This window comes from Actinacidiphila yanglinensis (genome assembly GCF_900107965.1).
Taxonomy (GTDB): Bacteria; Actinomycetota; Actinomycetes; order Streptomycetales; family Streptomycetaceae; genus Actinacidiphila; species Actinacidiphila yanglinensis.
Window position 1 is genome coordinate 1 of record NZ_FNVU01000018.1, and the last position, 54,759, is coordinate 54,759.

Here is a 54,759-nt window from a genome sequence, read left to right on the forward strand (position 1 = left end):
CGCCTGCACCGCGAGACCCAGCGCATCGCCGAGCGGCTCCAGCGCTCCCTGCTCCCGTCGCTGCCCGACATCGCGCCGCTCGGGCTCGCGGCGGGGTACGAACCCTCGCAGACGACCGCCGAGGTGGGCGGCGACTGGTACGACTGCTTCGTGCTGCCGCAGGGCGACATCGCGCTCATCATCGGCGACGTCACCGGCCACGACCTGCAGGCCACCGTGACGATGAGCCAGCTGCGCAACATGCTGCGCGGGATCGCCTGCGACCGGCAGGAGCCGGCCGGCAAGATCCTGGGCCGGCTGGACCGCGCGAACCACACCCTGCACCCGTCGACCACCGCCACCTGCGTGTACGCCCTGCTCAAGGGCGAACCGGGCGGCCCGTGGGTCGTGGAGTGGTCCCGGGCCGGGCACCCTCCCCCGCTGCTCATCGACGCCGACGGCGAGAGCCGCTTCCTCGAGACGGCCGGCGGCCTGCCGCTCGGGGTGAGCACCGACCACCCCCGCGCCGACGAGCGGACCCCGCTGCCCCCGGGATCCACGCTCCTGCTCTACACCGACGGGCTCGTCGAGCGCCGCGGTGAGGTCCTGGACCGCGGCATGACCCGTCTGCGGCGGGAGGCTGCCTCCCGGGCCGGGGAATCGGTCGCCACCCTCGTCGAGCAGCTCCTGCACGACCTGGGCGCCGACGCGGACGACGACATCGCGCTGCTGGCGGTCCGAGTGCCCTGAACTCCCTCTCCCGTGCGTGCCTGGAGCCTGCGGGTACCCGCCGCCCTGCGGCACCATGGGCCGGCCCGATGCCGGATCAGCCGTTGACGCCGTTTGCACCCGCCGGGAGGGCGCGGGGCGCCCGGGGTGCCGAGGCGGAAGGGCCTTCCTATGCTGGACAGACGCTTGGCGATCCTCGGCCTGTTCACGTGGGACGACTCCCCTTGGAGGGGTGATGGCGGTACGGCACCAGCTGATCGAGCGGTCTCCGCAGCAGGTCTGGACCGTGCTCGCCGAGCCGGCGCGCTACCCCGAGTGGGTGGTCGGGGTGGCCGGCTCCGCGCCCGGCCGGGGCGACTGGCCGCGGGTCGGTTCGGACCTCAGGTACCGGGTGGTGCTGGGTCCGTGGAAGGGTGACGGGCGCACCGTCGTCCGCCGCAGCGAGGCACCGCATCTGCTGGAACTGGAGGCGGACAGCGGGGTGCTCGGTACCGCCAGGATCGCCGTGGAGGTCCGGCCCTGGGGCGAGCAGGACAGCCTCGTCATCGTCGACGAGCACCCGCTCCGGGGCGCGGCCGGCTCCCTGCACAACGTCGCCGTGGACGCGTTCATCCAGATCAGGCACCGCAGCATGCTCAAGCGGCTGGCGAACGTGGTGGAGCGGTCCGCCCCGCGCGGGCCTGCGCCGGGGCAGCCGCACTCCTGATCCGGCCTCGTCCGATCGTTGACGGCCTCGCGGAACCCCTCGCCGGCAGGCGGCACGCGCCGAACGGAGAAGTCAGGAGTCCCTCATGGCCGACGCCGTGGTGATCGGAGCGGGACCGAACGGCCTGGTCGCCGCGAACGTGCTGGCCGACGCGGGCTGGGACGTCGAGGTCCTGGAGGAGCAGGAGACACCCGGTGGCGCGGTGCGCAGCGACCGCGGGGTGGACCCCGCGTTCGTCAGCGACGTCTTCAGCGCGTTCTACCCGCTGGCCGCCGCCTCCCCGGTCCTGAACGCCCTACGGCTGGAGGACGAGGGTCTGCGCTGGAGCCACGCGCCCAGCGTGCTCGCCCACCCACTGCCGGACGGCCGCTGCGCCGTCCTGGACCGCGACCTGGACACCACCGCGGCGAGCCTGGAGGCGTTCGCGCCGGGGGACGGTGACGCCTGGCGGGAGCTTCACGGCCTCTGGGATCAGGTCGGCGACGATCTGCTCGGGTGCCTGTTCACGCCGTTCCCGCCGGTCCGCTCCGGTCTGCGGCTGCTCGCCGACGTCCGGGCGGCCGGCGGGCTGCGGCTGGCCCGCACCATGCTGCTTCCGGCCCGCCGGCTCGGCGAGGAGCGCTTCGACGGGGAGGGCGGCCGGCTGTTGCTGGCCGGCAACGCGCTGCACGCCGACCTGTCCCCCGAATCCGCGATCAGCGGCGGGTTCGGCTGGCTGATGGCCATGCTGGCCCAGACCTACGGCTTCCCCGTACCGGTCGGCGGTGCCTCCGCCCTCACCGCGGCACTGGTCAGCCGCCTGGAGCGGAAGGGCGGCAGCGTGCGGTGCGGCGAACGCGTCACGGAGGTCGTCGTACGCGGCGGCCGCGCGCTGGGGGTGCGCACCGCGAGCGGTGACGCCGTCCGGGCCCGCCGCGCCGTCCTCGCGGACGTGTCCGCCCCTGCGCTGTTCACCCGACTGGTCGCCGCCGAGCACCTTCCGGCACAGCTGCTCGAAGACCTGCGGCGGGGATTCCAGTGGGACTTCTCCACGATCAAGGTGGACTGGGCGCTCGACGGCCCGGTTCCCTGGACCGCCGGGCAGGCCGCCGCCGCGGGCACCGTGCATCTCGCCGACAGCGTGGACGACCTGACCCGCTTCGCCGCGCAGATCGCCACCCGGCATGTCCCCGACCGGCCGTTCGCCCTGCTCGGGCAGATGACCACCGCCGACCCCACCCGTTCCCCCGAGGGCACCGAATCCGCCTGGGCCTACACCCATGTCCCGCAGCGGGTCGGCGCGGACGCCGGCGACGACGCCATCACCGGCATCTGGGACCGCCGAGAGCAGGAAGCCATGGCCGACCGCGTCGAAGCCCGCGTCGAGCAGTACGCCCCCGGTTTCCGCGACCGGATCCGCGACCGCCGCATCCTCGCCCCGACCACGCTCCAGCGCATGGACGCCAATCTCGACGGCGGCGCGATCAACGGCGGCACCACTGCCCTCCACCAGCAGCTCTTCTTCCGTCCCACCCCCGGCAGCGGCCGCCCCGACACCCCGGTCCGGGGCCTGTACCTCGCCTCGTCGTCCGCCCACCCGGGCGGCGGCGTCCACGGCGCCCCGGGCGCCAACGCCGCCCGCGCCGCCCTGCACAGCGCCACCACCCGCAGGATCGGCAGGGCCACCCAACGCGCCCTGAGCCGCCGCCCGGCCACCAGGACGTGAGCGCACCGGGCGACGTGGCATGCGCTGCCCACCGAGGCCGAGTACCGCACCGCGCCGGCCGTGTCCCGCGCGACTTCCACGTTTATGCGGCCCGGGAGGGGTAGCCGGTGAGCGATCACGGGCCGTTTCCGTACGGCCCCCTGTGCCGCGAATGCGGACGACCGGGACAGGTCGGAGCAAGGCCCCTCCCGGTCGCGGCAACACCGCCGGGCGGCAGCACTCCCCGGTCCAGTCACGGCGGCTGGCCCTCGACGCGCCAAGGAGTCCGTCGTTGTGATGCTGACCGATCGCTACCGGCTCGACACGATGCTCGGACGCGGTGGAATGGGCGAGGTGTGGCGCGCCTGGGATCTCCGGCTGCACCGGCCGGTGGCCGTCAAGGTACTGGCCGGATCCTCCCCGGCCGCCGAGGACGCGGTCGCCCGCCTCCGGCACGAGGCGCGCACCGCCGCCCGGCTCAGCGACCCGCATGCGGTGAGCGTGTACGACGTCGGCACGGCGGACGGGTGCTGCTTCCTGGTGATGGAGCTGGTCCCGGGCCGCAGCCTGGCCCAGGAACTGCGCGAGGAGGGGCCGTTGGCGCCTGCCCGGGTTGCCGAGGTCGCCGCGCAGACCGGCGCGGGGCTGGCCGCGGCCCATCAGCGCGGAGTGGTCCACCGGGACATCAAGCCGTCCAACCTGCTGGTGGACGAGGACGGTTCGGTGAAGATCGCGGACTTCGGCATCGCCCGGGGCGGCGGCGACGAGACCACCGCGGCGGCCACCCGACCCGGCACTGTCCTCGGGACGAGCCTCTACCTGTCCCCGGAGGCGGCCATGGGCTGGAGTGCCGGCAGCCCCGCCGACATCTACGGCCTCGGCTGCTCGCTGTACGAACTCCTCACCGGCCGCCCCCCGTTCACCGGCGAGCACCCCGTCGCCGTGCTGCGCCAGCACGTCGAGGAGGACCCCGTACCGCCACGGCGGCTGCGCCCGCAGACCCCGCCGGAGATGGACGCCTACCTGCTGAGGATGCTCGCCAAGCAGCCCGAACTACGCCCCACCGCACAGGACGTGGCCGACTGGTTCACCAACGGCGCCTGGCAGGAGGAGATACCGGCCGCCACGCTGGGCCTCCCCGCCGCCGCGCCCCCGGTCCACCCCGCCTCGGCGCATCCCGGGACCGGCGAGCCGGCGCCGTCCCCAGGGGCACCCAAGCGAACTCCCGTCCGCCGCAAGGCGTCCGCCGCCGGCGCGGTCACGGCGGTCGCTGCGATCGCCGCCGCCGCGTTCGCGTTCGCCTCCCCCCTCTCCGACGACCACGCCCCTCCCCGGCCCTCGCAGACGTTGCCGAGCCAGGACGCCGGCTCCGCGCCGCCCTCCGCTGCCGCCTCGGCTCCTGCCGCCGGTGCCGCAGCCCCCGGCCGGCCGCGGGCGCCGGGCGCGGCCGCAGCAAAGCGACACACCACGCCCGGTACGCCGGCCTCCGCCGGTGCGACGTCGCCGGTGCACGGCCACCGGTCCGCTCCCGCGTCGGCCGCGCCGACCTCGGCGCCCCACAGCACCGCGCCCCGGACCACGCCGACACACGGCGCCACGGGTCCGACGGCGGACCCGACACCGACGAAGCCCACCCCCACCTCGACGGCCACCACCCCACCCGCCGACGGCGATCAAGGCGCGTAGCGCCCGTTGCCGTGCGGCACCGGCGGCGTGTCGCCCGCGCGGGCCGGGGAGAGGTCAGTCCCCCGGCCCGGCTGACGGCGGTACGTCAGTTGGTGCCGCGGTCCGCCTGCTCGACCAGGTTCTTGACCGCCGTGGGGTGGCCGACCATGACGGCGTGCGAGGAGTTGATCTCGACGGTGTGCGATCCGGCGCGCTCGGCCATCCAGCGCTCGAGGTCCGGGCTGATCGCCTGATCCTGCTTGGCGACCAGGTACCAGGAGGGAATGGTCCGCCACGCGGCCGCCGTGGCGGGCTGGTTGAGGGCCGCCAGGTCGATGGGCTCCTGCGCGTCCGCCATGTCGGTGGCCTCGGCCGGATCGACGTCCGCGGCGAAGACCTGGCGAAACTTGGCCCGGTCGATGTAGACGTCGGTGCCCTGGGTGCCGTCCGGCTTGGTGAAGTTCACCTCCTGCAAGGGCAGGGCGGCCGCGGGATGGTCGACCTTGTGAGCGGTCAGATCGGCCAGCGACTCACCGACGTCGGGTACCGAGGCCGCCACGTAGACCAGCGCCTTGACGTTCGGGTCGCCCGCGGCCGCGTTGGTGATGACCTCCCCTCCGTACGAGTGGCCGACCAGGATGATCGGCCCCTTGATGCTGTCGAGGAAGTCCCGGACGTAGGCGGAGTCACTGGGGAGGCCGCGCAACGGGTTGTTCGCGGCACGGACCGGATAGCCGTCCTTGCGCAACCCGTCCATCGCCCCGTACCACCCGGAGGAGTCGGCGAACGCCCCGTGCACGAAGACGACGGTCGGTTTGGGCTCGGGCGACGAGTGCTTCCCGGCGGCATCGGCGGTCGGGACGCAGACGGCTGCTACGGCCGCGAGGGCGGCGGCAACGAGCGCGGATCGACGGATAGCGGGACGGGTCACGGTAACCTCATCTTGAAATCGGGGAGAACGATCGTTCTTTCCCTCGCAGTCTGACACGACCTCACCCAAGAATGCAAGACCGAACGTTCTCTCCCGCCTGGGGGACTCGTCGCATCTCCGAACGCCCGTCATGGGGGTCGCCATAGACTGATGCGCCATGCGAAGCCTGGCCTGTCTGCCGAAGGCGCATCTTCATCTCCATCTCGAAGGCGCGATGCGCCCCGCCACGCTTGCGGAACTCACGGGCGAGCACGGCGAACAACCGCCGGACTCAGGCGGCTTCACGTCGTTCGAGGACTTCATGTCCATGTATCGCGTTGCCGCCCGGCTGGTACGCAACGGCCCGCGGGAGAACCTTCTGCGGCTGGTGCGCGGAGTCGTCGAGGACGCCGCCGCAGACGGAGCGGTATGGATCGAGCCGCAGGTGAACCCCCTGACCTACGAGGATGATCCGGGTGCCGCGCTCGACCTGCTGGACACGGTGATCGACGAGGGTCGCCACGCTGCCGCACGGCTGGGTATCGGTTTCGGCGTCCTGCTGTACGCCCGGCGTAACGCGGATCCGTCGGAAGCAGCCCGGACCGCCCGTCTCGCGTCCCAGCGGGCCGGCAACGGAGTGGTCTCCTTCGGCCTGACCGGAGACGAGGCCCAATATGCCCCCGAGCCGTTTGCCCACGCATTCACCATCGCCCGTGATGCCGGGCTGATCCCCGCCCGGCACGCAGGGGAACTCGCCGGGCCGGCAAGCGTGCGCGCCGCATTTGACGTGCTCGGCGCGCGACGGATCGCTCACGGCGTGCGGGCGATTGAGGACCTGGCCCTGGTCGTCCGCCTGGCTGCGGAAGGCGTGGTCCTCGACGTCTGCCCCACCTCCAACGCAGCCCTCGGCGTCGTGAAATCCCTGTCCGTCCACCCCCTCCCTCTTCTGCTGCAAGGTGGCATCCGGTGCACCCTCAACGCCGACGACCCCCTCCCGTTCGGCCCCGGCCTGCTGGACGAGTACGAAACGGCCCGCACCACCTTCGCCCTCACCGACCCTCAACTCGCCGCGATAGCCCTCACCTCGGTCGAATCCTCCGGCGCCCCACGCGCCACAGTGGAGGACTCGGTCACGCGCATCGCCGACTGGCTGAACTCCCCCGACTGAGAACCGGTACCAAAATGAGGTGGAAGTCGCCCTCCGATCAGGCGAGGATCTGTCTCTCATCGCAGACGGAAGGGCAGCTATGGGCGACGGTCCCCCGAGGGAGCTGATCTCCCTCGCTGATGACGAGGGGAACAGCGTCACGGTCAACGTTCTGGGACGTGATCCCAGGTGGACCGCCGGACTCGACGCCGAGATCGTCGTCAAGACGCCCTTCGTGTCAGGCCGTATCGACCTGGCGTTGTACGTTTCGAGGCTGGAGAGCTGGGCCGACGCGCTGGACCGGCTCGACGCCGGCGAAGACATCGCCTGGATGGAGATGAGCAGCGGGCCGTCTATCTTTGTCCAGCTCACCGGCGAGCGTGACTGTCCGGAGGTGGTCGTGGAGGACGAGGGCGGATCGATGGTCACCGTGCGGGTCCCGCTCGTCCCACCGGACGACTGGATTGCGGACCACCGCCAGCGTCTGCACCAGGTGATGAGCTACTGGGTCCCGATGCTGTCAGGGTAGGGAAACGAGCCGCCGCCAGCAGATGAGCGCACAGCCGAGGGTGAGGAAGGAAGGCTTCGTGGATGTCGTCGCGGATCTCCCAGCGGATCCGCGGTCGGCGGAATCAGTGCAGATGAGCGAACGCACGCTCCACGACCCAGCGTTGAGTACCGAGCCCGGAGCCGTGCTCGGCGCCGCGCCGGACGATCACCGGCTTCACACCGAGGGCCCGGACGAGGCGCCGGTACTTGTCGTGGTCGTAGCCGCGGTCGCCGAGCACGATGCTCGGACCACGCCTGGGGCGGCCGCGCTTGCCGCGTACCGGCGGCACCGCTTCGAGCCGCGGAGCAGGAGATCGACGCCGAACTCGCGACATCGTCGGCGGTTCTGACCGGACGCTGGGGTGAACCCGAGTCCGTCGACCTGGCGCCGTATCCCGGGTTCGACCACGACGACCCCGACGTTGTGGCCCCCGAGCCGTCGGGATTCCTGTGCGGAGTCGCCGGCGACATGCGAGTGCGGCACCCGCGGTCCTCGGGCCGGTGGGTCGCATTGGCCATCGGTCAGGCCGATCCCGAGTGGCCCTTCCAGCTGATCACCGCCGTCGGAGAGGCCATCTCCCTCCCGACATGACGTCCGCACGACGGCCCACCCGCCCGCCGGAATGAGGCCACGACTATTGCGGCTTGGTGCCGTTCATGATGTTGGCGATCGGGCCGATGAGGAAATGCGTGCCGCCGGCGCCCTGCCCCTTGATCTGGTTGGGGGCGGCGTCGCCCTTGTAGTAGTAGAGCGGGTGGCCCCCGTAGGTGACCTGCTTCGTGCCGTCGGTCCGGGTGATGCTGCCCAGATCGCTCGGGACGGTGTACTTGCCGGTCACGGTGACCGTTTCCGTCGTGGTGAGCGGCGGCCACTCCTTGGCGCACGCGTCGTAGCAGTCGGACGTCGTTCCCTTGTCCTTGGTGTACGAGTAGAGCGTTCGCCCGGCCGGGTCGGTGAGCCAGATGCCGGCGCTGCCCTTCGCGGTCTTCAGGACCAGCGTCGCGCCTGAGGCGGTCGAACTCGGCGCTGCCGCCGGGGCCTTCGTCGAAGCCGAGGATTTCGTCGAATCGGCGGTCGACGGGGTGTCGGACGAGCTACTGCATGCCGCCACGAGCGTTGCCGTGGCGGCGAGGGAGATACCGAAGCCCAGCGCGCGCAGTGAAGTCCTTCGGAGCATGACCATCCTTATTCGCCATGCGGACCGGCTTGCCCGGTCCACGTATGTAGCGTTCGTTACAGTCGGAATCTAATGGAGGTCTGACACGAGGTCAAGACCGAACGTTCTGTACCAGCAGGGCCGGTCAAGAAACCCGGACGGTGATGCCGTGGTAGCCGGTGGCGCCGTTCGGCACCACGCCTTGGACGGCCGAGGTCTGCACCGCGCCGGTGCCGTCGGTCGCGCGCACCTTGACCGCGTGCGAGCCCTTGGGCGCGTCCACCCACTGGTACGACCATTGCCGCCAGGTGTCCGGGGTGTCCGACGTCGCCAACGTCGCCTCCCGCCATGCCCCGTTGTCGATCCGCACCTCCACCGCCGCGATGCCCCGGTGGGTGGCCCAGGCCGTGCCGGCGAGCACCACTGTCCCGGCGGGCACCGTCGCCCCGCTCGCCGGCACGTCGATCCGGGACGCGGTCTTGACCGGGGCCTCCGGCGAATACCCGCGCGGCGTCCAGTACGCGTCGGAGGAGGCGAACGTGGTGAGGTGGAGATCGGTCAGCCACTTGGTGGCCGACACGTATCCGTACAGCCCCGGGATCAGCATCCGGCAGGGGAAGCCGTGCTTGACGGGCAGCGCCTCGCCGTTCATCGCGATCGCCAGCATCGCCTCCCGGCCGTCGAGCACCGCTTCGACCGGCGAGCCGATCGTCATCCCGTCGGTCGAGGTGGACAGGATCATGTCCGCCCCGGAGTGGACGCCGGCGCGACGGAGGAGCGGGGCCAGCGGCGTGCCGAGCCAGCGCGCATTGCCCATGTACGGCCCGCCCACGGGATTCGACACGCACGTCAAGGTCATGTCGTGCTCCTCGAAGGCGTACGAGAGCAGCTCGTCGAAGGTGATCTCGAACGGGCGGTCCACCATGCCGTGGATCGTCAACTTCCAGTCGTCCGGGTCGACTTGCGGGAGGGTCAACGCTGTGTCCACCCGGTAGAACTCGGAGTTCGGAGTGAAGAACGACCGGAGACCCGCCACGTTCGGGTGCACCGAGGCGGGCGGTTCGGGCAGCACGGCCTTCGGGGTCGGCAGCACCACCTTCGCGCGGGCCGCCGAGACGTTGTAACGCGCTTTGATCCACGCGTCGCCGCCGTAGCCGGCCACCAGCGCGCCCGCGGCCGTGCCGAGCGTGCCGAGCACGAAGCGGCGCCGCTCGCTCGACTCGGCGGAAGGCGCCGACTCCCTCAGGGACAAAGTCGTCAACCGGCGCAGCACCAAAGCTGCGACGAGCCCGGCGAGCAGCGAGGGAAGCAGCCAGTTCGTGTGCGCGGCCGGTCGCGTGACCGCGGCGATCGCGCCGACCACGCCGAATGCCGCGGTCAGGAAGCTCGCTGTGGTCAGCCTGCTGCGGGCGAGCACGCCGTCGGCGGCGGCCCCCACCGCGAGCGTCGCGTACACACCGCCGAGCAGCACCGACTTGTCGTTGCTGCCGAAGTTGCGTATCGCGAACTGCTCGAGCCACGTGGGCGTGATGCTGATCGCCCAGTCCCCCGCCGCCACCACCGGCGAGGACGCCTCTCCGGTGGCCACCGCGACCAACTCCCCCACCGCGAGCCCCGCGCCGCCGGCCACCAGACCGACCAGCGCCCCACGCGCGATCCGCCCGCCGAGAGCGGCCAGGCGCTTCTTGGTCATGGCGGGACCCGACTCGCGCTGCCCGCCTCCTCCTTCGGGATCCGCGGCCGACCCGTCCGCGGCCCTTCCCTGCGCACCGCCGGACCGTTGTTCACTCATGCGTCCTCCGTGAGGGTTGCCGCCCGACCCGGGAGAGCCGGGCCGGGTTGATGCGGAACTGTCGCCAGCGGCCGAGCGGGAGTACGGGCCCGGGCCGTCTGGGCTTCATACGCGATCCACCAAGAACGACCGTTCGGTCTCCTGCGAGAGTAGCAGGAGGACTCACTAGTTCGTCTACCGAGGTCTCGACGAGAGGGCCGACCACGTCTCTGCCTTGCGCGGGGCTCTGTCCACCGCACCGCCGCGGTCACCGACCGTGCGGCAGGTGACCGGCTGGCTCACCTGCCAACCCGCGATCCGAGCCAAAGGCGGGACGGCCGAGCCCCTCGGCGAAAGAGGCTGCACCGGGAAAGCGGCCCATGCAACGATCGCGACGTGAAGATGACGCACAACGGCCACCTTCGTACCGCGACCGCACAAGACAGCGCCGCGTTGCTCCGGCTTTGGGGGCTGCTGTTCGACGAGGACGCGGACCGGGAGGGGCCGTGGAGGAGCCACGCAGCCAAGTGGTTCGCCCGCTTCGTGGACGATCGGGACGATGCTCGCTTCCCGGTGATCGAGGTCGATGGGGTGGTCGTCGCCACGGCGATCGGCACTCTCGAACTCGGCGTGCCGAACCCCCAGTGCACCAAGGGACGCTCTGTGCGCCTCGCGAACGTCATCACCATGACCGAACACCGCGGACACGGCTATGGGACGGCACTTGTTCTCGACGTGCTGAATTGGGCCAGGTCCATTGATGCCGACCGCATTGACCTGAGTGCCACAGCGGAAGGTCAGCGCCTGTACGACAAGCTCGGCTTCACACTGACAGCGGCCCCGCGAATGAAGTTCATCTTGTAGCGCACTGCGGTCGGTCAAGCGCTGAGGATGCGTCCGGCCCACTCCAGTGCTTCGGCGGTGTGATGCAAGTCCCCGGGGTGAACCCGCGTCCGCCCACGTTCAGGGATTGTTGAGACGCCGGGCCCGGGCCACGAGTCCCGGCGGAAGCCCAGGACCCTCGCAGGCGTAGCCGATCAGGACGTCCCGGTAGGAAGCGTTCGTGAGCTGCGGCGCCAATCCGATCCGGGTCTGCAGGTCGTCGGACGAACCGGACAGGCGCGTGCGACAGGCCGCCCGGGCCGCGCGCAGGGAGACTTCGTGCGGCTCGTGCTCCAGTCCCCGTTCGGCGAGGGTCACCGCTGCGGCGAAGTCGCCCTGCGCGGCCCGCACGTCGGCAAGGTCCAGGTACAGGGACCAGTTGGCCGGGTCCAGGTGGAGGGCGCTTTCAAAGGCGGCGGCGGCCTGTTCCAGGTCGCCCAGGGCGAAGGCCAGTTCGTGTCAACGAGCGGGCGTGATCAGCACCCGTCCCTAGAGCTCGTGGTCCTGGGCCAGTTCCTCCCAGCGGATGCTGCGCAGCCCAAGGTCGGCGTCCTCACCCGACGGGACATCCAGGACCGTCTGGAACCAGACCACGCCGAGGGTGGAACGGTGCAGTACCGGGTCGAGCTCAGAGGCGACCGGATTCGAGCCGAAGACACCGATGCAGGCCACGAAAGGCAGCACCTCGACAGGGCCGAAGGCGCCGGCGGTCTCGTCCGGGTAGTCGCAGGAGGGCCGAACCAGATGAACCGGCACGGAGGGAAACGCACGTTCCGCCTGCCGCTGGAGGCCACTGACCCTCATGTCATTGATGGGCTTGCACGGGTAGCCCTCCAACATCCCCCCGTAGGTCGAGGACATCCGCAGCTCGGTGAGCTCGATCGAACGGCCGGACGAGAGGGCTATGTGGCTCAGCGGCATGCGGACACCCTATGCGCACGGATCACCTCTGATTCGCGGCCTGGTGCCAGGCGTGGATACGGACGCGGTCGAGGTGGAGTTCGTGGGGGCCCATGCAATCGGCGGCCAAGGTGGCCAGGCGCGAACCGCAGCGGCAGGCCAGGTTGGGGCCGTGCGCGCCGGTCGGGCCGCAGCACCCGAGCCAGTTGTACCCCCGCGTGAAGGGTTCGAGGCGTGGCAGAACATCGTCAGGGTGGACGACGAAGCTGTTCTGCCACCCGGCGGACACGCTCCCGTGGGAGTCGATCCGCAACAACTCCCGCCCATCGCTGGGGGTACGGCGACCGGAGGCAGGGGCGGCCACGAACGGGGCTCCCCACGGGTCCGGGTCGACGGCATAGTGCGCGCGGGGGACGGTGGAGCGAGCGAGACCGGTGCGCTTGTCCCGCCCCCGATCCGGGTCGTCGACCGCCGGAACGGCCTCGAGCGCCACCAGGTCCCCGGTGAGCGCGGTCCCGCACTTGGCGCAGGAGAGGACGGTCACACCTCGGGTTCTACCGCCCCCGGGGCGCTGTCACACGAGAAAAGAAACGGCTTTCCCAAGAACGGGGGTTGGGGTATTCAGCGCCCCCACAGGCGGGCCGCACAGGCCAAGGAGGACGAGGCGGTCCGCTCGACCGGCGGGCTGCGTCGACATGCCCGGCCGAACCCGTGCTCGCACGCACCGAGTCGTCACGCTCGGGGCGTGACTCTTCTGCGGATGGACGATGGACAACGTCGCCGTCGCCGTCGACGACCTCGACGCGGCTGCCGCTGACGGGCGCCAAGGCGCTGAGGAATGCCGAGCTTCACATGGCGGAGGCCACCACAGATCACCAGGTCACGCTGAAATGGCCTTCGCGGCCGACCACTTCCGCGTTATCCGTCGCCGCGTGGCGGGAGGCTGCGGGTGATGCGGTCGAACAGGTCCGTCAGGGGCTCGCTGACGTCCCGGCCGAACTCGGAGAGCCCGTACGTGACCTGGGGTGGTGTCGTCGGCTCGACCTCGCGCCAGACAAGGCCGTCCTCGACCAGCGCGCGGAGGGTCTGCGCGAGCATCTTCTCGCTGATGCCCTGGATGCTGTTGCGCAGCTCGTAGAAGCGAAGGTCGTTGCTCCGCAAGGAGATCAGCACCCAGATCCCCCACCGGCTGGTGACGTGGTCGACCATGTCACGGGCGGGGCAGTCGGTGTGAAACACGTCATACCGAGGGCTCGCCTCGGCCTGCGTCAACTGCGCGCCTTCCGTCATGTCCGGAGCTTACCTCTGGGTATGTTCTTACGAAAAGTAAGCCCTGCTTCCTACTGTCAGTTGCCGTTGAGAACAACTGACGAGGAGCTGAACATGATCGTGGTCACCGGGGCCACCGGGAACGTGGGCCGACCTTTGACGCAGGCACTGGCCGAGGCGGGCGAGCAGGTGACGGCCGTGTCGCGGCACGCGGTGGCGATGCCGGAGGGGGTCCGGCACGTGGCTGCCGACCTGGCCGAACCGGCGGGCCTCGCCCCCGCGTTGGACGGGGCGAAGGCACTGTTCCTCCTGCTGTCCGGCGACCTGCACGCCCCCGATGCCAGGCCGGCCGACATCATCGGCCTCGCCGCGGCCCGTGGGGTCCCCCGGGTCGTCCTGCTGTCGTCGCAGGGTGTGGCGACCAGGCCGCTCGGCCCGTCGCGGGTCGCGATGCGCGCGGTGGAGGACGCGTTGCGGGAGTCCGGTGTGGACTGGGCCGTGCTGCGACCGGGCGGCTTCGCCTCCAACGCCTTTGCCTGGGCGGAGTCCGTCCGCACGCAGGGGACGGTCGCCGCGCCCTTCGGAGACGTGGGCGTGCCGGTCGTCGACCCGGCGGACATCGCCGAGGTCGCGGCGGCCTGCCTGCTGGACGACCGGCACGCCGGCGGGGTGTACGAGCTGACCGGGCCGGAGGTCATCACGCCGCGCGAGCAGGCGAAGGTGATCGCCGGCGCGCTGGACTCGCCCGTCCGGTTCCACGAACTCACCCGCGACGAGGCCCGGTCCATGATGACCCGGTTCGTTCCGATCGAACTCGCCGACGACACCCTGGACATCATCTCCGCCCCGAACCCGGCCGAACTGCGGATCAGCCCGGACGTGGAACGCGTCCTCGGCCGCGCCCCGCGCCACTTCAGCAGCTGGGTCACCCGCAACCTCGCCGCTTTCCGCTGAGGCACCGCTCAACCGGAGCACCCTGACCGCCTCGTGCGACCGCGATCGCACGAGGCGGCCAAGGTGAACCCTCAGCCGGCGATGGACGCCGACACGGACGAGCCGGGCTCGACCTCCGTGCGGCGCCCGCGTGTTCGACCGCTACTCCAGCACCGCGCGGAACGCGCGCTCTCCGATGCCGCGCATCAGCGGGTTGTCCGCCGAGTGCGTCAGGAACACCAGCGACAGCACGAGTGCCCACCCGCGGGCCCGACCCCAGGTCGCGTCGTCCGCGCGGCCGTACGCCTCGCGCAGGGCGGCACGCTGCTCGGCCGTGAACAGCATCCAGGCCACGGACAGGTCCGCGGCGGGATCACCCGACGTGATGTCACCGAAGTCGATCACCGCGCTGATCCGGCCGCGGTCGACCAGGATGTTGGCCGGGTGCAGGTCCCCGTGCAGCCACACCGCCGGACCGTCCCAGGCAGGCGTGGCCGCAGCCGTCCCCCAGACCCGCAGCGCGGTCGCACGGTCGGCCGGATCGATCTGCGCCAGCCCGGCCAGCACCCCCTCGGCACGTCCGGCCAGCGGGATCCCGCGGAACGCGTTGACGGGAGCCGCCGGAGGAGCCGGGACGTGCAGCGCGTCCAGGAAACCGCCCAGCGCCGCCGCGGCCGCCCAGGGGTCGTAGGGCTCGGCTCGCGCCGCGATCCGGCCCGGGAGGAACGGCACGACACTCCAGGACCAAGGGTATTGAGCCGTCGGCCGCCCGACCCGTACCGGCGCCGGCACGGGCAGCGGCAGGCGGCCGACCAGTTCGGGCAACCACCGCTGCTCGTGCGCGACGAGTTCGGCGGCCACGGCGCGCCGCGGCAAACGGACGAGGAGCTCCTCGCCGAGCCGGCACACCAGGTTGTCCCAGCCGTTGGCGAGCACCTCGACCGGCAGGTCCGCCAGGTCGGGGTGCTGCTCACCGAGCAGACGTCGCACCAGCTCGACGGAGACCGGGACCTCCGCCGCGGGCATGCCCTGAACCGTCACAGCGAGAACCCTACGCCGCACCGATCTTGAGGAGCAGTCCACTGAGCTCGGCCGGCATCGTGATCATGCAGTCGTGGCCGGTCGGCAGCTCCCGGACCTGTGCGGGCGTGCCGTTGGGCTGGATCGGGGGGACGGGGCGACGCATGACGCCCTCCGGCATGGCGCCCACGTTGTGGATGTGCGTGCGCGGGATCGCCCGCAGGGCCGGGTTGTCCATCCGTACCGCCTGCTGCAGGCAGCGCACCGGCTGGTCGGAGAGCATTCCGCGCAGCCAGGCGACGTCCGCCGGGTCCGTCACGCCGAACAGACCGAAGGGCGCCGGTTGTTCGGGCATCGGCGGCACCCGCCAGCCGCTCCCGGACTTCTCGGCGTGCGCGATCAGTTGCCGGGTCACGGGCTGGACGTCGACGGCGGACTCGCCGTCCTCCGGGACCATGGCGTCGAGGTAGACCAGGTGCGCGACGCGCTCCGGGATCCGATTGGCCGCGGAGGAGATCACCAGCCCCGCGTAGCTGTGGCCGACGAGTACAACGTCACGCAGGTCCTCCTCGGTGATCAACCCGACCACGTCGTCGACGTGGGTGTCGAGCCCTACGTCAGGGCCCAGCAGGTGTGCCTTGTCGCCGTAGCCGGTCAGCGACGGCGCGTACACCCTGTGGCCGGCGGCCGCCAGCAGCGGCACCACCCGCTCCCAGCAGCGTCCGCTGTGCCAAGCACCGTGCACCAGAACAAATGTGGACATGAGTGAACCGATCTTCCTTGCTCAGGATCAGGATGAGGAGCAGAAGCAGGAGCTGAAGCAGAGGCACGGCCACGCCCGGCCGCTGGTAGCGGCCAGCGGTTACCATTCGTGCCTCGGTACCTTTTCCGTACCAGGAACAGGCTCGTCCACCCGAGCGCCGCAGGCAATAAGGCACTTTTCTGTGCCCCGGTTCACTGGAGGTAACCATGGATGCCAAGCACGGCGATCCCCCGCAGCCGGCGGAGCCCAGTGTCGCGTGCCGGACCCGGGTCGTACTCGACATCGTCGGGGACAAGTGGTCGCTGCTGGTCGTCCGCAATCTCAGGAACGGGCCGCGCCGGTTCACCGAACTCAAGAAGGGCATCGACGGGATCAGCCAGCGCATGCTCACCGTGACGCTGCGCAGCCTGGAGCGTGACGGCATCCTGACCCGCACCGTCCACAACGTGATGCCACCGCACGTCAGTTACGAGCTCACCGCGATGGGCATCACCCTGCGCGAGGCCACCGCGCCCCTCCTCGAGTGGAGCATCGCGCACCTGGCGCGGATCGACGACGCCCGCACCGCCTACGACACCCGCGCGGAGCCGTCGGCATCCTCCTGAGCAGGGCCGGGTTCCCGCTACGCGCCGCACCGATCACGCGTCCCGCCACCCCGCGGGCACCCGGTGCACGGCGGGCGGGCCGTGCGCAAGCCTTTCCGGCTGGGCCTGAACCCGTGCCCCGTGTGCCGGGTGTGGCACAGGCTCGGTGGCGTGCCCAGCCGGTCGGCCGTTCCTCGGTCGCCGGTCGACGGCACGGACCACCAACGGGAGGAACAACCATGCGCAAGATTCGCACCGCCGCCACGGCGTGCGCGGTGGCCGCCCTGGCCGCCACCACCCTCGGCCTGTCCGGTTCCAGCGCCTCGGCGTCCACGCAGAGCGACTTCAACTCCACCGGCGTCCGCATCCACAAGGCGGCGACGCTCGGCTCGGCCGCGAACGGCGAGGGCAACCCGGGCGACGGCATGACGATCGACACCTACGTGATCGGCGACTGGGTCGCGGACTGCGGCAACGGCATCAAGGACACGTACGCGTGGGCGCACATCACCGACAACAGGACCCACGTGTCCGGGTACATCGTGTCCTGCTACATCGGCCCGCTGTAGGCCGGAGGCAGGCGCGGGGGCGCGCCCCCGGCGGTCGTCGCGTGCCCGGCTCAACCGCCGGGGCAGGAAGCCGTATCGGGGAGCCGGCCCGAGCGGGTGAGCAGGGTGCCGAGCGCGGTGCGGTGATGCCGCACCGCGCGGCCGTCCCGCCTGCTGGCGATCAGGCCCGCCCCGCGCAGCGCCGCGGCGTGGGTCGAGGCGGCGGCCACGCTCACCCCGAGCCGCCGGGCGACGCCGGAGGTGGTGTGCTCCTCGCCGAGCAGCAGCAGGACCCTGGCCCGGGTGGCGCCCAGGACCCCGGCCAGGGGGTCCTGGGCGGGCCCGCCCGCGGCCACCGCGGGCAGCGGGGTGCCGGGACCGGCCGGGTAGGCCAGCAGCACCGGGCGGTCCGGCACGTCGGCGAGGACCGGGGTCGCGGTCCAGTGGAACGTGGGCAGCAGCGTGAGGCCGCGTCCGCCCAGCCGGACCCGGCGGTCGAAGGGCGCCGGCACCTCCCAGACACCGTCCTGGAAGCACGCCCCGGGAACGAGTTGCGTCAGCCCCGCGGCCAGTCCGGTCTCGGCGGTGGCGAGCGCGTACCGGGCGAACTCGGCGCGGTGCCGCCGCTCCACCTCGGGCCAGACCGGGCCGAGCGTGGCCTCGTACGCCGCGCTCAGCGCCTCGCACAGCAGGTCCCACGCCTCGGCGTCGTCGTCCAGCAGGCCGCGCAGCCATCGCGGGGCGGGTGCGGCACCGACGGCGGTCCGCTGCTCGACGCCGAGCCGTACGAGCGTGGCGGGCGAGGTCCGGACGGCTTCGAGCCCTTCGGCGAGGCTGCCGCTGGGCGGATCGATGAACGCCGGCCCCTGGTAGGGCAGGACCAGGTCGAACAGCGGCCGGGCGGCGACCGGCAAGGACCGTGCCAGGCGGCGCCGCCAGCGGCCGAAGAGCACGGTGCTGTCCGGCCGGCGCAGCATCATCAGGGACAGTTTCAGCTCGACCAGCGGTGCCGGCTCGGGCAGGTGGCGGGTGCGTACGAGGTCGTCCGCCGTGAACTCCACCCGGATCAAGCTGCCCCCTTCGTGCCGGCCCCACGCCGTGCCGTGCCCGTACACCCGTACCCGTACACGTGACCGTGACCGTGACCGTGACCGTGACCGTACGAGCCTGCGGGTCGCGCGGCTCGACGGTCGTCCGTCCCCCCATTCATCCAGGCGGGTCCGCGCCCGCGCAAGGCACGCGGTGTGCGTGTGGTGGGGAACTGCCGAGGAGCCCGAGGGCGAACGAGCCCGCGCGGCACCTCACGGGGTCAGCCCGCGCGGCACCTCGACCTCACCCCGCGAGATCCCTCTTCGCCATCGCGATCAGCTCCTGCAGGCGCAGCCCGCGTGCCGCGTCGAGAGGTCCGGGCACCCCGCTGCGGACGGCCGCGGCGAACTCCTCGCGCAGCAGCGGCCAGCTCTCCTGGTGCCCGGCGCCGGCGCTGTCCCAGACCAACTCCTCTTCCGCGCCGAAGAGTTCGACGCGGGTACGGGCCCGGGGCAGCCGTACCGATCCGGACAGCGATGCCTGGCTGACCGCACCGTTCGTGTGGGCGCAGACAAGTTCCACCCAGCGGCGCGGGTCGCCGGTGGCGCGCACCGACGCGATGGGGCCGACCGCCGTGTCCAGCAGGTCGAGCAGATGCGGGCCCAGGTCGAGCAGCGCGCCCTCGGTCAGCCGCCAGCCGGTGGCCATCTCGCCGCCCAGGAAGGCACCGTGCAGGTAGCAGGAGCGCGCGCCGGTCACCTCCAGGTCCCGGGCCCGGTCCAGGAAGGCGCGGGTCGCCGGGTGGTAGCGCTTGGTGAGGACCATCTGCGAGACCACTCCGGCCTCGGCGACCGCTTCGGCGACGGCGATGGCCGCCGGCAGGTCCGGGCCGAGCGGCTTGTCCAGCAGCAGCGCCTTCCCCGCGCGGGCGGCCCGCACGGCCAGCGTGGCCTGCACGGCCGGCGGCACGGCAAAGGCCACCGCCTCGCAGGAGTCGAGGAGTTCGTCGATGCCGGCGGCGGCTGCCGCGCCGTGGGCGGCGGCCAGTTCGGCGGCGGCTTCAGGTCGCCGGGCCCAGACGGCTGTCAGGTTGGTCTGGGGCCCGGCGGCCAGCATGGGGGCGTGCATGTCGCGCGCCCACGGTCCGGCTCCGATCAGCCCGACGCGGACCGGTTCGGGAGCAGTGCGGGTCACGGTGGTTCTCCGAGGGGATGGGCCCGGTCACGCGGTCGCGGTGGCCCGGCCCGCGAGGGCCTCCAGCCGCAGATCCGCCTGCTCGGGCGCGTACAGGTACTCGACGACGGTGGCGGTCGCGCCGGCCAGCGCGGCCCGGTCGCCCAGCCGCGAGGTGACGATCTGCAGGCTGCGGGTGGACCGGGGCAGGGCGCGCTGGTAGAGCAGCTCCCTTACGCCGGTGAGGAAGTGGGTCTCGGCGAGGTCGCCGGCGATCATCAGCACGCCGGGGTTGAGCAGGGTGACGGCGGTGGCGAGCACCTCGCCGCAGCGGTGCCCGGCCTCGCGGGCCAGCCGTACGGCGTCGGGCTGGCCCGCGTCGAGCAGCGCGCGCACGTCGACGCCGGACTCGGCAGGCACCCCGAGTTCGGCGAGCTGGCCGGCCACCGCCCGGCCGCTGGCGACGGCCGCCAGGCAGCCGTAGGAGCCGCACATGCAGCGGGCGTGGGGCTGGTCGTGGAGGCGGATGTGGCCGAGGTCGCCCGCGCCGCCGTCGATGCCGCGGAAGACCTGGCCGTCGATCACGACGCCCGCGCCGATGCCGGTGGAGACCTTCACCAGCATGAACGTCGAGCAGTCCGGCCAGCCGCCGCGCTGCTCGCCCAGCGCCATCTGGTTGGCGTCGTTGTCGATGAGCACGGGCAGCAGCGGGTCGGTGCCGGTCTGCCGCGAGAGCGCTGCCCGCATCCGGTCCCGGATCGGGTAGCCGTCCCAACCGGGCATGATCGGCGGCCGGATGACCAGGCCGGTGTCGAACTCGACCGGCCCGGGCACGGAGAGGCCGACGCCGCAGACCCGGGACGGGGCGTCGCCGCTCTCGCCGAGCAGTGCGGCGAACCAGTCCGCGAGGGTGTCCAGCACCTTCTCCGGCCCGTCGGCCACCCGCAGTTCGCCGCGCCGCTCGGCGAGCACGCTGCCGGCCAGGTCGAGGACGGCGGCGTGCCCGTGGGTGGTGTCGAGGTCGGCGGCGAGCACCACGGCGTGGCCGGGGTCGAAGGTGAGCTGCACCGACGGCCGCCCGCCGGTGGACAGTTGACCGGGGGTGGAGGCGATCCAGCCGGCGGCGAAGAGCTGGTCGAGCCGGTGGCCGACGGTGGAACGGGACAGGCCGGTCAGGGTCTGGAGCTCTCCGCGGGTGCCGGCCTGGCCGGTGCGGATGAGTTCCAGCAGGTGGCCGGCGGTGCTCCGCGGCGCGGCCGTCTGGGCCATCGGATCGGATCTCCTCATGGTCTCAGCTCTTGTCGGCGCCGGTGGTCAGTCCCTCGGTGAGGAACCGCTCAGCGGCGTAGAACAGGACTATCACGGGGATGGTCAGCACCACAGAACCCGCCATGAGAACCGTGGTGGGGACCTCGATGGCGTTGTCCATCTGTGAAAGCCCGAGCGAGACCGTCCACTTGGACGGTGTGGCGGCCAGGAAGAGCAGCGCGAAGAGGAACTCGTTCCAGGCGATCATGAAGACGTACAGCCCGGTCGCCATCAGCGAGGGTGCGGCCAGCGGCAGGACCACCCGCCACAGGATCTGCAACCGCGAGCAGCCGTCGAGCGAGGCAGCCTCCTCGATGCTCACCGGCACGGTCGAGAAGTAGTTCTTCAGCATGTAGATCGCCACCGGCACGGTCTGCGCGATGTAGACCACGGCCAGGCCGACCAGGCTGCCCTGGAGGCCGATCTTGGCGAACATCACGAAGAGCGGCACCGCGAGCAGCGTGGCGGGGAAGAGGTAGACCGCCAGGAACAGGGCGCTGATCTGGCGGCTGCCGACGAACGTGAGCCGGCTGATCGCCCAGGCGCCGGGAACGGCGGCGGCCAGCGTCAGCACCACCGTGCCCAGCGAGACCAGCGCGGAGTTGCGCAGCATGCCGAGCAGTCCCTGGCCGCCCTTGGAGGTCGGCTCGAGGATGGTCTTGTAGGTGCTGACGGTGATCTCGTGCAGCGGCACCCACAGCGACCCGGGGTGCAGCAGCAGCTGGCCGGTGGGCCGGAAGGAGAGCATCACCATGTAGTAGAAGGGGAAGAGCGTCGCCACCAGCAGCGCCGCGATGACCACCCATCGCAGCGTGCCGAAGAGCCGCTCCTCGAACTGTGCGCGGCTCATGCCTGCTCCTCCTGTACGCGCTTGGCGAAGAACCCGAAGTAGATGCCGAGCAGCACCATGAGGATGACGGCGAGGACGAGTGCCTGCGCGGCGGCGGCGCCCACGTCGTAGCTGGCGGTCAGGAAGTTGTAGACCCGGACCGAGACCACCTCGGTGCCGGAGTTCCCGCCGGTCAGCAGGTAGATGTCGTCGAACTTGTTGAAGGTCATGATGAAGCGCAGCACGGACAGCAGCGCGATCACCGGCATCAGCTGCGGCAGCAGGATGTGCCGGAACCGCTGGGTGAGGGTGGCGCCGTCGACCTCGGCGGCCTCCTCGATGCCCGCGGGGACCGCCTGGAGGCGGGCGAGCATGAAGAGGAAGGCGAACGGGAAGTAGCGCCAGATCTCGAAGGCGACCACGGTCATCAGGGCGAGCGGCAGGTGCGTGTGCCAGCCGAGCAGGTCCACCGGGTAGGAACTGGTGGACAGGAACGCGATCGGCTTGTGCCAACCCAGCGCGTGCGTGCCCCAGTTGTTGATGATGCCGGTCTGCGGGCTGAGCGCGGTCTCCCAGACGAAGGTGACCGCGACGACCGGGGCGACGTAGGGCAGCAGCATGGTGCTGCGGACCATGCCGCGGCCGCGGAAGGGCCGGCGCAGGGCGAGCGCGGCGATCAGGCCGAGCACGATGGAGCCGGCGGTGCCGCCCACGGTGTAGACGAGGGTCGTGGTCAGCGAGCTCCAGAAGCCCGGGGCGGTGAAGACCTCCTGGAAGTTGTGCGTGGTCCAGTTGCCGAACAGGCCCATGCCCTGGAGGTCGATGAGCCGGGCGTGCTGGAAGGCGAGCAGGACCGTCCAGGCGATCGGCAGCACGACGATCACGAGGACGACGATCAGGGTGGGTGAGACGAAGGCCAGTCCGGCTCTGTTCTGGGCGCGTTCCGACGGCGAGTGCCGGTGGCGCGTGTCCGGCGGCGAGGGCCGGCGGCGGGTGCCGGCGGTGGGTGTGCTCATGGGCGCTTCCTCGGGTGCGTCCTCGCGTGCGAGGGTGCCGCCGCTCACAGCAGCGTCTTCTTCAGGGCGGAGACCGCGTCGTCGGCCTGCTTGGCGGCGTTCCTCGGGGAGACGTCGTCCCCTCCGGTCATGGAGCCGATGGCCTGCGGCACCGGCAGCGAGCCCTCGGTCGCGCCGACGAGCGCGCCCTGGCCCTGGGTGATGCCCCAGCGCTGCATGTGGGTGACGCCGGCGAGCATCTGGTCGAGGAAGGAGGCCGGGAAGAGCCGGTTCATCGGCTCCATGCGGCTGACGCCGATCTTCATGGCGCGCCAGTCGGTGACGTACTTCCGCGGTTCGGCGGCCGTGCCGTCGCGGACCGGGATCTTGCCCTCGGGTTCCATCCCGAGCCAGCCCTCGTAGCCGCCGGACATCATGAACTGGACGAACTTCTCGGCGCCGACGGTGTTGGCGGTCTTGGTGATCGTCCAGGAGGAGATCTCGCCGAACTGGGCGGGGGCGGCGCCGGCGGGGCCCTTGATCGCGGTGACGATGCCGGAGTTGTTCGACAGGAAGCTCTTGTCGTCCTTGCACTGGGGGCAGTTGGGCAGGACGTCGTCACGCAGCCCGGCGAGGGAGTCCATGAGGTAGGTGGACCACAGCACCATGGCGGACTGGCCGGCCTGGTAGGTGGCCCGGGTGGTGTCGACGGTCTGGGTGCCCTCGGGCCCGGTCTTCGCCAGGTCGTCGTAGGTCTTGAACGCCTGCACGCAGGCGGGGCTGGTCAGCGCGACCTTGCCGCTGCCGGTGGTCAGCTGGCAGCCGTCGGCGACCGCGATGTCCTCGAAGCTCTGCTGGGTGAAGACGTCCTTGGGGTCGGTGGCCAGCGAGATGCCGTTCATCGACCCCTTGTCGAGGGTGCGCGCCGCCTTGAGGATCGCGTCGTAGGTGTTGGGCACCGGCAGGTGGGCCTTGGCGAAGAGGTCCTTGCGGTAGACGAGGATCTGCTGCCACGAGTCGCTGGGCACCGACAGGGCCTTGGACCCGTCACTGGTCAGCTTGAGCGCGTTGGCGTCGAACGTGGAACGCCCCAGGCCGTCGAGCACCTTGGCGGTGGCGTCGGTGTCGATCAGCCCGTTGCTGTACATCTGCCAGACCGGGGCGAGCGGGATGCCGCCCATCACGTCGGGCAGCTTGCCGGCCGCCGCGGCGGACTCCACGAGCTGGGGCAGCTGGCTCTCGTCGATGCCGACCAGCTTGACCTTGTAGCCGGTCTGCCGCTCGAAGGTGTCGACGAGCTTCTGGGTCGCCGCCATCCGCGCCGGCAGGTTCTCCTCGCTCCAGACCGTGAGCGTCCTGCCCGAGTGCGGCCCCGGACTCTGGCCGGAGCATCCGGCGAGCAGCCCTATGCCGAGCGCTGCCGCGGTACCCGCGGCCAGGCCTCTGCCTCTGAGGGACCTCATGAGCATGAACCGTCCTCACTTGCACGCCTTGCGTCAACGTTGTGTTGCATAACAGCACCACTTTTGCTTGTTGACAAGACTTAAGTCTGGGATATCTTCGACACAAGTCAGCTTCATCTGACTGTTCATGGCACGTATCCCGTAGCTCCGGAGTCATCGTGGAACGCATCGTCCAGTTCACCGCTCCCCGCAACGTCGAGGTCGCGAGCGTCGCTTCGGAGCCGCTCCCGCCGGGGCACCTGCGGGTCCGCACCCGCTACTCGGGCATCTCCGCGGGCACCGAACTCACCGCCTACCGCGGCACGAACCCGTACCTGACCCGTACCTGGGACCCCCAGCAGCTGCTCTTCCACGACGATGTGGCCGGCATCACGTACCCCGTGGCGGGCTGGGGCTACTCCGAGGTGGGCGAGGTCGTCGAGGTCTCCCCCGAGCTCGCCGGCACGCCGGACCTGCCGGAGCCGGGCGACCTGGTCTGGGGGATCTGGGGCCACCGCAGCGAGGGCCTGGTGCCGGCCGAGCGGATGGTCGGCCACCGGCTGCCCGACGGTCTCGAACCGCTCGCCGGCGCGTTCGCCCGGGTCGGCGCGATCGCGTACAACGCGGTGCTCGCCGCCGACATCCACCTCGGCGAGGACGTCGCCGTCTTCGGCCAGGGCGTGATCGGGCTGCTGGCCACCCGGCTCGCCGAGCTCAACGGCGGCACCGTCACCGCCGTCGACGCGCTCGACTCCCGGCTGGAGGCCGCCCGCCGCTACGGCGCCGCCCACACCCTCAACGTCCGCGCGGGCAAGGTCGCCGAGGCGATCCGCGACCTCACCGGCGGACGCGGCGCCGACGTCGCCGTCGAGATCAGCGGCGCCTACCCCGCCCTGCACGAGGCGCTGCGCTCGGTCGCGGTCGGCGGCCGCGTGGTCGCCTCCGGCTTCTACCAGGGCGACGGCGCCGGGCTGCGGCTCGGCGACGAGTTCCACCACAACCGCGTCCAGCTGGTCTGCTCGCAGATCGGCGGCGTGCCCCCGCAGCTGTCCCACCGGTGGACCGTCGAGCGCCTCCAGCGCACCTTCCTGGACCTGGTGGCCCGCGGCCGGGTCGACACCGGCGCCCTCGTCAGCCACCGCGTGCCGGTCGCGGACGCCGCCGACGCCTACGCGCTGCTCGACGAACGCCCCGCCGAAGCGCTCCAGGTCGTCCTGGAATTCTGAGCCGTCCCGCCGATCCGAAAGGCCCTCCCCCATGCTGAAACTGGCCTGCCAGGAGCAACTGCTGCCCGGCGACACCCTCCAGGCGAAGTGGGACTTCGCCCAGGCCGCCGGCTACGACGGCATCGAACTGCGCGGCAAGGGCGACCAGCACTTCCGCGACCGGCTGCCCGAACTGCGCGCCGCCCGCGCCGACGGCGTCGTCATGCCGACGGTGTGCGTCGACATGCTGCACTTCTTCGGGGCGTTCGACCCCGCGCAGCGCCGCGGCGCAGTGGAGCAGATGAAGTCGCAGCTGAGCGTCATCGCCGAACTCGGCGGCCTCGGCGCGCAGACCCCGGCGTCGTACGGGATGTTCTCCCGCCGGCTGCCGCCCTTCGAGCCGCCCAGGTCCGAGGCCGAGGACCGCGAGGTACTCCTCGCCGGGCTCGCCGAACTCGGCGAGCACGCCCGCGCCGAGGGCGTCACCCTCTTCCTGGAGCCGCTCAACCGCTACGAGGACCACATGGTCAACCGCCTCGAGCAGGCGGTGGACCTGATCGGCGAGACCGGTCTCGACTCGGTGCGGATCGGCATCGACAGTTACCACATGAACATCGAGGAGACCGATCCGGCCGCGTCGATCCTGGCCGCCGCGCCCTGGATCGGGCACGCCCAGGTCAGCGACTCCAACCGCTTCCAGCCCGGCGCCGGCCATCTCGACTGGCCGGCGTGGCTGGGCGCCCTGGAGTCGAGCGGCTACACCGGCTGGCTCGCCGCCGAGTGCCGCCTGACCGGCGACCCCGAGGACGCCGTCCGCGCGGTGCCCGCGTTCCTGCGCCGGGCGGCGGGATGACCACCGTGCTCGAACCCGCCACCCGGCACAGCGGGTTGGACCACCGCGAGCTGCGCGCCGCGGCCGTCCGCGTCCTGCTGGCCAACTGGAGCGGGAAGGGCACCGTCCCCTCCCGCTCGCTGTACCCGCACCAGTGGAGCTGGGACTCCGCCTTCATCGCGATCGGCCTGCGGCACCTGTCACCCCGCCGCGCCCAGCAGGAGCTCGAGTGGCTGCTGAGCGCCCAGTGGGCCGACGGCCGCGTCCCGCACATCGCGTTCAACCCGGAGGTGCCCGCGGACGCCTACTTCCCCAGCCCCGACTTCTGGCGGTCCTCCCGCGCCGGGCGGCACCGCGGCGCGCCCGCCCACACCGAGACCTCCGGGATCGTGCAGCCCCCGGTGCACGCCCTGGCCGCCTGGCTGGTGCACCGGGCGGACCCGCGCGAGTCCGCCCGCCGCGGCTTCCTGCCGCGGGTCGCCGCCCGCCTGGAGTCCTGGCACCGCTATCTCGCCACCCACCGCGACCTCGGCGGCGGCGGCCTGGCCGCCGTGCTGCACCCCTGGGAGCCCGGGCTGGACAACAGCCCCTGCTGGGACACGCCGCTCGGCCGCGTCACGCCCGCGCCCGAGGACTCCTACCACCGGGTCGACCTCGACCACAGCGTGGCCGCCGACCGCCCGACCGACCTGGACTACGCCCGCTACGTCCGGCTCGCCCGCGACTACCGCGACAGCGGCTACGACGACGGCGCGCCGCACGCCTTCCAGGTCGAGGACCCCGGGTTCAACGCCCTGCTGATCATGTCGGAGCACGCTCTCGCGGAGATCCTGCGCACCGTGGGCGAGAACCCCTCCCCCGCGCTGGCCCGCGCGGAACGGCTCACCGCCGCCCTGGGCGAGCGGCTCTGGGACCCGGAGCGGCGGATCTTCGCGCCACGCGAGCTGCGCGACGACCGGCTGTTGCCGGTCGCCGGCGTGAGCGGGCTGCTGCCGCTGGCCGTTCCCGGACTCCCCCGACCGCTCGCCGACGCCCTGGTGTCGACCGCGCGCGGCGAGCGCTTCCGGCTCGGCCAGGTGCACATGGTCCCCAGCTACGACCTGACGGACTCTCAGTTCGACGCCAACCGCTACTGGCGCGGGCCCAGTTGGTTCAACACCGGCTGGCTCGTGCACCGCGGCCTGCGCGCGTGCGGGCACACCGCTGCCGCCGACGAGCTGCGCGAGGGCATCCTGCACGACGCCTGGAGCAGCGGCTTCGCCGAGTACGTCAACCCGCTCACCGGGGACGGCCGCGGCATCCGCGACTTCAGCTGGACCGCCGCGCTGGTGCTCGACCTCCTCGCCGATCCGCGGGAGGAACGATGAGCGGCACGTCCTCGGCGCGGGACGGCAACCGGATCCTGGTGGACAGCGGGACCTTCGCCGTCCTCGTCCCCGACGGCGACATCACCGGCGGCCGGCCCACCGCCCCCGACGGGCTGTTCGTCCGGGACGCCCGGCATCTGAGCCGGTGGCGGCTCGGCGTCGCCGGCGGCGCGCTCACCGTGCTGGCCTCGGACGAGGCGCACGCGGTGATGGTGCTGCCCGGCACCCGGGACGAGCCGTCGCCGTACACCGTGCTGCGCGGCCAGGCGGTCGCCGCCGGGACGCTGGTGGAACGGCTGACCGTGGTCAACAACCTGCCGCGCGCGGTGACCGCCGAGCTGCGACTGACCGTCGACGCCGACTTCGCCGACCAGTTCGAGCTGCGCTCGGACCGGCGCCGCTACAGCAAACCCGGGAGCCGCCGGGAGGTGGAGGAGCGCGCCGACGGCGTCGTCTTCCGCTACCTGCGCCCGCCCGGCTGGACGGCGTCGACCACGGTCATCGCGGAGCCGGCGCCCAGGATCACGGCGGTCGGGGCGGAACCGGGCGAACCCGGCTCCGCCGCCCGGGAGCCGGTGTGCGCGGGTACCGACGACGGATCGGGTACCGCCAGGGTGCTGAGCTGGCGGCTGCGCGTCCCGCCGCACGGCAGTGCCCGGGTCGATCTGACCGTCGAGGCCGCGGCCGGCGGCTCTCCCGCGCCGGACGCCGCACCGGGCACCGCGTCCGAACGCGGAGCCCCCACCGGTCCGGACGCCGTACGGCAGCGCCTCGCCCGGGACGCGGCCGCCTTCACGGACGCCGAGCCGCGCCCCGAGGAGATGACCGGCTGGACCGGTCTCGCGCGTGCGGTCCGCCAAGGGCTCGCCGACCTGGCCGGGTTGCGGGTCCCGGTGACCGGTCCCGCCGGAGAGGCGCTGCGGGTGCCGGGTGCCGGCACGCCCTGGTTCCTCACCCTCTTCGGCCGCGACTCGCTGCTGACCTCGCTGTTCTGCCTGCCCTACCGCCCCGGACTCGCCGCGCACACCCTCGCCGCCCTCGCCGCCGCGCAGGGCACCCGCGACGACCCGGCCCGCCTCGAACAGCCCGGCCGCATCCCGCACGAGCTGCGCCACGGCGAGCTCGCGCACTTCGGGCAGGTCCCCTACGGCCGCTACTACGGATCCGTCGACGCCACGCCCCTCTTCCTCGTCCTGCTCCAGGCGTACACCGAGCACACCGGGGACACCTCGATCGCGCGACGGCTGGAGCAGCACGCCCGCGCGGCCGTGGCGTGGATGTTCCGCGACGGCGGCCTGGACGACGGCGGCTGGCTGGTCTACCACTCCGACGAGCAGGCCGGCGGCCTGGCCAACCAGAACTGGAAGGACTCCGCCGGAGCGGTCTGCTTCGCCGACGGCACCCAGGCGACCGGGGCGATCGCCGTCGCCGAGGCGCAGGGCTACGCCTACGACGCGCTGCGCCGCACCGCCCACCTCGCCGAGAACGTGTGGGGGGACCCCGTCTGGGCGCAGAGCCTGCGGCAGGCCGCGCTCGACCTGCGCCGCCGCTTCCCGCAGGAGTTCTGGCTCTCCGGCGCGGACTTCCCGGCCCTCGCGCTGGACGGCGAGGGACGCCGGGTGGACGCTCTCGCCTCCGACGCGGGCCATCTGCTGTGGTCGGGGATGCTGGACCAGGACCGGGCGCAGCGCGTGGCACGACGGCTGCTGGCGCGGGACTTCTTCTCCGGCTGGGGAGTGCGCACCCTCGCGGCGGACCAGGCCCCGTACCACCCGCTGTCCTACCACCGGGGCGCGATCTGGCCGCACGACAACGCGATCATCGCCCTGGGGATGGCCTCGCACGGCCTGGTCGCCGAGGCCCGCGAGATCGCCGAGGCGATGGTGACCGCCGCCCGTCACAACGGCTGGCGGCTGCCCGAGGTCATCTCCGGGTACGGCCGCGACGTCCACCCCGCCCCCGTCCCCTACCCCCACTCCTGTTCCCCGCAGGCATGGGCGGCGGCGACCCCGCTGGCGCTGCTCACCGCGACGACGCCGGCCCCGCGATGAGCACGACCGCCGGCGTGTACGGGACCCCGCTCCCCCGCGGGACGAACTCGGATGCGGGGGGCGCGGGGCCGCCCTAGGCTGCGCTCGCGGGGAGGTCGAGGCGCCGTGTCGACCCTCATCGGATCGGAGAGGCCCGGGCCATGACCAGTCGACTGTTCGCGATCTGCTTCAACGCCACCCGGCCGTCGGACCTGGCACGGTTCTGGTCCGGGGTCCTGGGCTGGGAGTCCGCCGACGGTCCTGACGGCGATGTCGCGATCCTGTCCGCCGGCGCCGCCGGGTTCCGCATCCGGTTCCTGCCGAGCCAGGAACCCAAGATCGGCCGGAACCGGGCGCACTTCGACCTGACGAGCGCCTCCCCCGAGGAGCAGCAGCGGACGGTGGCCCGGGCGCTGGAACTCGGCGGGCGGCACATCGACGTGGGCCAGCGCCCCGAGGACGGACACGTGGTGCTCGCCGACCCGGACGGGAACGAGTTCTGTGTCATCGAGGCGGGCAACACGTTCCTCGCCGGCACCGGCGTCATCGGCGCGCTGGCCTGCGACGGTTCGCAGGAGGTCGGCTACTTCTGGAGCGAGGCGCTGCGGTGGCCGCTGGTCTGGGACCAGGACCGGGAGACCGCGATCCAGTCGCCGGACGGCGGTACGAAGATCACCTGGGGTGGCCCTCCGGTGGCGCCGAAGAAGGGCACGAACCGGCTGTACTTGGAGCTGGCGCTCCCCGCCGGCGCGGACCGGGAGGCGGAGGTCGACCGCCTGGTCTCGCTCGGCGCGACGCGAACCGGCACCGGCGGGGACAGCGGCAACGGGGCGCTGCTGCTCGACCCGGACGGCAACGAGTTCTCCGTACGCGGCCCCCGGTAGCGGGGCCGCCGCCCTCCCTCACGCGCGACCTCGTCGAAGGGCCGGCACATACTCGGTGCCGGCCCTTCGACGCACGCGCGGGGCGCCACGGCTCAGCGCAGACCGGCGAACACGTCCCGCTCCGGAAGGGCCGCCCCGGTCCTGTCCCGGACGCGCACGAACGTCTCCACGCCCAGCAGTTGGGCGAAGTACTCGCGACCGAGCGCGATGAAGAAGGAGTTGTCGGGCTGGCTCGCGTGCGCGCTGAGCGCGTCGAACTTGCGGTCGGCGAAGTCGGCGGTGTCGACCCAGGTCGAGATGTCCTCGTCCGGCAGGCCCAGGGGCGGCTGCTCGCCCTGTTCCTGCTCGCCCGGCTCCTCGGACGTCGCGTCGGCGCTGAGCCTGCCGATCAGTTCCTGCATCGTGGTCCGCGGCATCGCCGTCCAGTACACCTTCGCGGGCTGCTCGTCAGCGCTCAGCCGGTCGAGGGCGGCCACCGTGATCCGGTGGGCCTGGATGTGGTCGGGGTGACCGTAGAAGCCGTTCTCGTCGTAGGTGACGACCACGTCGGGCCGTTCGCGCCGCATCACGGCCGCGAGTTGCTCGGCGGCCTCGTCGACGGGGACGGTCCAGAACGAGCCGGGGGCGTCGTTGGTCGGCCAGCCCATCATTCCGGAGTCGGCGTACCCCAGGAGTTCGAGGTGCGAGACCGCCAGGATGTCGCAGCTCTTGAGGAGTTCGGCCCGGCGCACGGCCACCACGGCCTCCGGGTCGTGGCCGGGCTGCCCCGGCTTCGTGCCGTCCGGGCCGTCACCGCACCTGCCGTCGGTACAGGTGACCAGTACGGTCCGCACCCCTTCCGCGGCACTGCGCGCCAGCAGCCCGCCGGTGCTGCTGGCCTCGTCGTCGGGATGCGCGTGCACAGCCATCAGCGTCAACGGTCGTTCGGACACAGATACCTTCTTCGCCAGCCGGAATCGTCTTGCCGCGGACCTCGGTGCCGCTCCGGCGCCCTGACGCGAAGCCGGACCACCGCGGGCACCCGCCGCATGCCGCCACCGTAGCCGACGGCCCCCCGCCCGCGACCGGCCACCGTGTGTGCCGTCAGGTCCGCGCGGACGGCGGCCTCCCGGCGGAGGGATCGGGCGGCCGCCCGTGCCGCGGGCGGACGCGGCACGGGTGACCGGCGCCGCGCGGAGGGTGTGGGGGCAGCACGCTACGCGGTGCGGCCCGCTCCCGCGCAGGTGACGCACTGGATGCGGCGGGCGGCGTTCGGGAGGGTGGTGGTGCCGAGTCCGTTGGGGTGGCGGAGGAGTTGGGGGGAGGTTTCCGCGTGGTCCGTGCAGGCGCCGGCGCCGCAGGTGGCGCAGACGGCGATGGCAGGGGTGTTCCGGCCGGTCGCGTCGCAGTCGAAGCAGTTCATTCGGAATTCCGTTCCGGGAAGGGTGGGCGGGTGGACGGGTGCTCGGGACGGGGAGAGGTCAGGGGGAGCGCGGAGCGTGGATGTGCACCGCGTCCATGACGGCGACACCGGTGACGGCGAGGATGTCGTCGAGGCCGGCCAGGAAGGTGCGCAGGCGGTGCTCCTCGTCGATGATCACCACGGCGACGGGGCAGTGTTCCCGCAGCCGGGAGGCGTGCTCCTGGTGGACGCGGAGGTGCGCGCCGAATCCCTCGATCGCTTCGAGCGCGCTGGCGCCGGGCAGGCCCGCCCGGCGGGCGCGGTGCACGATCTCGGCGTAGGCGGGGCGGTGGTGCCACAGGGCCCCGCCGGTCAGGTGGATGGTGAGCCGGGCTGCCGGTCCTTCGGGGAGCATGTCCACCTCTGCGGATGCGGGGATGCGGTGATGTCGGGGAGTCCGGCGGCCGGCGCGGCCGCGGGTGGCACGAGAGGTCGGGACGGCCGCGCTACGGCCATATCGCCTCCGCGAGGGCCGCGCCGGTGAAGGCTGCGCCGAGACCGGCCACGACGCTGCCGACCACGTTGACGGCGCCCAGGAACCACGCGTCGTCCTCGGTGAGGCGCAACGTCTCGTAGGAGAACGTGGAGTAGGTGGTCAGCGCCCCGCAGAAGCCGGTGCCGAGCAGCAGTTGCACGTGGCCGGAGGCGCCACCCGCGGAGACCGCCCCCGTGACCAGGCCGAGCACGAAGGAGCCGATGACGTTGACGGTGAAGGTGCCCCAGGGGAAGAGGGTGTCGTGCCTCGCCTGCACCGAGCGGTCGGTGAGGTAGCGGGCCGGGGCGCCGACGGCGGCGCCGACGATGACCAGGAGCCAGTTCACCGTTCCTCCTGCGGCCGCTCGGCATCGGGGACGTGACGGGTGACCTCCACCGGGTCGAGAGCGACCACCCCGCCGAGCCGGAGCTCGTCGAGCCGCGGGAGGAACTCCCTGATCCGCTCCTCGGCGTCGATGATGACGACGGCCACGGGCAGGTCCTCGCTGAGCGACAGCAGCCGGGTGGTGTGGATGAGCGAGGAGGACCCGAAGCCCTCGATGCCGCGGAACACGGCGGCACCTGCCAGACCGGCCGTGCGAGCGCGCTGCACGATCTCGTTGAACAGCGGCTTGTGGTGCCAGGTGTCGCTCTCGTTGATGATGATCGTGACCCGCAGGGCGGAGCCGGTGACCTTCACTGCTGCCTCCACTCGACGACGCGCCGGGTCAGCGCGGATCCGATCCACACGGCCGCCAGCGCGACCAGCACGGTGAGCACCATGTACACGAGGCCGGTGCGCGCCTCGCGGTGTTCCACCAGCCGCCGGATGTCGTTGGCGTAGGTGGAGAACGTCGTGAATCCCCCGAGCACCCCGGTGCCGAAGAAGGGCCGCACCAGGCGGTGCGCGGCCCACACGTCGCTGATGATCACCATGAAGACGCCGATGACCCCGCAGCCGACCGCGTTGACGGTCATCGTGGTCCAGGGGAAGGCGTCCGGGGCGTCCGGCCACAGCAGCCCGGCCCCGTAGCGGGCGCAGGCGCCCATCGCGCCGCCGACCGCGACCACGGCCACGACGGGTGACTGCGGGAAGCGCAACTCCCGGCGCTGCGCGGGAACGTGCAGGTCGACGTCAGGGTCGACCGGTTCCTTGCTCCGTATCGGGGGCCAGAATCTCACCACGCGTGTCTCCTACTCGCTGGGCACCGGCATGACTGCCGTGCATCTCGCAAGTAGGGACCGTTGACGGCACGAGCGCCGTGGTTCGGGTACGGCGGGCCCCACCGCCGCGCGGCGTCCGAGGAGCACCGCTGGACATCAGCATACCGGCGCCCGCCGCTCCCGGTACGGCACGACCTGCCGCCGTTCGGGCGAATACGGCGCCCCGTCCACGCGGGGCTAGCCGATGCCGAACGGGAGCGGACGGGCCTGCTCGTCGGCGATGTCCATCAGCCGGTTGTACTTCGCGACCCGCTCACCGCGGGCCGGCGTCCCGGACTTGATCTGGCCCGCGCCGGTGCCGACGGCGAGGTCCGCGATGAAGGCGTCCTCGGTCTCCCCCGAGCGGTGCGAGACCATCTGCGCGTACCCGGCGTTGCGGCAGATCCGCATCGCCTCCAGGGTCTCGGTGACCGTGCCGATCTGGTTGACCTTGATCAGGGCGGAGTTGCCGATCCCCCGGTCGATCGCCTCGGTGATGATCGCCGGGTCGGTGACGAAGATGTCGTCGCCCATCAGCTGGATCCGGTCGCCGAGCCGCGCGGTGAGCCGGACCCAGCCGTCCCGGTCGCCCTCGGCGAGGCCGTCCTCGATGCTCCACACCGGGAACCGCTCGACGATCTGCTGGTACCGGTCGATGAGCTGGTCCGACGAGAGGTGGTCGCCGGCCACGACGTAGTGGTCCTCGTGCCAGAATTCGCTGGCCGCCGGATCCAGGGCGATCGCGATCCCGTCCCGGCCTGCCGTGTACCCGGCGTCGGTGATCGCCTCGACCAGCAGCGTCAGCACCTCTTCGGGGCTGTCGAGGCCCGGGGCGAAGCCGCCTTCGTCACCGAGCCCGGTGGCATGCCCTGCCGCGGCCAGCCGCGCCTGGAGCCGCCCGTAGACCTCGGCGCCCGCCCGGACAGCGTCGGCCAGGGAGGGTGCGCCCAGCGGCGCGAGCATGAACTCCTGGAAGTCGAGGGCGTTCGCGGCATGCGCGCCGCCGTTGACCACGTTGAAGTGCGGCACGGGCAGGCGAGGGGCGGTGCCGGCGACCGCGGACAGGGACTCCCACAGGTCCATGCCCCCGGTGGCCGCCTGCGCGCGGGCCGCCGCGAGGGACACGCCGGTGATCGCGTTGGCACCCAGGCGGGACTTGCCGGGGGTGCCGTCCAGCTCGACGAGCGCGGCGTCGACGTCGGCGGCCGAGCCGAAGTCCCGCCCCAGGAGCGCCTCGGCGATCTCGCCGTTGACATGGCCGACCGCCTTGGTGACGCCCTGCCCGGCGAAGCGCGCGGGATCCGCGTCCCGCACCTCGACCGCCTCGCGGCTGCCGGTCGAATCGCCGGAGGGCACCCCGGCCCTGACCCGCGTGCCGGCCGCGGTGGTCAGCGTGACCGCGAGCGTCGGGCGGGCCCGCGAGTCGAGGATCTCCACCGCGTGCACGTCGGAGAAGCGCAAGGTCATGGCCGTGTCCTCTTCCTTCGTCCTCGTCGTCGTACGAAGTGCCTCATCCGAAGGCGACGCTGCTGGCGGCGGGCACGGGCAGTGATCCGGCGGGCCGCGGGACGCCCGTGGCGGTGTCGACGTCGAACCAGGTCACCTCGCCCGAGCGCTCGTTGGCCGCGTACAGGTGCCGGCCCGTCGGACCGAGCACCAGGTCACGCGGCCAGGAGCCGCCGCACGGCACGGCCGTCACGAGCTCCGCCCGCTCGCCGGAGGCGTCCAGGGCGAGGACGGCCACGGTGTCGGTGCCGCGCATCGCCGCCCACAGGTGCCGGCCGTCGGCTGACACCACCGGCGCCGAGGGCTGCACCGGGCCGTCCGGGCCGTCCGGGAACAGCGGGGTCTCGCCGACCGCGCGCAGCGCCCCGTCGGCGGCGTCCCAACGGCACACGGTCACCGTCGGCCGCAGTTCGCCGAGGACGTACGCGTGGTCGCCCGACGGGTGGAAGGCGAGATGCCGGGGCCCCGTGCCCGGGGGCAGCCGGGTCTCACCGTGCGGACGCAGCGCGCCGGTGCGGTCGTCGAGTGAGCGGATCTGTACCGCGTCGGTGCCGAGATCCACGCTGAGGATCCAGCGGCCGGTCGGATCGGGGACGACCTGATGGGCGTGCGGGGACCGCTGGCGTTCCGGGTGCGGTCCCGAGCCCTCGTGGCGCAGCACGCCGGTGGGAGGCAGCGGCACCCCCTCGGCGGTCAGCGGCAGCACGCTGACGCTGCCCGAGCCGTAGTTGGCGGTCAGCAGACGGCCCTGGGCGAGGCAGAGGTGGGTCGGTTCGTCGCCGCCCACCTGGACGGGGTCGCCGAGCGGGCGGGGCACCGCTTCGCGGGCGTCGTACGCGGCCACCGCTCCCGGCACCGTCTCGGAGACCGCGTAGAGAACGGCCGCTGCTTCACCGGGCCCGACGGCGAGGTACGACGGGTTCGCGACGGACTCCACCACGCCCGTCCCGGTCAGCGCCCCGGTGCGCGCGTCGAGGTCGGCCACGACGATCCCGGGCCCACCCGCCGACGTGAACGACCCGATGAAGGCGCGCCGTGCGGCACTGCCGGACATGAACTCTCCGCCCTCCGCCCTGCGCGCAGCACGACGGAGTCACCACGATGCCGACGGACCGTCGGAGCGCCGCGGATGCCCCGTACAACATGGCCCCGCTTTCACCGGAATGCACCAAGGCCCCCGCGGCCGCCGCGCACCCCCCACCGCTGCGTGCGACGGTGATCACGATGTGCGACGACGCTGCCGGCTGCGGCGCGGCGCGGAGGAGGCGTACGAACCGGTGCCGCGCCGGCACCGGCCCGGCAGAAGGGGAGCGGGGCACCGGCACGGCACGGTTCCGGCGTCAGGGAAGCGAGGCAGCATGTACGACCCCGATCCGCCTTTCCGGCCCGTCCGCAGGCGGGACGGCTGCCTCCCGCTGGAGGATGTCGGACTGATCGGGGACGGCACCACCGCGGCCCTGGTGGGCCTGGACGGCTCCATCCCGTGGATGTGCGTGCCGCGCTTCGACGCGGACCCCCTCTTCTGCGGCCTGCTCGACCGCACGCGCGGCGGCCACTTCACCGTGGCGCCCGAGGGCCTGGCGGAGGGACGGCAGTACTACGAGCCCGACACCGGCGTGCTGATCACCGAGCTGCGCTCCCGCACCGGCCTGGTGCGCCTCACCGACGCGCTCGCCCTGAGGTCCGGAGCCGACCTGACGGAGGACATGCCGGCCGGGCGGGCGGAACTCGTCAGGTCGGCGGTGGTCCTGGAAGGCCACGCACGGCTCACCGCCGACCTGGAGCCGCGCGGCGGGGCGCAGGCGCGCGCCCTGTTCAGCGGGCTGGAGGTACGGCCGCACCGGCTGCCGGATCTCGGCCTCCACCTGCGCTCCAACCGCCCCCTGTCCGGTCTGCGCAGCACCCACGACCTCCGGCAGGGTGACCGCTTCGACCTCGTACTGTCGTGGGGGCGCTTCCACCGGCACCACCGTTTCGACGTCGACGCCATGCTCAAGGGCACCGTCGACGCCTGGCACCGCTGGATGCGGCACTGCGACTACGCGGGCCCCGAGGAGCCCCTGGTCCGGCGGGCCGCGCTCACCCTGAAGATGTGTGACGACTGGGCGAGCGGCTCGCTGGTGGCCGCGCCGACCTCCTCGCTTCCCGCGCCGATCGGCGGCATCCGCAACTGGGACTACCGCTACGCCTGGATCCGCGACGCGGCGTACGCGGTGTTCGCGCTGCGCCGTATCGGGTTCGGCGGCGAGGCGGACTCCTTCCTCGGCTGGGTCCTCGACGCCTTCGAGCAGAGCGAGCAGCCGCGCATCATGTACACCGTCGACGGCGCCGCGGTGCCGGACGAGGTGGAGGACGGCGAACTGGCGGGCTATCGCGGTTCGGCCCCCGTGCGCTGGGGAAACGGCGCGACCGACCAGCGCCAGCACGACGTGTACGGCGAGATCCTCGACTGCGCCGACCAGTGGCTGCTCGCGGGCGGGGAGATCCAGCCCGCGCTGTGGGCGCGGCTGGCCGGGCTCGCCGACGCGGCGGAGCTGGCGTGGCACAGCCCCGACCAGGGGATCTGGGAAGTCCGCAGCGAGGGGCGTGCGTTCACCTTCTCGGCGGGGATGTGCCAGGTCGCCATGGACCGCGCGGTGCGCATCGCCGAGCGGCACGGTCTGCCCGGGCGGATCGACCGGTGGCGGGAGGCGGCCGCGGAAGTGCGCCGCAGAATCCTGGAGGAGTCCTGGGACGAGGGGGCGCGCACCCTCAGCGCGCACCTGTCCGGCGGCGGCGCCCTCGACGCGAGCCTGCTGGCGCTCCCGCTGCGCGAGGTCGTACCGGCCGGCCATCCGCGGATGGTGGCCACGGCGGCGGCCGTCGCGGAGCGGCTGTCGGCCGGCGACGGGCTGCTCTACCGCTACCTGCACGACGAGTCCCCGGACGGTCTGGCAGGCGACGAGGGCGCGTTCGTGCTGTGCAGCTTCTGGCTGGTCGACAACCTGGTCGGGCAGGGCCGCGTCGAGGAGGCCGGGGAGCTGTACGCCTCCCTGTGCGCGCGGGCCAGCGCCGTCGGGCTGCTGTCGGAGCAGATCCACCCCACCACAGGAGAGTTCATGGGCAACTTCCCCCAGGCGTTCAGCCATATCGGGATCATCGCGAGCGGCGTGAACCTCCAGCGGGCGAAGGCGGCGAGCGGGCGATGATCGAACGGCTCGTCGTCCTGGGCGCGACGGGAGACCTCAGCGGCCGCTTCCTCATGCCGGCGCTCGCCGCCCTGCGGGCCGCGGGTCACCTCGGGGACGGGTTCCGGCTGACCGGGGCGAGCCGCCAGGACTGGACCGACGAGGAGTTCCGGGAGTGGATCACCGAGTGGCTCGACCGCCACGACGGTGGCATCCAGGCCGGCGTCCGGCAGGCGGTCGTGCGGTCGGCCCACTACCAGCGTGCTGATGTCACCGACCCGGAGTCCGTACGGGCGGTGGTCGCCGGTGACGAGCCGGTGGCCCTCTATCTGGCGCTGCCGCCCGCGCTCTTCCCTCGGGTGGTCTCCGCGCTGCGCTCGGCGGGGCTGCCGCCGGGGAGCAGGATCGCGCTGGAGAAGCCGTTCGGTGAAGACCTCGACTCCGCACGGGAGTTGAACGCGCTGCTCGCGGAACTGGTGCCGGAGCAGGCGGTGTTCCGGGTGGACCACTTCCTGGCCATGACGACGGTGCAGAACGTGCTGGGCAGCAGGCTCGCCAACCGGGTGCTGGAACCCCTCTGGAACAGCACGCACATCGCCGAGGTGGAGATCGTCTGGGACGAGAGCCTCGCGCTGGAGGGCCGGGCCGGCTACTACGACCACGTGGGCGCGCTCAAGGACATGGTGCAGAACCATCTGCTCCAGGTGTTCTGCCTCGTCGCCATGGAGCCGCCGGTCACCCTGGGCGAACGCGATCTGCGGGACCGCAAGGTCGACGTGCTGCGTTCCGTGCGGCTGCTGACCGAGTACGACGTGGTGCACCGCACCCGCCGCGCCCGCTATGCCGAAGGCCGGATCGGCGGCCACGACGTGCCGTCCTACATCGACGAGGAGGGCGTGGACCCCCGGCGCGGCACCGAGACCTTCGCCGAGGTGGAACTCGAACTCGACAGCTGGCGCTGGGCGGGTACGACGTTCCGGCTGCGCAGCGGCAAGGGGCTCGGTACGGACCGCAAGGAGGTCGCGGTGAAGTTCCGGGCCGTGCCCCACCTCCCGTTCAGGCACAGCGGGGAGGTGGCGCCCAACGTGCTGCGTTTCGGACTGGAGCCTGAGGGCCTGACCCTCGATCTGATGGGCACCGGCTCCCGGTCCGGCCACCTGACCGAGCTGGAACTGTCCGCCGGGATGGAGCCCGCCGAACTGCCCCCGTACGGAAGGCTGTTGCTGGACGTCCTGCGGGGCGACCCGGCCCTGTCCATCCGGGGCGACGAGGCGGAGGAGGCCTGGCGGGTGCTCACACCGGTCCTCACGGCGTGGGAGCGGAATCTCGTGCCGTTGGAGGAGTACCCGGCCGGCTCGGACGGCCCCGCCCCGCGCGACCCCTACGCCCCCGGCCCGCTCCCCAGGGAAGCGCTCCTCCACGAGGAGACGGCCCTGCCCACGGAGCCCGGCGACGGCGGGTCCTGAAAAGGGGACGCGGCGAACGGGCTCTCGGCCCGGTGGTCAGGCGTGCGCATTGCCCAAGGTGTCGAGGCCGGTGCGGAAGGCGTCGGCGTGGCGGCGGCACCAGGACTCGAAGCTGTGCGGGGCATGCCCTGTCACCTGTTCGACGTCGGTGGTCACCAGGCCCTTCGTATCGGCTCGCATCAGCCGGAGGCCCTCGACGAGGGCGGCCGCGAGCGCCGGCGGGGCGCCGTCGGGGTACCGGAAGCGGACGGCCTCCTCGGGGGTGGCCACCTCGCGTACAGGCAGGTTTCGGCCGATGACGGTCTCGAGGACGCGTACCTGCTCCCGCACCGTCAGGGGCTGGTCGCCGGTGAGGGTGTAGGTGCGTCCGACGTGGCGGTCGTCGGTCAGGGCCTCGACCGCCACGGCAGCGATGTCGGCGGGGTCGACGAGCGCGGCACGGCCCGGGCCGACCGGGTCGAGCACGACGCCGTCCGAGCGCAGCGTCGCGAGCCAGTCGAGCGTGTTGCTCATGAACCCGCACGGCCGCAGCACCGTCGCCGGGATCCCGTGGCCGGCGATCAGCTCCTCCCGCTCGAAGTGCCACTTCCCCATCGCGGGCATCGGGTCGATCCCGACCGCGTAGCTCGACAGGTACACCAGCCGTTCCACGCCGGCGGTCCTCGCCGCGGCCAGCAGCGCGTCGACGGCCGCGTGGTCGATGCCCGGGAAGAGCAGGAAGAGCCGGTCGACCCCCTCCAGAGCCGCGGGAAGCTTCGAGGGGTCGGTGAGGTCGGCGACGACGGTCTCCGTGCCCGCGGGCAGGCCGGCCGCGCGCGAAGCCTCGCGGACGAGAACCCGCACCGGCCCCTGACGGCGGGTGAGTAGGGGTACGAGCTCGCGCCCGATGCGGCCGGTCGCGCCGGTGATCAGAAGCATGACCCTATCCTTGTCGTTAACGGGTGAATGAGTTGAACATTAACGGGTTAACGATCGGCTGGCAAGGAGACACGATGTCAGAGGTGCTGGATCTCTACGGGCGGGTGAGCAAGCTCGTCCGGGACCTGACCGACGCGAGCCTGCGGAACCACGGCCTGCGGCTCGGCCAGGACCACCTGCTCGCACAGCTCTGGCGCGAGGACGGCCGCACCCCGGGGGAACTGGCGGCGGCGATGGGCGTCTCCACCCCGGCGGTCACCAAGGGCGCGACCGTCCTGGAGAAGGCGGGATTCCTCGAACGCCGTCGCGATCCCCGCGACCATCGGCTGGTCCGGCTGTGGCTGACCGACGTGGGAACCTCCGTGCGGGCCCCCGTCGAGGCGGCCCGCGCGGAGGTGGAGCGGACCCTGCTGGCGGGCCTGAGCCCGGACGAGGTGGCGGGATTCCGCCGGGCCCTGGAAAAGGTGCAGGGCGCCGCCCTTGACGCGCTGGCGTCACCCGGGAAGCAGGCCGACCGGGGGACGCCCTGATCTCTTCCGCCACGGCGGCGGGGCGCCCTATCCGTGCAGGTGGAGGCGCCGGCAGGCGTGCCAGGAATGGAGGAAGGTCCGGGCGAGGGCCGACTGCGGCGCGAAGAAGCCTCACGCGAAGAAGTCCCACGCGTGGAAGGCGTGAGCGTAGAGGCGCAGGTCGACGGGGACTCCGGCAGCGGTCAGCCGCCACCGCGGCGCTGAAGTAGCAGCGCGCCGACTATCGCCCGTCGGGCTTCGGATGGCCCCGGAACGGTCGACGGCCCGGTCCGGCCCAGCGATCAACTCGCCTGGTACGAAGCGGCGTTGAAGGCCGCGAGCTGCTCGGTGAACGCGCGGGCGCCGCCCTGGGCCGGGTGGCGGACGGGGGTCGCCTCGACGCCGGCGCGGTTCAGGGCACCCTGCGCCTTGCGACCCACCGCGAGGAACGCCGTGACGCCGAACGCCTCCGCCAGCGCGAGTACGGTCGGCGCGCCCGCGGCCACCTCGCTCGCCCTGGGCGGCCGGTTGGTGGACGGGCGGCCGGGCTCGTGCGGGTGGTGGGGGTAGATCCCCCACACGAGCGGGAGGGGTCCGCGCCACGCAGCCAGCGCGCGCCACACGATCGCGGAGGACTGCTCCCACTCGGCGGCAGGATGCTCCGGTACCGCGAAGCCGTCGCCCTGCGGAGCGCCGGTGATGAGCCCGGGCCTGGCGGTCAGCTGCCGCATGCTCATGAACGGCACGCCCGTCACGGTGTGCCCGCGATGGCCCGGCGCCTCGCCCACCATCATCACCCGCGGCCCGCCGGCGGCCATCGACGCCTCGATCAGCTCGTGGTAGCGCCGCAGATTGCGTTCGCGGAACCGCCCGACCGGCTCGGGTCCGTACAGGAACTCCGCGTCGTCCGGCACCGGGATCGCCCGCAGCAGCTCCCAGAACCGTCGGGTGTCCACGCGTCCCACCTGCTCCACCACGCCCTCTCCGCACGGAGAACCGCCGCCCGTCGGCGGCTTCGCGTCGACATGCTAGGTGCCGTACGCGGCGTGACCGGCCGGTGACGCGCCTGCCGGCTCCGCGGACCCCGGGTGTTCAGCCGGCGGCGGCCGCCCGCGCCACCACCCGGAGGTACCGTTCGATCGCCAGATGCTGCAGCACCGCCGCCACCGGGCGGCCGAGCCGCGCGTACCAGGCCGCGGGCCGGGAGAACGCGGTGACCTCGAACCACACCTCGCCGGCCGCGTCCATGCTCACGACGAAGGACTCCTCGCCGCGCTCCGGGTGCCCGGGCAGCGTGCCGTAGGCGAAACCGACCCGGTCCGGCTCCTCGACGGTCCACACCACCCGGCACGGGATCACCAGCCGGGCCGGCCGCACGCGCGGCAGGCCGATCCGCAGCAGCACCGTGGCGCCGGCCTCGACCCGCGCGGGCGGCGGGTGGATCGCGAACCCCGAGCCCAGCTGGGTCCCCCAGCCGAGTACGTAGGCGCCGGCGCGGTCCAGTACCGCTCGACCGTGGCCGAGGTGGACCCGGCGGCGGAGCCAGGCGTAGCCGGACGGCAGCGCGGCGGACCGGGTCGCGCCGACCTCCGGATAGGTGGGCGCGGCGGCGCAGGCGGCGAGGTGGCGGCGGCGCAGGTCGTTCGATCGCATCTCTCTCCATGCGGGGCTGCCGCTCCCCCGGGGTGGTGGGAGCGTGGTTCCCGTGCCCTGCATCTTCTGTCAGCTCATCCGCGAGGGTGATGGGCGGGCCGGTGGCCCGTGAGACCGCGGCGTGCGCGTTCCTCCCGCTCGGTCCTCTCGCTCCGGGGCACACCCTGGTGGTGCCGACGTCCCCTGTCGCCGATGTCTTCACGACGCCCGGGACCGTGCCGGCCGAGACCGTCGCGCTGGTAGGGCGCGTCGCGAGGGCCATGCGCTCCGGGCCGGGCGCGACCGGCGTGAACGTCCTCAACGCCAGTGGCCCGGGGTCGGACCAGTCCATGCACCACCTGCACTTCCATGTCGTTCCGCGGTGGGTGGACGACGGGATCTCCACCTGGCCGACCGGGCGGTCGCAGCACCGGTTCACCGGCGACCCGGCCGGGCGGCCGGCCGAGGCCATGGCGGTCAAGGCCACGGCGGTCGAGCAGGGCCGCACCGGCTGAACCGGAGCCCGTTCACCGCGGGGTGAGGCCGGGGCACGGCGGCGGCCCGGGGCCAATGGACGTCTCAGCGGCGCACGTCGGTCAACCGCTCCGACAGGTCCCACAGGCGGCGGGCGTTCTCGGGGTCGAGGGCGTAGTCGGCGACGCCGCGGCGCACGCCAGGCGTGAACGGGCCCGCTTCCTGGCAGTCCTCGAAGTACGTGCCGGTCACTCCCCCGACCAGGGGTGATGCGGCCAGCAGCACGGAGGTGGCGGCGCCCTGCTCCACGGTCTTCTCCGAGACGCCGCTCTTGCCCGACGGGTCGAAGGAGGCGGGCGGCGCGTCCATGTGGCGGCCGAGGCCCGTGCCCCAGATCCGGCCCGGGTTGAGTGCGTTGACGGTGATGCCGTCGGCGGCCCAGCGCTTGGCGGCCTCCACGGCGAAGAGGATGTTCGCGGTCTTGGACTGGGCGTAGGCCAGCCACGGGTCGTACGGTTCCGCGGTGAAGTCGGGGTCCTCGAAGCGGACGGGCCCGTTGACGTGACCGACCGAGCTGACGACGACCACGCGGGCGTCCCGGGCCCGGGCGAGGGCGTCGTGCAGGCCGACGGTGAGCGCGAAGTGGCCCAGGTGGTTGGTGGCGAACTGCAGCTCGCGGCCCGCGGGGGTGCGCCGCTCCGGGGTGGCCATGATCCCGGCGTTGTCGACCAGGATGTGCAGCGGCCCGGTCCAGCCGGCGACGAACGCGGCGACGGAATCGGGGTCCGAGAGGTCCAGCTGCCCGGCCGTGGTGGAGGTGTTGCCGGTCTCGGTGGCGATCTCCTGGGCGACGGTGGCGGCCGCCTCCAGGGTCCGGCCGGTGACGGTCACCTCGGCACCCGCCGAGGCGAGTGCGCGGGCGGTCTCCCGGCCCAGGCCGCCGGTGGCGCCGGTCACGACGGCGCGGCGGCCGGTGAGGTCGACGCCGGCGATGACCTCGGCCGCCGTGGACTGCGCGCCGAAGGGGGTGGTGACTGGCTGTGTCATGGTGCTGTTCCTTTTCCGTTCGGTCCTGCTGGTCCCGTCGATCCCGCCGATTCCGGGAGGTTCCGGGGATTCCCGCGATTGCCGGCCCCGCGGGTGGGCGCACGGGGCGGGGTCGCCTACGATGGACATAAGCGGATGCGGGTCCGCTTATGTTTCGACTATAAGCGGAGCCGGGTCCGCTTGCAAGGAGGACCGATGCCGCGCTCGCTGCGGGCGGATGCCCAGGCCAACCACGACCGCCTGCTGGAGGTCGCCGCCCGCGCCTTCGCCGAGCACGGCGCCGACGCCTCCCTGAAGGCGATCGCCGCCGAGGCCGGGGTCGGGATCGGCACCCTCTACCGCCGGTTCCCCGCCCGCGAGGATCTCGTCGAGGCCACCTACCGCAACGAGACCGACCGGCTCTGCGCGTCGGCCCCGGAACTGCTCGCGGACCGCGCGCCCCTCGCCGCCCTGCGGGACTGGGCCGAGGCGTTCGTCGACTACATGCTGACCAAGCAGGGCATGGCCGACGCCCTGCCCGCGATCCTCGCCGCCCGCGAGGGCCTGCGCGCCCACTCCCGCGACGCGCTGGGCCAGGCCGTGACCGCGCTGCTGGACGCCGGGACCGCCGCCGGGCAGGTACGCGAGGACGCCGCGCCGAACGACGTCCTCATGGCGCTCGGCGGCATCACCCTCATCAGCGGCCACGAGAACCAGCGCGACCTCGCCTCGCGCCTCATCACCCTCTTCATCGAGGGCATCGCCACCGGCTGAGGGCCCCCGGTCACCGGCCCGCCGTCCCGGTGAATTCCCGCAGTCGCTCCAGAACCTGCTCCGGCTGCTCCTCGGAGAGCCAGTGCCCGGAGTGCTCGATCGGTCGGACGGTGACGTTCTCGGCGACCTCGGCGAGCATCTCCTCGGCAACCGGCAGGAAGAAGCTCGCGGTCCCCCCGATACGCCGCCCTACCGGCCCGACGGCACCGCCGCGCCCGGGCGATGAGGCCATCGCTCGTCACGTCGGCCGCAGGAGCGGCTCCGCCGTGGCGACCTCGTCGGGGCGGGGGAAGAGGGGGGTTCAGCGGGGGCGAGGGAAGGCGGTGCCGTCGAAGAGTTTGCGGGCGGTGCGCACGAGCGCGGCGCCGCGCACCCGGGGCGGCACCGCGGTCGTGTCCAGGTCGACGGCGACCTCGAAGCGGCCCGCGGGGTGCTCGATGGCCATCGGCGTCCCGTCGTCGGGCAGATGGGCCATCTCCCGTCCCACCGCCCCGTCCAGCAGCAGCGCGGTGGCCACGGTGACGGCGCCGAGCACGCCGATCGACGCGTGCGGGCGGACCGGGATGAACGTGCGGGTGCTGATGGTGCCGCCGTCACGTGGGGGCGCGACCAGTGTGGTCTTGGGGATGGACGTCCCGGTGACCTCGCCGAGCCCCATCGCCTTGCCGGCCGCGCGCCGCAGCACCTGGACACGTTCCAACAGCTCGACGTCGGCGGCGAGTTCGGCAGGGCTCTCGTATCCGGTGATCCCGAGGTCGCGGGCGTCGGCGAGGACCACCGGCATGCCGTTGTCGATGCAGGTGACGGTGGTGCCCTCGATGACGTCGGTGGTGCGCCCCGTGGGCAGCAGGGCGCCGCAGGCCGATCCCTCGGTGTCGGCGAAGCCGATCCGCACCGGGGCGGCGCCGCCCGGGACGCCGTCGATGGCAGTGGAGCCCGCGTAGTCGACGCGCCCGCCGGGAGTGGGGAAGGCGACGGTGGCCAGGCTGCCCGAGTTGACCATGTGCACCCGCACCCGGGTGTGCTCGGCGCCGGGCGTCACGAGCCCGCGTTCCACCGCGAAGGGACCGACCGCGGCCAGCAGGTTGCCGCAGTTCTGCCGGTCGGAGACGGCGGCCTCCTCGACCGCGACCTGGAGGAACAGGTAGTCGACGTCCGCGCCGGGCTCGGCGGAGGGCGCGACGACGGCGACCTTGCTCGTCAGGGGGTGGGCGCCGCCCAGGCCGTCGATCTGGCGGGGGTCCGGGGAGCCCATCACCCGCAGCAGCAACGCGTCGCGTTCCGCCGGGTCGCGGGGCAGGTCCCCCGCCAGGAAGAAGGCGCCCTTGGAGGTGCCGCCGCGCATGAGCATGCACCGCAGCTCCGAGTGGGTCGACTCCATGGCATCGCCTTTCTCGTCGGGGCATGGGAGGCGTCAGGGCATGGGAGGCGTCGGGGCCGTGGGCTCGTCAGGGCCGTCGCGTGCGGAGTCGGGGGGACGCCGCTCAGGAGCCGGTGCGTCGGGCGTACTCCTCGGCGCTGATGTACTCGATGCCCAGGTCGGCCAGCCGGTCGCGCAACCCGTAGCGGTCCAGGCCGAGTTCGCCGGCCCGGAAGGCCGCACGGGCGGCCTCCTCCTTCTCGGTGCGGGCCCGGGCCGCCGTCACCGCGCGGGCGGCGTCCTCACGCCCGACGCACAGGACACCGTCGTCGTCGGCGAGGACCACGTCACCGGGCCGGATCACCTGGCCGCCGATGGTGACGGGGACGTTGACCGAGCCGGGCGTGGCCTTGACGGTGCCCTGGGCGCTGACGGCCGCCGACCAGACGGGGAAGCCCATCGCGTGCAGCTCGGCGACGTCGCGCACGCCCGCGGCGGTGACGAGACCGCGGACCCCGCGGCGGGCCAGCGCGGTGCCGAAGAGTTCTCCGAACATGCCGTCCGTCGATGGCGAGTTGGTGGCGACCACGAGGATGTCGCCGGGCCGGCACTGCTCGACCGCCACGTGGATCATGAGGTTGTCGCCGGGCCAGGACAGCACGGTCACCGCGGTCCCCGCGATGCGCGAGCCCAGGTGGACCGGGCGGATCCCCGGTCCGAGGCAGCCGGTGCGGCCCAGGGCCTCGTGCACGGTCGCCACGTCGTGGCCGGCCAGTGCGTCGACGTGCTCGGCCGCCGCACGCGGCGGGTCCGTGACGACCACGTTCCCCACCCGCGTCATGCCAGCACCGCCGTGGTCTGCGGGTACAGCCGCACGTACGCCTCGGCCATGCAGCTGTGGTGCAGGCCGAGGTTGGGGCCGGCGTTGCGCTTGAGCTGCACGCCGCGGCGTCTGGCGAGGTCGGTGTAGTAGTCCCACATGTGCTGCTGGGCGCGCAGGCACTCCATGGCCTTGCGCTTGCGGTCGAAGACCGGGCTGATGTCCAGCAGCGTGTCCGGCTTGAAGTCGCACTGCTCGGGCTGGTGCGGCTCGAAGAGGAAGACGGGCGGTGCGCCGAGCGGATCTCCGGGTGCGTCGTAGCCGACGGCCTGGGCCAGGATCCTGGCCTGGAGGGCCATCCGGGCGGCCGCCGGATGGTCGCCGTTGTACGGGTCGGCGAGCGTGTGCGTCAGGACGACGGCGGGTTCGACCTCGCGGTGGACGCGCACCAGACGGTCGGTCAGCTCCGGGGTCTCGATGAGCGGGTAGTCACCCGCGTCGAAGAACTCGATCTCCGCGCCGAGTTCACCGGCCGCCCGCTCCGCCTCGTCCCGGCGCAGCGCCTTGATCTCGGCCAGGCTCCTGCCCTCGCGCCAGGCGGCGGCCGATTCGCCGCGCTCGCCGAAGCTCAGGCACACGACCTTGGCGCGGTGGCCGGCGGCCGCGGTCAGCGCGAGAGCGCCGCCGGCCCGCCAGACAAAGTCGCCGGCATGGGCACTGACCACCAGCAGCGGTCCGGTGGCTCCGCTCGCGGCAACCGCCGGGGCCGGCTCGCTCGATCCGCTCGATTCGCTCATATCGCCTCTCCACACAGCCCCGCCGGGACGGTCGTCGGGGGAAACGATCGCCACGCTAGATTCTGGCTACGTGATTGTCAACAATTTTCGACACAACCATTGCGCCATTGTTCGCACCGGTCTACAGTCGCCGGACCTTCACCCGTTCGTGCGCCGGTGCCGGCAGGCATCCGCGGCAAACACACCCCACCTGAGAAGACAACGACGTTCTCCATCGACAAGGGGTCACCGTGTCCATCCCACTGTCGGCAGCCGGAACTCCGAGCGCCGCTCCGCGCAGGTCGACCGCCCACACCAGCCTCAACGCGGCCACGATCGTCGCCGTGGGGTTCGCGGTCTGCCTGGCCCAGATCGGCCTGGCCGTCCCCGCGACGCTGAACGGGACCTTCCAGACGGTCCTGCACCCCACGGGGGCCTCGCAGTTGGACTGGATATCCGACTGCACCCTGCTGCCGATCGCGGCGCTGGAGCTCACCTTCGGCGTCCTCGGCGACCTCTTCGGCCGCAAGAAGCTGCTCGTCGGCGGCGCCCGCCTGCTCCTCGTCGGCGAGATCATCTCCGGCACCACCACCGGCATCGCCCAGATGTACGTCGGCCAGATCATCGCCGGGCTCGGCTCCGCCACCCTGTTCCCGACGACGCTGGCGATCATCGCCTCCGGCAGCCGTACCCACGCCTCCCGCGCGCGCATGATCGCCCTGTGGGCGGCGCTGCTGTCCACCGGCAACTTCATCGCCCCGATGCTCGGCGGCCTCACCGCCACCTACGGGAGCTGGCGCACGGCCTTCTGGATCATCGCAGGACTGGCCGCCGCGGACGCCGTGTTCAGCTACTCCTTCGCCACCGACTCCCGCTCCCCCGAGGGGCGTTCGCTGGACGTGCCCGGCCAGGTCACCATCGGCGTGGCACTCTTCGCGCTGCTCTACGCGGTGATCGAAGGGCCCACGGCCGGCTGGGGAAGCCCGGTGATCATCGCGTCCTTCGCCGTCGCCGCGGCGCTGCTCGTCGCCTTCGTGGTGATCGAGACCCGGGTGGCCGACCCGCTGTTGCGCATGGACCTGTTCCGCAACCGGGCCTTCGCGCTGGCCTCGGCGGTCACGGTGCTCGGCATGTTCTCCTTCCTCGGCACCGCCTACGCCATCAGCATCCGCATGGAGGTCATCCAGCACCAGAGCGCGATGCGCACCGCCTTCGCGTTCATCCTCCTCAGCGGCCTCACGATCTTCCTGCTCCCGCTCACCTCGTTCATGATGGCCCGCTACCAGGCCCGCTGGATCCTGGGCGGCGGCTTCCTGCTCATGGCCGTCGGCCAGTTCCTCGCCTCCGCCCTGCCGATCACGCGCACCTCGCTGCCGTCCCTGATCCTGCCGATGGGGCTGGTCGGCGTCGGCTTCTCCTTCGCGGTGTCCTCGGTCACCGCCACCGTCGTGAACACGGTGCCCAAGACGCTGGCGGGCATGGCCGCGGCGACCACCAGCATGGTGCGCGACTTCGGCTTCGCCATGGGCCCCGCGCTCATCGGGGCCATCGCGCTCAGCAGGGCGGCCGGCCGCTTCCACTCCGACCTGGCGGGGGACACCGCCCTGGCACCGGTCCGGAAGGCGGCGGAGGAGGCGGGCCCGGTCGCCAGCAACTCCGTGCCGCCGGACGTCCCGTTCAGCAAGGCCGCGCCCGTCGCGGTGAAGGCCCTGGACCACGGCTACTCGCTCGGCTTCCTCATCGTCGGCATCGCCGCACTCGTGTGCTGCGTGGTGACCGTCGCCGCGCTCGGCGGCAAGAAGGAGCAGGAGGCCGAGGTGGCCATGATCGAGGCCGAGGCGGGCCCCGAGCCCGAGCCCGCCGCCTGAGCGCGCGGCCAGCCTGATCCCGCCGCCTGAGCCGCCTCCGAAAGCGCCGCCCGAGCCCGCAGCCCGCCCTCGCCTGAGCTCCCCACCTGAGCCGCGGACCTCCGTTCGGCCACGAATCAGGAGTTCGATGCCCCTGCGAGCGTCCCGGCACCGCACCCGGTACACCGGGGCGGCCTGCGGTCTCGCGCCGGCCGTCGCCCTGAGCCCGAGCCTTCCGGGGTCGGGCGGGCCGGCTGTCACCAAGGCCACGGCGGCCGGCGCCCTCAGCGCCGTCACCGCGTGGGTCACCAAGGGACAGGCGCCCACCGACCTGCTGGCGTCCACCGTCGACCGCGGCGGCACGACCACCGCGACGTGACCCGTCTACGCCTGTCCCGACATCACGGTCGACAGCACCGGCAGCCCCGTCGACCAGGCCGCGAGCTGCACCCCGCGCCGCTCGGCCGCGGCGGCGGACCTGCACGTCTCCTGGCCCGGCTCCTTCCGCCCCGGCCAGAGACCGTCAGCTCGTGGGTCGACGGGCGCTGGGTCACCCGTCCCGGAAAGAGCTGATGCTTCTCCGCCGGCGGGAGTCGGGTGACCTGGGGCACCCGGCTCCCGCCGCCGGGCGACCCGGGCTCCGGTCCGGCTCAGCCCGCCTTCGGCAGGCCGATGGTGACCGGCCCGAGGCTGCGGGCCGAGGTCGCGGGGGAACCGGTGACCGGGGCGAAGGGCAGCTCAGGTGCGCCGTCCCGCTCGACGAGGTACGACCGGCCGGCGCGCAGCGGCACGGTGAACCGGCCCGCCGACGTGGGTGCGACCACCGTGCGGCCGTTCTCGACCACCTTCACCTTCTGGCCCGGCCAGGGGTTGCGCACCTGCTGGGCGGTGGTCGCGCCGGCCTCGATCACGACGGTGACCGGCACGCCGTCGCGGACCTGCACGTCGACCTTGCTCCGGTGCTGGATGGAGACGGTGGCGTCCGCGTCCCAGCCGGTGGGCAGCGCCGGGGCGATGCGCAGCAGGCCGTCGTAGTCCTGGACGAGGGAGTCCTGCAGCGCGGTCGTCACCACCGCGCCCTGCTCGGCGTAGGGCTCCTTGTAGGTGGCGCCGAAGGAGGCGAGGCCGGACGGGCGTTGCTGGTAGGTCTCGGTGAGGTCGGTCAGCGCCTTCGCCATGTCGTCGCCGAGGCCGAGCCGCGCCGCGTCGATCGGGTCGAAGCTCCAGTCGTTGTGCTCCACGTAGGGGCGGTCGGTGAAGGTGCGCCGGGCGAGGTCCGACAGCGGGCCGCTGTCACCGATCAGCCCGTAGGGCCAGACCGGTTCCAGGCCGAGGTTCTCCGCGTTGTGCGTCTTCGCGGCCTGCTGGCCGGACTGGCCGATGACGTCCTGGCCGGTGGCGTCGGCGGCCGGGGTGAGCTGCTGGGTCATGGTCGCGGCGTCCGTACGCGGGTACGGCAGGACCTTCGGCAGGGCCGCGGTCAGCGCGCTCGCCAGGTCCTGGTCGCGGTGCAGCAGCTGCGCGGCCTGGATCACGTCGGGGAAGACCGCCGTCATGGCCGTGATGTCGGTGGTCGGATCGCTGACGTCCCACTGCGTCTCGTGCGCGTTGGACGGGCTGGTGTGCAGGAACCCGTCCGCGCCGGTCGTGGCGTACGACAGCATGAACCGGGCCCAGTTCGCCATCACCGGGTAGTTCTGCTTCAGGAATGCCAGGTCGTCGGTGTCCTGGTAGGTCTGCCAGACGAACAGCGCGACCTCCGCGCCCGTGCTCAGCGTCCTGGCGTTGTAGTTGGCCGGCCCCTGGGCGCTGCAGTTCAGGTACGGGTTGGCGCCCCACTGGCCGTTGGCCAGGTGCACCTGGACGCCGACACCGTTGAACCGCATGGTCTCCGGGGTGCATGCGCCGGCCGAGCCGGGGAACTGATCGGCCGTCCAGGCGAGGGTGTTCGGCAGGGCGTTGCGGTAGAGGGCGAAGTACCCGTCGTTGTTGGCGTACGCACCGGCCCCCATGTTCGCCGTGGCCAGCATCCGCAGGTTCCACCCCCAGTACGACGCCGGGTCCCAGGAGTGCGTGTCGCCGGCGGAGTCGAAGAGGTCGGCGACACCCGCCTGCGAGCCGGGGCGGAGGGAGCCGCGCTCGGCGGCTTCGGCGAACAGGCTGATCGTCCGCAGGTTCGCCAGGTACTGGGCCGAACCGTCCGCCGAGGACAGCCCGATCATCCCGACGCCGTCCCAGTAGTGGTGCCACCAGGCCGCGGTCCGGCCCCGCGCGTCGGCGCCGCCGCTGCCGGCCAGCAGCCTCCGGGCGGTGGCCGTCGCGTCGCCGCCGGTCCACCGCGGTGCCGCCACGACGATGCGGAACGAGCCGTTCGGCCTGGGCCGGACGCTCACCTGGACCGTGAGCGGGTCGACCACGCCGGCGCTGACGTCCCGGCCGGCGGCGGTGAGGGCGGCGAGCGCGCCGAACGTGCCGCCGCTCGCGCCGGGTTGCGTGGTGTCCTGCCATGTCTGCGCGAGCGTGCCGACGGTGCCGTCGGCCGAGGCGGTCGGGGTGCGGGGCTGCCACAGGTGGAGTTGCGCCGTCTGCACGGCCGCCGGGTCGGCTCCGGTCACGTCGATGACGAGCTGGTCGGTGTCGGCGCGCACGTAGGTGGTGGCCGTCATGCCGCCGCCGGACTGGGTGAACGTGCCGTCGTAGAGGTCGAGTCGGCCCTGGTAGTCGGAGGCGCCCGTGAGCTTCGCCAGGCCCGGCACGACGACCTGGCCGGGTGACAGCCGGTCGGGCAGGGTGTCGGCCCTGTTCAACTGCACGGTCATGCCGTTCTCGTCCCACACGCCGACGCCGAGGTCACCGTTGCCCAGGGGCATCGCCTGGGCCGGGTCCGTGTCGGGCCGGCCGAGCACGACATCGGAGCTGTGCACCATGCCCGCCACGTCGACGTGGTACGAGCCGTCGCGCCACGCCGTGGTCGCCGTGGTGGACGCGTGCGCTGCCGGGGCCTGCCCGACCAGCGCCACCGCCGTGCCGTAGGCGAGCAACAGCACCGACAACGACCGGCGGGTTCTACCACTTCGGGGCATGCGAGGGCTCCGCTCAGGGTGCATGGGAGGGCGACGGCAAGCGACGGCAACCGGAAACAAAGGGAAGCAGCAGACATCGGAGGAGTCAACCAAAAGCACACGCCCGGGCTGTGCGATCAGGCGGTTCGTCCCGGATACATCGGGGGTTTCTCGATTGTGGCGGCGCTGCCCCCCTACGGGGCGCCGGGGAGGCACGTACCCACCGCCCGACCGGTCGCATCAGCGACCCCTTCCGCGATTCATCGGATGAATCTGTTGACGTGACGATCGTTCGGCCGTAGAACCTGTGCGTTCCAACGTTGAACAGACCACGTACGCCCAGTGCGTCAAGTACGCCCAATACCCCCCAAGACACGGCACGTTGCCGTGGGACATGCCGAGGAGCCGTTCATGCGTGCCAAGTTGACCAGATGCCTGCTGCCCCTTCTGCTCACCCTCGGGTTGGGCGCCGGGATCCCGCCGGCAGTGGCCTCGCCCTCACCCGGGACCGCGCAGGACGCGGCCGCCGTCGCTTCCGCCACCCCGCCGATGGGCTGGAGCAGTTGGAGCGCGCTGCGCGAGGGCAGCAGCCTGACCGAGGACGGGATCGAGGCGCAGGCCCGCGTCCTGCACGACAAGCTGCAGCAGTACGGCTACCAGTACATCAACATCGACGCCGGGTGGTCCGACCACCTGGACGCGTACGGGCGGGACACCTGGGACACCACCCGCTTCCCCGACGGCATCCCCGCGCTGGCCGCGTATCTGCACGGACTGGGCCTGAAGCTGGGCATCTACCTGACGCCGGGCGTCCCGGTCGAGGCCTACCGGCAGAACCTGCCGATCCTCGGAACCCCGTACCACATACAGGACATCGCGGATCCCACGCAGCCCGGCAACACCAACAACGACGGCTACCGCATCGACTTCAGCAAGCCCGGCGCGCAGGAGTACGTGCAGAGCTACGCCGACCTCTTCGCCTCCTGGGGCGTCGACTACATCAAGATGGACTTCGTGGGTCCCGGCGGCGGCGTCGTCCCGGGTGACAACCGCACCGAGATGCAGGCGTGGCACCAGGCCATCGACGCCACCGGCCGCCCGATGCACCTGGAGCTGTCGAACTCGCTCAGCATCGCCGACGCCGCCACCTGGGAGGCCACCAGCAACGGCTGGCGCACCGGCGGCGACATCGAGTGCTACTGCGGCGTCAACGGATCGAGTGCTCCGCTCACCAGCTGGCAGAAGGTGTCGGGCCGGTTCGACCAGGTCGCGACCTGGCAGCCCTACGGCGGCCCGGACGCGTTCAACGACTACGACTCGATCGAGGTCGGCAACGGCGACGACGACGGGCTGACACCCGACGAACGGCAGACCCAGCTGAGCCTGTGGTCGATGGCCGCCTCCCCGCTGCTCCTCGGCACGGACCTGACCGAGCTCGACCCCGCCGACCTCCGGCTGCTGGCGAACCGTGACGTGATCGCGGTCGACCAGGACGCCGTCAACGCGACCCGGGTGACCAAGACGGCGACCGCGCAGGTCTTCACCAAGACGGAGCCGGGCGGCGACGTGGTCGTCGGGCTGTTCAACACCGGGTCCGCCGCGCAGACCGTCTCGGTCGCCCCGGCCACCGCCGGGCTGCCGGCGTCCTCCTCCTACCGCCTCGACAACCTGTGGACGCACGAGGTCACCCGAGCCTCCGGCGACGCCCTCGCGGCCTCCGTCCCCGCCCACGGCGCGGCCCTCTTCCGGGTGCGCCCGTGGCCGGCCGGCGCGGACGCGGCCCGTCCGCAGACCGGCCTCGCGGTGACCGCCCCCGACAGCCTGACGACCGGTCAGGACGGCACCGCCGCAGCCGACTTCACCAACTGGGGCACGGCGGCCGCGACCCAGGTCCACGTGGCCCTGAACGTCCCGAAGGGCTGGTCCGCCACGCCCCTGTCCACGACGTCGTTCGCCTCCGTGGCGCCCGGCGAGACCGTCCGCGCCACCTACCGCGTCACCGCGCCGCCGTCCA

55 protein-coding genes and 1 pseudogene (1 of these 56 only partly in view) are annotated in these 54,759 nt (G+C 72.5%); 23 read left to right on the plus strand and 33 right to left on the minus strand.

Annotated features, from left to right (window positions below; translation table 11 throughout):
• From C4U44_RS30505 to C4U44_RS30520, 4 genes are all read left to right on the plus strand, one after another.
• Positions 1-729: PP2C family protein-serine/threonine phosphatase (locus C4U44_RS30505; protein ID WP_146088391.1), on the plus strand; the 729-nt coding region annotated here is incomplete at its 5' end.
• 214 nt (positions 730-943) lie between these two features.
• Positions 944-1,414, plus strand: a complete 471-nt coding sequence (locus C4U44_RS30510; protein WP_103889288.1) for an SRPBCC family protein — start codon at positions 944-946, stop codon at positions 1,412-1,414.
• 85 nt (positions 1,415-1,499) lie between these two features.
• Positions 1,500-3,119 carry a phytoene desaturase family protein gene (locus C4U44_RS30515; RefSeq protein WP_103889289.1) on the plus strand — a complete coding sequence of 540 codons (1,620 nt, stop codon included), beginning with the start codon at positions 1,500-1,502 and terminating at the stop codon, positions 3,117-3,119.
• A gap of 276 nt (positions 3,120-3,395) precedes the next feature.
• The gene (locus C4U44_RS30520) at positions 3,396-4,784 is read left to right on the plus strand and encodes a serine/threonine-protein kinase (RefSeq protein WP_103889290.1); all 1,389 of its coding nucleotides are present in this window, start codon (positions 3,396-3,398) and stop codon (positions 4,782-4,784) included.
• Between the two features lie 85 nt (positions 4,785-4,869).
• Here C4U44_RS30520 and C4U44_RS30525 read toward each other — a convergent pair whose 3' ends face one another.
• A complete protein-coding gene (locus C4U44_RS30525; RefSeq protein ID WP_103889291.1) occupies positions 4,870-5,694 on the minus strand; it encodes an alpha/beta hydrolase in 825 nt (274 codons plus the stop codon).
• A gap of 157 nt (positions 5,695-5,851) precedes the next feature.
• Here C4U44_RS30525 and add point away from each other — a divergent pair, with 157 nt between their 5' ends.
• Both add and C4U44_RS30535 read left to right on the plus strand, forming a co-directional pair.
• Positions 5,852-6,841 carry an adenosine deaminase gene (gene add / locus C4U44_RS30530; protein ID WP_103889292.1) on the plus strand — a complete coding sequence of 330 codons (990 nt, stop codon included), beginning with the start codon at positions 5,852-5,854 and terminating at the stop codon, positions 6,839-6,841.
• A gap of 19 nt (positions 6,842-6,860) precedes the next feature.
• Complete coding sequence (locus tag C4U44_RS30535) at positions 6,861-7,349, plus strand: DUF5959 family protein (protein WP_146088392.1); 489 nt, start codon at positions 6,861-6,863, stop codon at positions 7,347-7,349.
• On the opposite strand, the pseudogene C4U44_RS42880 reads toward C4U44_RS30535, so the two are convergent.
• The 3 genes and pseudogenes from C4U44_RS42880 to C4U44_RS30550 all read right to left on the minus strand — a co-directional run.
• Positions 7,341-7,674: pseudogene (locus C4U44_RS42880) on the minus strand (transposase); the annotation flags it as partial. The gene C4U44_RS30535 and the pseudogene C4U44_RS42880 overlap by 9 nt on opposite strands.
• Positions 7,675-8,004: 330 nt before the next feature.
• Positions 8,005-8,547 (minus strand): COG4315 family predicted lipoprotein, encoded by a 543-nt coding sequence (locus C4U44_RS30545; RefSeq protein ID WP_103889294.1) that lies wholly within the window; start codon positions 8,545-8,547, stop codon positions 8,005-8,007.
• A gap of 124 nt (positions 8,548-8,671) precedes the next feature.
• The gene (locus C4U44_RS30550; RefSeq protein WP_235032469.1) at positions 8,672-10,219 is read right to left on the minus strand and encodes a molybdopterin-dependent oxidoreductase; all 1,548 of its coding nucleotides are present in this window, start codon (positions 10,217-10,219) and stop codon (positions 8,672-8,674) included.
• Positions 10,220-10,699: 480 nt separating this feature from the next.
• Here C4U44_RS30550 and C4U44_RS30555 point away from each other — a divergent pair, with 480 nt between their 5' ends.
• A complete protein-coding gene (locus C4U44_RS30555) occupies positions 10,700-11,161 on the plus strand; it encodes a GNAT family N-acetyltransferase (protein ID WP_103889435.1) in 462 nt (153 codons plus the stop codon).
• 99 nt (positions 11,162-11,260) lie between these two features.
• Here C4U44_RS30555 and C4U44_RS30560 read toward each other — a convergent pair whose 3' ends face one another.
• The 4 genes from C4U44_RS30560 to C4U44_RS30575 all read right to left on the minus strand — a co-directional run bounded on the left by C4U44_RS30560 (position 11,261) and on the right by C4U44_RS30575 (position 13,369).
• Entirely contained in the window at positions 11,261-11,632 is a 372-nt protein-coding gene (locus C4U44_RS30560; protein WP_103889296.1) for a tetratricopeptide repeat protein, read from the minus strand.
• 36 nt (positions 11,633-11,668) lie between these two features.
• On the minus strand, positions 11,669-12,100 hold the full coding sequence (locus C4U44_RS30565) for a hypothetical protein (RefSeq protein WP_103889297.1): 432 nt from the start codon (positions 12,098-12,100) through the stop codon (positions 11,669-11,671).
• 22 nt (positions 12,101-12,122) lie between these two features.
• Positions 12,123-12,623: a hypothetical protein gene (locus C4U44_RS30570; protein WP_103889298.1), complete on the minus strand. Its 501-nt coding sequence runs from the start codon at positions 12,621-12,623 to the stop codon at positions 12,123-12,125.
• Positions 12,624-12,997: 374 nt separating this feature from the next.
• Positions 12,998-13,369: a winged helix-turn-helix transcriptional regulator gene (locus tag C4U44_RS30575; RefSeq protein ID WP_103889299.1), complete on the minus strand. Its 372-nt coding sequence runs from the start codon at positions 13,367-13,369 to the stop codon at positions 12,998-13,000.
• Positions 13,370-13,462: 93 nt separating this feature from the next.
• On the opposite strand from C4U44_RS30575, the gene C4U44_RS30580 reads away from it, so the two are divergent.
• Positions 13,463-14,302: an SDR family oxidoreductase gene (locus C4U44_RS30580; RefSeq protein WP_103889300.1), complete on the plus strand. Its 840-nt coding sequence runs from the start codon at positions 13,463-13,465 to the stop codon at positions 14,300-14,302.
• A 141-nt stretch (positions 14,303-14,443) separates the two neighbouring features.
• Here the strand turns inward: C4U44_RS30580 and C4U44_RS30585 are convergent, their stop codons facing one another.
• Both C4U44_RS30585 and C4U44_RS30590 read right to left on the minus strand, forming a co-directional pair.
• A complete protein-coding gene (locus tag C4U44_RS30585) occupies positions 14,444-15,322 on the minus strand; it encodes an aminoglycoside phosphotransferase family protein (RefSeq protein WP_235032470.1) in 879 nt (292 codons plus the stop codon).
• Positions 15,323-15,332: 10 nt separating this feature from the next.
• Positions 15,333-16,064: an alpha/beta hydrolase gene (locus C4U44_RS30590; RefSeq protein WP_103889301.1), complete on the minus strand. Its 732-nt coding sequence runs from the start codon at positions 16,062-16,064 to the stop codon at positions 15,333-15,335.
• 206 nt (positions 16,065-16,270) lie between these two features.
• Here C4U44_RS30590 and C4U44_RS30595 point away from each other — a divergent pair, with 206 nt between their 5' ends.
• Positions 16,271-16,669 carry a winged helix-turn-helix transcriptional regulator gene (locus tag C4U44_RS30595; protein WP_103889302.1) on the plus strand — a complete coding sequence of 133 codons (399 nt, stop codon included), beginning with the start codon at positions 16,271-16,273 and terminating at the stop codon, positions 16,667-16,669.
• A gap of 218 nt (positions 16,670-16,887) precedes the next feature.
• Entirely contained in the window at positions 16,888-17,217 is a 330-nt protein-coding gene (locus C4U44_RS30600; protein WP_103889303.1) for a hypothetical protein, read from the plus strand.
• 50 nt (positions 17,218-17,267) lie between these two features.
• On the opposite strand, the gene C4U44_RS30605 is transcribed toward C4U44_RS30600, so the two are convergent.
• From C4U44_RS30605 to C4U44_RS30630, 6 genes are all read right to left on the minus strand, one after another.
• Positions 17,268-18,257, minus strand: coding sequence for a helix-turn-helix domain-containing protein (locus C4U44_RS30605; protein WP_322973703.1), 990 nt, complete (start codon positions 18,255-18,257; stop codon positions 17,268-17,270).
• A gap of 271 nt (positions 18,258-18,528) precedes the next feature.
• Complete coding sequence (locus C4U44_RS30610; RefSeq protein ID WP_265737353.1) at positions 18,529-19,419, minus strand: Gfo/Idh/MocA family protein; 891 nt, start codon at positions 19,417-19,419, stop codon at positions 18,529-18,531.
• Positions 19,420-19,446: 27 nt separating this feature from the next.
• A complete protein-coding gene (locus C4U44_RS30615) occupies positions 19,447-20,667 on the minus strand; it encodes an ROK family transcriptional regulator (protein WP_103889305.1) in 1,221 nt (406 codons plus the stop codon).
• Between the two features lie 22 nt (positions 20,668-20,689).
• Complete coding sequence (locus C4U44_RS30620) at positions 20,690-21,556, minus strand: carbohydrate ABC transporter permease (protein WP_103889306.1); 867 nt, start codon at positions 21,554-21,556, stop codon at positions 20,690-20,692.
• Positions 21,553-22,551 carry a carbohydrate ABC transporter permease gene (locus C4U44_RS30625; protein WP_103889307.1) on the minus strand — a complete coding sequence of 333 codons (999 nt, stop codon included), beginning with the start codon at positions 22,549-22,551 and terminating at the stop codon, positions 21,553-21,555. Before C4U44_RS30625 ends, C4U44_RS30620 begins: the two co-directional genes overlap by 4 nt.
• A gap of 44 nt (positions 22,552-22,595) precedes the next feature.
• Positions 22,596-23,999 (minus strand): ABC transporter substrate-binding protein, encoded by a 1,404-nt coding sequence (locus C4U44_RS30630; protein WP_103889308.1) that lies wholly within the window; start codon positions 23,997-23,999, stop codon positions 22,596-22,598.
• 152 nt (positions 24,000-24,151) lie between these two features.
• On the opposite strand from C4U44_RS30630, the gene C4U44_RS30635 reads away from it, so the two are divergent.
• From C4U44_RS30635 to C4U44_RS30655, 5 genes are all read left to right on the plus strand, one after another.
• A complete protein-coding gene (locus tag C4U44_RS30635; protein WP_103889309.1) occupies positions 24,152-25,198 on the plus strand; it encodes a zinc-dependent alcohol dehydrogenase in 1,047 nt (348 codons plus the stop codon).
• A gap of 31 nt (positions 25,199-25,229) precedes the next feature.
• Positions 25,230-26,030: a sugar phosphate isomerase/epimerase family protein gene (locus C4U44_RS30640; RefSeq protein WP_103889310.1), complete on the plus strand. Its 801-nt coding sequence runs from the start codon at positions 25,230-25,232 to the stop codon at positions 26,028-26,030.
• Positions 26,027-27,376, plus strand: a complete 1,350-nt coding sequence (locus C4U44_RS30645; protein WP_103889311.1) for an MGH1-like glycoside hydrolase domain-containing protein — start codon at positions 26,027-26,029, stop codon at positions 27,374-27,376. The genes C4U44_RS30640 and C4U44_RS30645 overlap by 4 nt, the downstream gene beginning before the upstream one ends.
• A complete protein-coding gene (locus C4U44_RS30650; RefSeq protein WP_103889312.1) occupies positions 27,373-29,427 on the plus strand; it encodes an amylo-alpha-1,6-glucosidase in 2,055 nt (684 codons plus the stop codon). The genes C4U44_RS30645 and C4U44_RS30650 overlap by 4 nt, the downstream gene beginning before the upstream one ends.
• A gap of 140 nt (positions 29,428-29,567) precedes the next feature.
• Positions 29,568-30,290, plus strand: coding sequence for a VOC family protein (locus C4U44_RS30655; RefSeq protein ID WP_103889313.1), 723 nt, complete (start codon positions 29,568-29,570; stop codon positions 30,288-30,290).
• A gap of 92 nt (positions 30,291-30,382) precedes the next feature.
• On the opposite strand, the gene C4U44_RS30660 is transcribed toward C4U44_RS30655, so the two are convergent.
• The 8 genes from C4U44_RS30660 to C4U44_RS30695 all read right to left on the minus strand — a co-directional run bounded on the left by C4U44_RS30660 (position 30,383) and on the right by C4U44_RS30695 (position 35,968).
• On the minus strand, positions 30,383-31,222 hold the full coding sequence (locus tag C4U44_RS30660; RefSeq protein WP_103889314.1) for a PIG-L family deacetylase: 840 nt from the start codon (positions 31,220-31,222) through the stop codon (positions 30,383-30,385).
• Positions 31,223-31,485: 263 nt separating this feature from the next.
• The gene (locus tag C4U44_RS30665; RefSeq protein WP_103889315.1) at positions 31,486-31,692 is read right to left on the minus strand and encodes a DUF2180 family protein; all 207 of its coding nucleotides are present in this window, start codon (positions 31,690-31,692) and stop codon (positions 31,486-31,488) included.
• Between the two features lie 58 nt (positions 31,693-31,750).
• On the minus strand, positions 31,751-32,086 hold the full coding sequence (locus C4U44_RS30670) for a DUF190 domain-containing protein (protein ID WP_103889316.1): 336 nt from the start codon (positions 32,084-32,086) through the stop codon (positions 31,751-31,753).
• Positions 32,087-32,177: 91 nt separating this feature from the next.
• Entirely contained in the window at positions 32,178-32,552 is a 375-nt protein-coding gene (gene crcB, locus C4U44_RS30675; RefSeq protein WP_103889317.1) for a fluoride efflux transporter CrcB, read from the minus strand.
• Complete coding sequence (locus tag C4U44_RS30680; RefSeq protein ID WP_103889318.1) at positions 32,549-32,905, minus strand: DUF190 domain-containing protein; 357 nt, start codon at positions 32,903-32,905, stop codon at positions 32,549-32,551. Before C4U44_RS30680 ends, crcB (C4U44_RS30675) begins: the two co-directional genes overlap by 4 nt.
• Positions 32,902-33,387, minus strand: a complete 486-nt coding sequence (gene crcB, locus C4U44_RS30685; RefSeq protein WP_407642917.1) for a fluoride efflux transporter CrcB — start codon at positions 33,385-33,387, stop codon at positions 32,902-32,904. Before crcB (C4U44_RS30685) ends, C4U44_RS30680 begins: the two co-directional genes overlap by 4 nt.
• Before the next feature lie 219 nt (positions 33,388-33,606).
• Entirely contained in the window at positions 33,607-34,875 is a 1,269-nt protein-coding gene (eno, locus tag C4U44_RS30690; protein ID WP_103889319.1) for a phosphopyruvate hydratase, read from the minus strand.
• A 43-nt stretch (positions 34,876-34,918) separates the two neighbouring features.
• Positions 34,919-35,968, minus strand: coding sequence for a lactonase family protein (locus C4U44_RS30695; protein WP_103889320.1), 1,050 nt, complete (start codon positions 35,966-35,968; stop codon positions 34,919-34,921).
• Between the two features lie 304 nt (positions 35,969-36,272).
• Between C4U44_RS30695 and C4U44_RS30700 the strand changes: the two genes are divergently transcribed.
• Together C4U44_RS30700 and C4U44_RS30705 are read left to right on the plus strand one after the other, a co-directional pair.
• On the plus strand, positions 36,273-38,102 hold the full coding sequence (locus C4U44_RS30700) for a glycoside hydrolase family 15 protein (protein WP_103889321.1): 1,830 nt from the start codon (positions 36,273-36,275) through the stop codon (positions 38,100-38,102).
• Entirely contained in the window at positions 38,099-39,547 is a 1,449-nt protein-coding gene (locus tag C4U44_RS30705; protein ID WP_103889322.1) for a glucose-6-phosphate dehydrogenase, read from the plus strand. The genes C4U44_RS30700 and C4U44_RS30705 overlap by 4 nt, the downstream gene beginning before the upstream one ends.
• A gap of 36 nt (positions 39,548-39,583) precedes the next feature.
• On the opposite strand, the gene C4U44_RS30710 is transcribed toward C4U44_RS30705, so the two are convergent.
• Positions 39,584-40,465: an SDR family oxidoreductase gene (locus C4U44_RS30710; RefSeq protein ID WP_103889323.1), complete on the minus strand. Its 882-nt coding sequence runs from the start codon at positions 40,463-40,465 to the stop codon at positions 39,584-39,586.
• Positions 40,466-40,539: 74 nt separating this feature from the next.
• Between C4U44_RS30710 and C4U44_RS30715 the strand changes: the two genes are divergently transcribed.
• Complete coding sequence (locus C4U44_RS30715; RefSeq protein ID WP_103889324.1) at positions 40,540-40,995, plus strand: MarR family winged helix-turn-helix transcriptional regulator; 456 nt, start codon at positions 40,540-40,542, stop codon at positions 40,993-40,995.
• 281 nt (positions 40,996-41,276) lie between these two features.
• On the opposite strand, the gene C4U44_RS30720 is transcribed toward C4U44_RS30715, so the two are convergent.
• Entirely contained in the window at positions 41,277-41,930 is a 654-nt protein-coding gene (locus C4U44_RS30720) for a uracil-DNA glycosylase (RefSeq protein WP_103889439.1), read from the minus strand.
• A gap of 136 nt (positions 41,931-42,066) precedes the next feature.
• Positions 42,067-42,627 (minus strand): DUF1990 family protein, encoded by a 561-nt coding sequence (locus C4U44_RS30725; protein ID WP_103889325.1) that lies wholly within the window; start codon positions 42,625-42,627, stop codon positions 42,067-42,069.
• Positions 42,628-42,728: 101 nt separating this feature from the next.
• On the opposite strand from C4U44_RS30725, the gene C4U44_RS30730 reads away from it, so the two are divergent.
• Positions 42,729-43,121, plus strand: coding sequence for an HIT family protein (locus C4U44_RS30730; protein ID WP_235032471.1), 393 nt, complete (start codon positions 42,729-42,731; stop codon positions 43,119-43,121).
• 64 nt (positions 43,122-43,185) lie between these two features.
• Here the strand turns inward: C4U44_RS30730 and C4U44_RS30735 are convergent, their stop codons facing one another.
• Positions 43,186-44,127: an SDR family NAD(P)-dependent oxidoreductase gene (locus C4U44_RS30735; RefSeq protein WP_103889327.1), complete on the minus strand. Its 942-nt coding sequence runs from the start codon at positions 44,125-44,127 to the stop codon at positions 43,186-43,188.
• Positions 44,128-44,322: 195 nt separating this feature from the next.
• Between C4U44_RS30735 and C4U44_RS30740 the strand changes: the two genes are divergently transcribed.
• The gene (locus tag C4U44_RS30740; protein ID WP_103889328.1) at positions 44,323-44,880 is read left to right on the plus strand and encodes a TetR/AcrR family transcriptional regulator; all 558 of its coding nucleotides are present in this window, start codon (positions 44,323-44,325) and stop codon (positions 44,878-44,880) included.
• Positions 44,881-44,890: 10 nt separating this feature from the next.
• Here C4U44_RS30740 and C4U44_RS30745 read toward each other — a convergent pair whose 3' ends face one another.
• The 4 genes from C4U44_RS30745 to C4U44_RS30760 form a co-directional block, all read right to left on the minus strand.
• On the minus strand, positions 44,891-45,112 hold the full coding sequence (locus C4U44_RS30745) for an alpha/beta fold hydrolase (RefSeq protein WP_103889329.1): 222 nt from the start codon (positions 45,110-45,112) through the stop codon (positions 44,891-44,893).
• Between the two features lie 69 nt (positions 45,113-45,181).
• Positions 45,182-46,261: a 4-oxalomesaconate tautomerase gene (locus C4U44_RS30750; protein ID WP_200823461.1), complete on the minus strand. Its 1,080-nt coding sequence runs from the start codon at positions 46,259-46,261 to the stop codon at positions 45,182-45,184.
• A gap of 103 nt (positions 46,262-46,364) precedes the next feature.
• A complete protein-coding gene (locus tag C4U44_RS30755) occupies positions 46,365-47,072 on the minus strand; it encodes a 4-carboxy-4-hydroxy-2-oxoadipate aldolase/oxaloacetate decarboxylase (RefSeq protein ID WP_103889441.1) in 708 nt (235 codons plus the stop codon).
• 5 nt (positions 47,073-47,077) lie between these two features.
• Positions 47,078-47,857 (minus strand): PIG-L deacetylase family protein, encoded by a 780-nt coding sequence (locus C4U44_RS30760; protein ID WP_103889330.1) that lies wholly within the window; start codon positions 47,855-47,857, stop codon positions 47,078-47,080.
• Positions 47,858-48,087: 230 nt separating this feature from the next.
• Here C4U44_RS30760 and C4U44_RS30765 point away from each other — a divergent pair, with 230 nt between their 5' ends.
• Positions 48,088-49,704, plus strand: coding sequence for an MFS transporter (locus C4U44_RS30765; RefSeq protein WP_235032472.1), 1,617 nt, complete (start codon positions 48,088-48,090; stop codon positions 49,702-49,704).
• Positions 49,705-49,831: 127 nt separating this feature from the next.
• Positions 49,832-50,062, plus strand: a complete 231-nt coding sequence (locus C4U44_RS30770) for a hypothetical protein (protein WP_103889331.1) — start codon at positions 49,832-49,834, stop codon at positions 50,060-50,062.
• A 271-nt stretch (positions 50,063-50,333) separates the two neighbouring features.
• Here the strand turns inward: C4U44_RS30770 and C4U44_RS30775 are convergent, their stop codons facing one another.
• Entirely contained in the window at positions 50,334-52,766 is a 2,433-nt protein-coding gene (locus tag C4U44_RS30775) for a glycosyl hydrolase family 95 catalytic domain-containing protein (protein WP_146088393.1), read from the minus strand.
• 390 nt (positions 52,767-53,156) lie between these two features.
• On the opposite strand from C4U44_RS30775, the gene C4U44_RS30780 reads away from it, so the two are divergent.
• A protein-coding gene (locus C4U44_RS30780) for an NEW3 domain-containing protein (RefSeq protein ID WP_103889333.1) crosses the window boundary here: on the plus strand, positions 53,157-54,759 show its 5' portion. The gene runs 704 nt beyond the window's last position; the window shows 1,603 of its 2,307 coding nt (coding positions 1-1,603); its start codon is at positions 53,157-53,159; its stop codon lies beyond the right edge, outside the window.

Excerpts from the sequence above, each read along its gene's own strand:
- C4U44_RS30740 (WP_103889328.1), top strand. The coding sequence starts at position 44,323 with ATGCCGCGCTCGCTGCGGGCGGATGCCCAGGCCAACCACGACCGCCTG.
- C4U44_RS30700 (WP_103889321.1), top strand. The coding sequence starts at position 36,273 with ATGTACGACCCCGATCCGCCTTTCCGGCCCGTCCGCAGGCGGGACGGC.
- C4U44_RS30655 (WP_103889313.1), top strand. The coding sequence starts at position 29,568 with ATGACCAGTCGACTGTTCGCGATCTGCTTCAACGCCACCCGGCCGTCG.
- add (WP_103889292.1), top strand. The coding sequence starts at position 5,852 with ATGCGAAGCCTGGCCTGTCTGCCGAAGGCGCATCTTCATCTCCATCTC.
- C4U44_RS30520 (WP_103889290.1), top strand. The coding sequence starts at position 3,396 with ATGCTGACCGATCGCTACCGGCTCGACACGATGCTCGGACGCGGTGGA.
- C4U44_RS30600 (WP_103889303.1), top strand. The coding sequence starts at position 16,888 with ATGCGCAAGATTCGCACCGCCGCCACGGCGTGCGCGGTGGCCGCCCTG.
- C4U44_RS30565 (WP_103889297.1), bottom strand. The coding sequence starts at position 12,100 with ATGCCGCTGAGCCACATAGCCCTCTCGTCCGGCCGTTCGATCGAGCTC.
- C4U44_RS30770 (WP_103889331.1), top strand. The coding sequence starts at position 49,832 with ATGCCCCTGCGAGCGTCCCGGCACCGCACCCGGTACACCGGGGCGGCC.
- C4U44_RS30550 (WP_235032469.1), bottom strand. The coding sequence starts at position 10,219 with ATGACCAAGAAGCGCCTGGCCGCTCTCGGCGGGCGGATCGCGCGTGGG.
- C4U44_RS30595 (WP_103889302.1), top strand. The coding sequence starts at position 16,271 with ATGGATGCCAAGCACGGCGATCCCCCGCAGCCGGCGGAGCCCAGTGTC.
- C4U44_RS30645 (WP_103889311.1), top strand. The coding sequence starts at position 26,027 with ATGACCACCGTGCTCGAACCCGCCACCCGGCACAGCGGGTTGGACCAC.
- C4U44_RS30625 (WP_103889307.1), bottom strand. The coding sequence starts at position 22,551 with ATGAGCACACCCACCGCCGGCACCCGCCGCCGGCCCTCGCCGCCGGAC.
- eno (WP_103889319.1), bottom strand. The coding sequence starts at position 34,875 with ATGACCTTGCGCTTCTCCGACGTGCACGCGGTGGAGATCCTCGACTCG.
- C4U44_RS30775 (WP_146088393.1), bottom strand. The coding sequence starts at position 52,766 with ATGCCCCGAAGTGGTAGAACCCGCCGGTCGTTGTCGGTGCTGTTGCTC.
- C4U44_RS30515 (WP_103889289.1), top strand. The coding sequence starts at position 1,500 with ATGGCCGACGCCGTGGTGATCGGAGCGGGACCGAACGGCCTGGTCGCC.
- C4U44_RS30665 (WP_103889315.1), bottom strand. The coding sequence starts at position 31,692 with ATGAACTGCTTCGACTGCGACGCGACCGGCCGGAACACCCCTGCCATC.
- C4U44_RS30640 (WP_103889310.1), top strand. The coding sequence starts at position 25,230 with ATGCTGAAACTGGCCTGCCAGGAGCAACTGCTGCCCGGCGACACCCTC.
- C4U44_RS30620 (WP_103889306.1), bottom strand. The coding sequence starts at position 21,556 with ATGAGCCGCGCACAGTTCGAGGAGCGGCTCTTCGGCACGCTGCGATGG.
- C4U44_RS30715 (WP_103889324.1), top strand. The coding sequence starts at position 40,540 with ATGTCAGAGGTGCTGGATCTCTACGGGCGGGTGAGCAAGCTCGTCCGG.
- C4U44_RS30575 (WP_103889299.1), bottom strand. The coding sequence starts at position 13,369 with ATGACGGAAGGCGCGCAGTTGACGCAGGCCGAGGCGAGCCCTCGGTAT.
- C4U44_RS30630 (WP_103889308.1), bottom strand. The coding sequence starts at position 23,999 with ATGCTCATGAGGTCCCTCAGAGGCAGAGGCCTGGCCGCGGGTACCGCG.
- C4U44_RS30580 (WP_103889300.1), top strand. The coding sequence starts at position 13,463 with ATGATCGTGGTCACCGGGGCCACCGGGAACGTGGGCCGACCTTTGACG.
- C4U44_RS30695 (WP_103889320.1), bottom strand. The coding sequence starts at position 35,968 with ATGTCCGGCAGTGCCGCACGGCGCGCCTTCATCGGGTCGTTCACGTCG.
- C4U44_RS30735 (WP_103889327.1), bottom strand. The coding sequence starts at position 44,127 with ATGACACAGCCAGTCACCACCCCCTTCGGCGCGCAGTCCACGGCGGCC.
- C4U44_RS30615 (WP_103889305.1), bottom strand. The coding sequence starts at position 20,667 with ATGGCCCAGACGGCCGCGCCGCGGAGCACCGCCGGCCACCTGCTGGAA.
- C4U44_RS30590 (WP_103889301.1), bottom strand. The coding sequence starts at position 16,064 with ATGTCCACATTTGTTCTGGTGCACGGTGCTTGGCACAGCGGACGCTGC.
- C4U44_RS30745 (WP_103889329.1), bottom strand. The coding sequence starts at position 45,112 with ATGGCCTCATCGCCCGGGCGCGGCGGTGCCGTCGGGCCGGTAGGGCGG.
- C4U44_RS30545 (WP_103889294.1), bottom strand. The coding sequence starts at position 8,547 with ATGCTCCGAAGGACTTCACTGCGCGCGCTGGGCTTCGGTATCTCCCTC.
- C4U44_RS30510 (WP_103889288.1), top strand. The coding sequence starts at position 944 with ATGGCGGTACGGCACCAGCTGATCGAGCGGTCTCCGCAGCAGGTCTGG.
- C4U44_RS30710 (WP_103889323.1), bottom strand. The coding sequence starts at position 40,465 with ATGCTTCTGATCACCGGCGCGACCGGCCGCATCGGGCGCGAGCTCGTA.
- C4U44_RS30725 (WP_103889325.1), bottom strand. The coding sequence starts at position 42,627 with ATGCGATCGAACGACCTGCGCCGCCGCCACCTCGCCGCCTGCGCCGCC.
- C4U44_RS30760 (WP_103889330.1), bottom strand. The coding sequence starts at position 47,857 with ATGAGCGAATCGAGCGGATCGAGCGAGCCGGCCCCGGCGGTTGCCGCG.
- C4U44_RS30670 (WP_103889316.1), bottom strand. The coding sequence starts at position 32,086 with ATGCTCCCCGAAGGACCGGCAGCCCGGCTCACCATCCACCTGACCGGC.
- C4U44_RS30650 (WP_103889312.1), top strand. The coding sequence starts at position 27,373 with ATGAGCGGCACGTCCTCGGCGCGGGACGGCAACCGGATCCTGGTGGAC.
- C4U44_RS30750 (WP_200823461.1), bottom strand. The coding sequence starts at position 46,261 with ATGGAGTCGACCCACTCGGAGCTGCGGTGCATGCTCATGCGCGGCGGC.
- C4U44_RS30555 (WP_103889435.1), top strand. The coding sequence starts at position 10,700 with ATGACGCACAACGGCCACCTTCGTACCGCGACCGCACAAGACAGCGCC.
- C4U44_RS30705 (WP_103889322.1), top strand. The coding sequence starts at position 38,099 with ATGATCGAACGGCTCGTCGTCCTGGGCGCGACGGGAGACCTCAGCGGC.